This window comes from Psychrobacillus sp. OK032 (assembly GCF_900111345.1).
GTDB lineage: Bacteria > Bacillota > Bacilli > Bacillales_A > Planococcaceae > Psychrobacillus.
In genome coordinates, this window is the sequence record NZ_FOGY01000011.1 from 115,343 (window position 1) to 173,013 (window position 57,671).

Annotated in this window: 58 protein-coding genes, 1 pseudogene, 3 riboswitches and 1 other annotated feature (2 of these 63 running past the window's edge); of the genes and pseudogenes, 33 read left to right on the plus strand and 26 right to left on the minus strand. The window is 37.0% G+C overall.

Features of this window, described 5'->3' with window-relative positions; genetic code table 11:
* Positions 1–104, plus strand: the 3' end of a protein-coding gene (locus BMZ04_RS19225; RefSeq protein ID WP_093275959.1) for an ABC transporter permease. It extends 541 nt beyond the left edge of the window; the window shows 104 of its 645 coding nt (coding positions 542–645); its start codon lies beyond the left edge, outside the window; it ends in the stop codon at positions 102–104.
* 6 nt (positions 105–110) lie between these two features.
* A complete protein-coding gene (locus BMZ04_RS19230) occupies positions 111–1,004 on the plus strand; it encodes a glycine betaine ABC transporter substrate-binding protein (RefSeq protein ID WP_093275962.1) in 894 nt (297 codons plus the stop codon).
* 41 nt (positions 1,005–1,045) lie between these two features.
* Here BMZ04_RS19230 and BMZ04_RS19235 read toward each other — a convergent pair whose 3' ends face one another.
* Positions 1,046–1,528, minus strand: coding sequence for a QueT transporter family protein (locus BMZ04_RS19235; RefSeq protein ID WP_093275966.1), 483 nt, complete (start codon positions 1,526–1,528; stop codon positions 1,046–1,048).
* A gap of 7 nt (positions 1,529–1,535) precedes the next feature.
* Positions 1,536–1,580, minus strand: a riboswitch (PreQ1 riboswitch).
* A gap of 196 nt (positions 1,581–1,776) precedes the next feature.
* Between BMZ04_RS19235 and BMZ04_RS19240 the strand changes: the two genes are divergently transcribed.
* From BMZ04_RS19240 to BMZ04_RS19250, 3 genes are read left to right on the plus strand one after another with little or no spacing between them, the layout of a single operon-like run.
* Complete coding sequence (locus tag BMZ04_RS19240) at positions 1,777–2,496, plus strand: ComEC/Rec2 family competence protein (protein WP_093275970.1); 720 nt, start codon at positions 1,777–1,779, stop codon at positions 2,494–2,496.
* 26 nt (positions 2,497–2,522) lie between these two features.
* On the plus strand, positions 2,523–2,981 hold the full coding sequence (locus BMZ04_RS19245; RefSeq protein ID WP_093275973.1) for a lamin tail domain-containing protein: 459 nt from the start codon (positions 2,523–2,525) through the stop codon (positions 2,979–2,981).
* Complete coding sequence (locus tag BMZ04_RS19250) at positions 2,968–3,216, plus strand: DUF3006 domain-containing protein (protein WP_093275977.1); 249 nt, start codon at positions 2,968–2,970, stop codon at positions 3,214–3,216. The genes BMZ04_RS19245 and BMZ04_RS19250 overlap by 14 nt, the downstream gene beginning before the upstream one ends.
* A 466-nt stretch (positions 3,217–3,682) precedes the next feature.
* Here BMZ04_RS19250 and BMZ04_RS19255 read toward each other — a convergent pair whose 3' ends face one another.
* A complete protein-coding gene (locus BMZ04_RS19255; protein WP_093275981.1) occupies positions 3,683–4,813 on the minus strand; it encodes a polysaccharide deacetylase in 1,131 nt (376 codons plus the stop codon).
* Positions 4,814–4,914: 101 nt separating this feature from the next.
* Between BMZ04_RS19255 and BMZ04_RS19260 the strand changes: the two genes are divergently transcribed.
* Positions 4,915–5,544, plus strand: a complete 630-nt coding sequence (locus BMZ04_RS19260) for an NUDIX hydrolase (RefSeq protein ID WP_093275985.1) — start codon at positions 4,915–4,917, stop codon at positions 5,542–5,544.
* Between the two features lie 82 nt (positions 5,545–5,626).
* Here BMZ04_RS19260 and BMZ04_RS22615 read toward each other — a convergent pair whose 3' ends face one another.
* The 5 genes from BMZ04_RS22615 to BMZ04_RS19280 all read right to left on the minus strand — a co-directional run bounded on the left by BMZ04_RS22615 (position 5,627) and on the right by BMZ04_RS19280 (position 8,821).
* Positions 5,627–5,776, minus strand: coding sequence for a hypothetical protein (locus tag BMZ04_RS22615; RefSeq protein ID WP_218145533.1), 150 nt, complete (start codon positions 5,774–5,776; stop codon positions 5,627–5,629).
* 47 nt (positions 5,777–5,823) lie between these two features.
* The gene (locus tag BMZ04_RS19265; protein ID WP_093275988.1) at positions 5,824–6,150 is read right to left on the minus strand and encodes an antibiotic biosynthesis monooxygenase family protein; all 327 of its coding nucleotides are present in this window, start codon (positions 6,148–6,150) and stop codon (positions 5,824–5,826) included.
* 104 nt (positions 6,151–6,254) lie between these two features.
* Entirely contained in the window at positions 6,255–6,818 is a 564-nt protein-coding gene (locus tag BMZ04_RS19270) for a LysM peptidoglycan-binding and 3D domain-containing protein (protein WP_369802694.1), read from the minus strand.
* Positions 6,819–7,027: 209 nt separating this feature from the next.
* Positions 7,028–7,870 (minus strand): diaminopimelate epimerase, encoded by an 843-nt coding sequence (gene dapF, locus BMZ04_RS19275; RefSeq protein WP_093275993.1) that lies wholly within the window; start codon positions 7,868–7,870, stop codon positions 7,028–7,030.
* Between the two features lie 102 nt (positions 7,871–7,972).
* Positions 7,973–8,821 carry a KPN_02809 family neutral zinc metallopeptidase gene (locus tag BMZ04_RS19280; protein ID WP_093275997.1) on the minus strand — a complete coding sequence of 283 codons (849 nt, stop codon included), beginning with the start codon at positions 8,819–8,821 and terminating at the stop codon, positions 7,973–7,975.
* 117 nt (positions 8,822–8,938) lie between these two features.
* Between BMZ04_RS19280 and BMZ04_RS19285 the strand changes: the two genes are divergently transcribed.
* The 7 genes from BMZ04_RS19285 (at position 8,939) to BMZ04_RS19315 (ending at position 17,126) form a co-directional block, all read left to right on the plus strand.
* Positions 8,939–9,970, plus strand: coding sequence for a S66 family peptidase (locus tag BMZ04_RS19285; RefSeq protein ID WP_093276319.1), 1,032 nt, complete (start codon positions 8,939–8,941; stop codon positions 9,968–9,970).
* Positions 9,971–9,973: 3 nt separating this feature from the next.
* Positions 9,974–11,062, plus strand: coding sequence for an NAD(P)/FAD-dependent oxidoreductase (locus BMZ04_RS19290; protein WP_093276000.1), 1,089 nt, complete (start codon positions 9,974–9,976; stop codon positions 11,060–11,062).
* A 30-nt stretch (positions 11,063–11,092) separates the two neighbouring features.
* Positions 11,093–11,386: a hypothetical protein gene (locus BMZ04_RS19295; RefSeq protein WP_093276003.1), complete on the plus strand. Its 294-nt coding sequence runs from the start codon at positions 11,093–11,095 to the stop codon at positions 11,384–11,386.
* Positions 11,387–11,524: 138 nt separating this feature from the next.
* A riboswitch (purine riboswitch) is annotated at positions 11,525–11,626 on the plus strand.
* Between the two features lie 225 nt (positions 11,627–11,851).
* Positions 11,852–12,439: a xanthine phosphoribosyltransferase gene (locus tag BMZ04_RS19300; protein ID WP_093276323.1), complete on the plus strand. Its 588-nt coding sequence runs from the start codon at positions 11,852–11,854 to the stop codon at positions 12,437–12,439.
* The gene (locus BMZ04_RS19305; RefSeq protein WP_093276007.1) at positions 12,436–13,704 is read left to right on the plus strand and encodes a nucleobase:cation symporter-2 family protein; all 1,269 of its coding nucleotides are present in this window, start codon (positions 12,436–12,438) and stop codon (positions 13,702–13,704) included. The genes BMZ04_RS19300 and BMZ04_RS19305 overlap by 4 nt, the downstream gene beginning before the upstream one ends.
* A gap of 776 nt (positions 13,705–14,480) precedes the next feature.
* Complete coding sequence (locus BMZ04_RS19310; RefSeq protein ID WP_093276011.1) at positions 14,481–15,758, plus strand: MDR family MFS transporter; 1,278 nt, start codon at positions 14,481–14,483, stop codon at positions 15,756–15,758.
* A gap of 390 nt (positions 15,759–16,148) precedes the next feature.
* The gene (locus BMZ04_RS19315; protein WP_093276013.1) at positions 16,149–17,126 is read left to right on the plus strand and encodes a bifunctional NUDIX hydrolase family protein/GNAT family N-acetyltransferase; all 978 of its coding nucleotides are present in this window, start codon (positions 16,149–16,151) and stop codon (positions 17,124–17,126) included.
* Positions 17,127–17,442: 316 nt separating this feature from the next.
* Here BMZ04_RS19315 and BMZ04_RS19320 read toward each other — a convergent pair whose 3' ends face one another.
* Positions 17,443–18,807, minus strand: coding sequence for an aspartate kinase (locus tag BMZ04_RS19320; protein WP_093276018.1), 1,365 nt, complete (start codon positions 18,805–18,807; stop codon positions 17,443–17,445).
* Between the two features lie 379 nt (positions 18,808–19,186).
* Positions 19,187–19,418 (plus strand) — a binding site (T-box leader).
* A 58-nt stretch (positions 19,419–19,476) separates the two neighbouring features.
* Between BMZ04_RS19320 and BMZ04_RS19325 the strand changes: the two genes are divergently transcribed.
* On the plus strand, positions 19,477–20,637 hold the full coding sequence (locus BMZ04_RS19325) for a pyridoxal-phosphate-dependent aminotransferase family protein (RefSeq protein WP_093276025.1): 1,161 nt from the start codon (positions 19,477–19,479) through the stop codon (positions 20,635–20,637).
* Positions 20,637–22,223 (plus strand): phosphoglycerate dehydrogenase, encoded by a 1,587-nt coding sequence (serA, locus tag BMZ04_RS19330; RefSeq protein ID WP_093276034.1) that lies wholly within the window; start codon positions 20,637–20,639, stop codon positions 22,221–22,223. The genes BMZ04_RS19325 and serA overlap by 1 nt, the downstream gene beginning before the upstream one ends.
* 141 nt (positions 22,224–22,364) lie before the next feature.
* On the opposite strand, the gene BMZ04_RS19335 is transcribed toward serA, so the two are convergent.
* A complete protein-coding gene (locus tag BMZ04_RS19335; protein WP_093276041.1) occupies positions 22,365–23,141 on the minus strand; it encodes an HAD family hydrolase in 777 nt (258 codons plus the stop codon).
* A gap of 62 nt (positions 23,142–23,203) precedes the next feature.
* Positions 23,204–23,758, minus strand: a complete 555-nt coding sequence (locus BMZ04_RS19340) for a DUF3298 and DUF4163 domain-containing protein (protein WP_255368017.1) — start codon at positions 23,756–23,758, stop codon at positions 23,204–23,206.
* 108 nt (positions 23,759–23,866) lie between these two features.
* On the opposite strand from BMZ04_RS19340, the gene BMZ04_RS19345 reads away from it, so the two are divergent.
* Genes BMZ04_RS19345 through BMZ04_RS19355 form a run of 3 tightly spaced genes read left to right on the plus strand, consistent with a single transcriptional unit; the run spans position 23,867 to position 25,382 of the window.
* The gene (locus BMZ04_RS19345; RefSeq protein ID WP_093276049.1) at positions 23,867–24,598 is read left to right on the plus strand and encodes an AAA family ATPase; all 732 of its coding nucleotides are present in this window, start codon (positions 23,867–23,869) and stop codon (positions 24,596–24,598) included.
* The gene (locus BMZ04_RS19350) at positions 24,599–25,189 is read left to right on the plus strand and encodes a VanZ family protein (RefSeq protein ID WP_093276052.1); all 591 of its coding nucleotides are present in this window, start codon (positions 24,599–24,601) and stop codon (positions 25,187–25,189) included.
* Between the two features lie 34 nt (positions 25,190–25,223).
* The gene (locus BMZ04_RS19355) at positions 25,224–25,382 is read left to right on the plus strand and encodes a Fur-regulated basic protein FbpA (RefSeq protein WP_093276058.1); all 159 of its coding nucleotides are present in this window, start codon (positions 25,224–25,226) and stop codon (positions 25,380–25,382) included.
* 578 nt (positions 25,383–25,960) lie between these two features.
* Here BMZ04_RS19355 and BMZ04_RS19365 read toward each other — a convergent pair.
* Positions 25,961–26,179 carry a hypothetical protein gene (locus BMZ04_RS19365; protein WP_093276068.1) on the minus strand — a complete coding sequence of 73 codons (219 nt, stop codon included), beginning with the start codon at positions 26,177–26,179 and terminating at the stop codon, positions 25,961–25,963.
* 199 nt (positions 26,180–26,378) lie between these two features.
* Here BMZ04_RS19365 and BMZ04_RS19370 point away from each other — a divergent pair, with 199 nt between their 5' ends.
* From BMZ04_RS19370 to BMZ04_RS19380, 3 genes are read left to right on the plus strand one after another with little or no spacing between them, the layout of a single operon-like run.
* Positions 26,379–27,530: a DEAD/DEAH box helicase gene (locus BMZ04_RS19370; protein WP_093276076.1), complete on the plus strand. Its 1,152-nt coding sequence runs from the start codon at positions 26,379–26,381 to the stop codon at positions 27,528–27,530.
* A 2-nt stretch (positions 27,531–27,532) separates the two neighbouring features.
* Positions 27,533–28,762 (plus strand): aminopeptidase, encoded by a 1,230-nt coding sequence (locus BMZ04_RS19375; protein WP_093276080.1) that lies wholly within the window; start codon positions 27,533–27,535, stop codon positions 28,760–28,762.
* A gap of 15 nt (positions 28,763–28,777) precedes the next feature.
* Positions 28,778–29,647 (plus strand): SGNH/GDSL hydrolase family protein, encoded by an 870-nt coding sequence (locus BMZ04_RS19380; protein ID WP_093276083.1) that lies wholly within the window; start codon positions 28,778–28,780, stop codon positions 29,645–29,647.
* A gap of 608 nt (positions 29,648–30,255) precedes the next feature.
* On the opposite strand, the gene BMZ04_RS19385 is transcribed toward BMZ04_RS19380, so the two are convergent.
* Complete coding sequence (locus BMZ04_RS19385) at positions 30,256–30,597, minus strand: magnetosome magnetite crystal formation protein family (RefSeq protein WP_093276085.1); 342 nt, start codon at positions 30,595–30,597, stop codon at positions 30,256–30,258.
* A 29-nt stretch (positions 30,598–30,626) separates the two neighbouring features.
* On the minus strand, positions 30,627–31,694 hold the full coding sequence (locus tag BMZ04_RS19390; RefSeq protein ID WP_093276089.1) for a M20 family metallopeptidase: 1,068 nt from the start codon (positions 31,692–31,694) through the stop codon (positions 30,627–30,629).
* Positions 31,695–31,802: 108 nt separating this feature from the next.
* A riboswitch (TPP riboswitch) is annotated at positions 31,803–31,894 on the plus strand.
* A 64-nt stretch (positions 31,895–31,958) separates the two neighbouring features.
* Between BMZ04_RS19390 and thiT the strand changes: the two genes are divergently transcribed.
* On the plus strand, positions 31,959–32,540 hold the full coding sequence (thiT, locus tag BMZ04_RS19395; protein WP_093276096.1) for an energy-coupled thiamine transporter ThiT: 582 nt from the start codon (positions 31,959–31,961) through the stop codon (positions 32,538–32,540).
* A 47-nt stretch (positions 32,541–32,587) separates the two neighbouring features.
* On the plus strand, positions 32,588–33,337 hold the full coding sequence (map, locus tag BMZ04_RS19400) for a type I methionyl aminopeptidase (RefSeq protein WP_093276100.1): 750 nt from the start codon (positions 32,588–32,590) through the stop codon (positions 33,335–33,337).
* A 24-nt stretch (positions 33,338–33,361) separates the two neighbouring features.
* Here map and BMZ04_RS19405 read toward each other — a convergent pair whose 3' ends face one another.
* On the minus strand, positions 33,362–34,090 hold the full coding sequence (locus tag BMZ04_RS19405; RefSeq protein ID WP_093276107.1) for a hypothetical protein: 729 nt from the start codon (positions 34,088–34,090) through the stop codon (positions 33,362–33,364).
* Between the two features lie 155 nt (positions 34,091–34,245).
* Here BMZ04_RS19405 and BMZ04_RS19410 point away from each other — a divergent pair, with 155 nt between their 5' ends.
* Both BMZ04_RS19410 and BMZ04_RS19415 read left to right on the plus strand, forming a co-directional pair.
* Complete coding sequence (locus BMZ04_RS19410; protein WP_093276121.1) at positions 34,246–36,048, plus strand: M3 family oligoendopeptidase; 1,803 nt, start codon at positions 34,246–34,248, stop codon at positions 36,046–36,048.
* Positions 36,049–36,054: 6 nt separating this feature from the next.
* The gene (locus tag BMZ04_RS19415) at positions 36,055–36,600 is read left to right on the plus strand and encodes a GNAT family N-acetyltransferase (protein WP_093276126.1); all 546 of its coding nucleotides are present in this window, start codon (positions 36,055–36,057) and stop codon (positions 36,598–36,600) included.
* 91 nt (positions 36,601–36,691) lie between these two features.
* Here the strand turns inward: BMZ04_RS19415 and BMZ04_RS19420 are convergent, their stop codons facing one another.
* From BMZ04_RS19420 to BMZ04_RS19430, 4 genes are all read right to left on the minus strand, one after another.
* Positions 36,692–37,261: a beta-class carbonic anhydrase gene (locus BMZ04_RS19420; protein WP_093276131.1), complete on the minus strand. Its 570-nt coding sequence runs from the start codon at positions 37,259–37,261 to the stop codon at positions 36,692–36,694.
* Positions 37,262–37,337: 76 nt separating this feature from the next.
* On the minus strand, positions 37,338–38,345 hold the full coding sequence (mreBH, locus tag BMZ04_RS19425; RefSeq protein ID WP_093276134.1) for a rod-share determining protein MreBH: 1,008 nt from the start codon (positions 38,343–38,345) through the stop codon (positions 37,338–37,340).
* 830 nt (positions 38,346–39,175) lie between these two features.
* Positions 39,176–39,310, minus strand: coding sequence for a hypothetical protein (locus tag BMZ04_RS22960; protein ID WP_255368018.1), 135 nt, complete (start codon positions 39,308–39,310; stop codon positions 39,176–39,178).
* Between the two features lie 99 nt (positions 39,311–39,409).
* Complete coding sequence (locus BMZ04_RS19430; RefSeq protein ID WP_093276137.1) at positions 39,410–40,642, minus strand: aminopeptidase; 1,233 nt, start codon at positions 40,640–40,642, stop codon at positions 39,410–39,412.
* Between the two features lie 194 nt (positions 40,643–40,836).
* On the opposite strand from BMZ04_RS19430, the gene motA reads away from it, so the two are divergent.
* From motA to BMZ04_RS19450, 4 genes are all read left to right on the plus strand, one after another.
* Complete coding sequence (gene motA, locus BMZ04_RS19435; protein ID WP_093276140.1) at positions 40,837–41,640, plus strand: flagellar motor stator protein MotA; 804 nt, start codon at positions 40,837–40,839, stop codon at positions 41,638–41,640.
* The gene (motB, locus tag BMZ04_RS19440) at positions 41,624–42,391 is read left to right on the plus strand and encodes a flagellar motor protein MotB (RefSeq protein WP_093276142.1); all 768 of its coding nucleotides are present in this window, start codon (positions 41,624–41,626) and stop codon (positions 42,389–42,391) included. Before motA ends, motB begins: the two co-directional genes overlap by 17 nt.
* 369 nt (positions 42,392–42,760) lie before the next feature.
* Positions 42,761–43,861 carry a carbohydrate kinase gene (locus tag BMZ04_RS19445; RefSeq protein WP_093276145.1) on the plus strand — a complete coding sequence of 367 codons (1,101 nt, stop codon included), beginning with the start codon at positions 42,761–42,763 and terminating at the stop codon, positions 43,859–43,861.
* Positions 43,858–44,766 (plus strand): pseudouridine-5'-phosphate glycosidase, encoded by a 909-nt coding sequence (locus BMZ04_RS19450; RefSeq protein WP_093276150.1) that lies wholly within the window; start codon positions 43,858–43,860, stop codon positions 44,764–44,766. Before BMZ04_RS19445 ends, BMZ04_RS19450 begins: the two co-directional genes overlap by 4 nt.
* A 79-nt stretch (positions 44,767–44,845) precedes the next feature.
* On the opposite strand, the gene BMZ04_RS19455 is transcribed toward BMZ04_RS19450, so the two are convergent.
* Positions 44,846–45,067, minus strand: a complete 222-nt coding sequence (locus BMZ04_RS19455) for a DUF1128 domain-containing protein (RefSeq protein ID WP_093276152.1) — start codon at positions 45,065–45,067, stop codon at positions 44,846–44,848.
* Positions 45,068–45,294: 227 nt separating this feature from the next.
* Between BMZ04_RS19455 and BMZ04_RS19460 the strand changes: the two genes are divergently transcribed.
* Positions 45,295–45,669, plus strand: coding sequence for a hypothetical protein (locus BMZ04_RS19460; protein ID WP_093276155.1), 375 nt, complete (start codon positions 45,295–45,297; stop codon positions 45,667–45,669).
* Positions 45,670–45,700: 31 nt separating this feature from the next.
* Positions 45,701–46,669 carry a YihY/virulence factor BrkB family protein gene (locus BMZ04_RS19465; RefSeq protein WP_093276158.1) on the plus strand — a complete coding sequence of 323 codons (969 nt, stop codon included), beginning with the start codon at positions 45,701–45,703 and terminating at the stop codon, positions 46,667–46,669.
* 13 nt (positions 46,670–46,682) lie between these two features.
* Here the strand turns inward: BMZ04_RS19465 and BMZ04_RS19470 are convergent, their stop codons facing one another.
* The 3 genes from BMZ04_RS19470 to BMZ04_RS19480 all read right to left on the minus strand — a co-directional run bounded on the left by BMZ04_RS19470 (position 46,683) and on the right by BMZ04_RS19480 (position 51,540).
* A complete protein-coding gene (locus tag BMZ04_RS19470) occupies positions 46,683–48,491 on the minus strand; it encodes a heavy metal translocating P-type ATPase (RefSeq protein WP_093276328.1) in 1,809 nt (602 codons plus the stop codon).
* Positions 48,492–48,727: 236 nt separating this feature from the next.
* Complete coding sequence (locus tag BMZ04_RS19475) at positions 48,728–50,257, minus strand: fumarate hydratase (RefSeq protein ID WP_093276161.1); 1,530 nt, start codon at positions 50,255–50,257, stop codon at positions 48,728–48,730.
* A gap of 1,094 nt (positions 50,258–51,351) precedes the next feature.
* Positions 51,352–51,540 (minus strand): SE1561 family protein, encoded by a 189-nt coding sequence (locus BMZ04_RS19480; protein WP_093276164.1) that lies wholly within the window; start codon positions 51,538–51,540, stop codon positions 51,352–51,354.
* A gap of 507 nt (positions 51,541–52,047) precedes the next feature.
* Between BMZ04_RS19480 and BMZ04_RS19485 the strand changes: the two genes are divergently transcribed.
* Together BMZ04_RS19485 and BMZ04_RS19490 are read left to right on the plus strand one after the other, a co-directional pair.
* Positions 52,048–53,244: an MFS transporter gene (locus BMZ04_RS19485; protein WP_093276167.1), complete on the plus strand. Its 1,197-nt coding sequence runs from the start codon at positions 52,048–52,050 to the stop codon at positions 53,242–53,244.
* 152 nt (positions 53,245–53,396) lie between these two features.
* Positions 53,397–53,843, plus strand: coding sequence for a hypothetical protein (locus tag BMZ04_RS19490; protein WP_093276170.1), 447 nt, complete (start codon positions 53,397–53,399; stop codon positions 53,841–53,843).
* A 93-nt stretch (positions 53,844–53,936) separates the two neighbouring features.
* Here BMZ04_RS19490 and BMZ04_RS19495 read toward each other — a convergent pair.
* The 4 genes and pseudogenes from BMZ04_RS19495 to rlmD form a co-directional block, all read right to left on the minus strand.
* Positions 53,937–54,578: pseudogene (locus BMZ04_RS19495) on the minus strand (glutathione-dependent formaldehyde dehydrogenase); the annotation flags it as partial.
* Between the two features lie 185 nt (positions 54,579–54,763).
* Positions 54,764–55,189 carry an SRPBCC family protein gene (locus BMZ04_RS19500; RefSeq protein WP_093276176.1) on the minus strand — a complete coding sequence of 142 codons (426 nt, stop codon included), beginning with the start codon at positions 55,187–55,189 and terminating at the stop codon, positions 54,764–54,766.
* A gap of 1,200 nt (positions 55,190–56,389) precedes the next feature.
* Positions 56,390–56,719: a DUF3889 domain-containing protein gene (locus BMZ04_RS19505; protein ID WP_093276178.1), complete on the minus strand. Its 330-nt coding sequence runs from the start codon at positions 56,717–56,719 to the stop codon at positions 56,390–56,392.
* Positions 56,720–56,834: 115 nt separating this feature from the next.
* Positions 56,835–57,671, minus strand: partial view of a 23S rRNA (uracil(1939)-C(5))-methyltransferase RlmD gene (gene rlmD / locus BMZ04_RS19510; RefSeq protein WP_093276182.1) — the 3' portion only. The gene runs 537 nt beyond the window's last position; 837 of the gene's 1,374 nt are visible here — the last part of the coding sequence; its start codon lies beyond the right edge, outside the window; its stop codon occupies positions 56,835–56,837.

Consider the following 57,671-nt stretch of genomic DNA (forward strand, 5'->3'; position numbering starts at 1 on the left):
TAGCAGGGGCGTTACCTGTTGCTTTATTAGCAATTTTGTTCGATCTTGCTTTGAAATGGATTGAGAAAAAAGCGACACCAAAAGGATTAAACACAAGGGGATGATGAAGAATGAAGAAGATGTTCGTCATGATTGGAATGGCAGCGATTGTATTACTAGGTGCTTGTTCGAACTCAGAAGAGACACTAGTGATCAGTGGCAAACCTTGGACAGAGCAATTTATACTACCGCAAATCTTAGGTCAGTATATTGAAGAGCGTACGGATTATAAAGTGGAGTATAAAGAGGGACTTGGAGAAGTGGCGATTATGACACCGGCGCTTGAGAAAGGTGATATTGACTTATATGTAGAGTATACGGGTACAGGTTTAAAGGATGTGCTAAAAGAGACATCAGAAGTAGGGGAAAGCTCTGAAAGTGTATTGGAGCGGGTGAAAAAAGGATATGAAGAACAATATCAAGCAACTTGGTTAAGTCCACTTGGGTTTGAAAATACGTATACATTGGCTTATGCCAAAGACAAAGATTATGATGCAGAGACTTATTCTGATCTTGTGGAAGTCTCTAGGTTTGGAGATATGGTATTTGGAGCACCTCATGCTTTTTATGAAAGACAAGGTGATGGATTTGATGACATGATTAACTCCTATCCTTTTACATTCACAGAAACGAAAAGTCTGGATCCAAACGTTATGTATGAGGCAGTAAAAAGTGGGGAAGTTGATGTGATTCCGGCATTTACAACAGATGGCCGTATTGAACGTTTTGAATTACAGACAACAAAAGATGATCTAGGATTTTTCCCTAAGTATGATGCGGCGCCTGTAGTTCGTTTAGAAGCCCTAGAAAAGTTTCCGGAGCTTGAGGAAGTATTAAATGAACTAGCGGGAAAAATTACGGAAGAGGATATGTTAAAGATGAATGCAAGAGTAGATATTGACGGTGAAAAAGCGGAAGATGTTGCCCATGATTTCTTAGTGGAGAAAGGTTTAATTCAAAAATAAAAAACAGCACCCGGTTCTAGTTAGAATCGGGTGCACATTATTTAAATCAAAGCTTTAAAATTTAACCGTTTATTTAAAGCAGCAATAATTGGAATGCCTACTGCTAATACAACGAATTCACCTGCTGCAACAGTTAACCATGTATAGAAAAATGGTAGATCAAATGCAAGTTTTAGCTCAAATGCAATGATAAACATCGTAAACGTAAAGATTAACGTATTTAATATCATGCGAGCGACATGTCCTTTAATAAACTTAGATGCAAAAATAGTAAGCGATAAAGTAATGATTGAGTGTGCTACCCCGAATGTTAAATCATATGCAGCCATAGGGGAAAACATATTAGTCACTATTACACCAAGTACAATTCCAAAAAAGTATTTTTTATTAAAGACAATTAGGTGGTTAAACATTTCAGCAATACGAAATTGTAACGCACCAAATGCAAAAGGTGCAATTAGAAGCGAGACAGCAACATATAAAGCTGCAATAATACCACTTATTGCAAGAGTTTTTGTTTTCATTATTCATTTCTCCTTAGTTTTTTTATGTGGGAGGTTCACGAACCACATTTTGTAATCACAATTGATAATTTTATGACAGGCATAGGGTAATTGTCAAGGAAATTTTTCAATTCTTTAGGTGAACCATCCGATTATCTGGGCATACTTTCCAACTATTTAATCTAACCGTCCGATAATCGATCATAGCCGTCCGATCATGAATTTCTCTATGTTAAAATAGTAGTACTGTAAAAAAAGGAAGGTTTAAAATGAAATATATAGTATCATTCATAAGTGCATTTTTGATGTTCGTGACATTCGGTTGCACGATGGAAATGCCAAATGTAACTCAAGAAACAAAAGTAGAAACTTCTTCAAACGAAACAAACGCTAATAAAGAAATGAGCGTTCATTTTATAGATGTTGGCCAAGGAGATTCTATACTTATTCAATCTCCAGAAGGAAAGAATATGCTTATTGATGGAGGGAAAAAGGAAAAAGGAAAGGACGTAGTGACTTATTTACGGCAACAAGGTGTAGAAAAGTTAGAATATGTTGTAGCGACTCATCCAGATTCTGACCATATTGGTGGACTGCTCGCAGTGTTAAACTCTGTTACGATTAAAAACTTCGTAGATTCAGGGAAAGAACATACTACAGAGACGTATGAGAAAATGTTACAGCTTATTTTAGATAAGCATATCCCGTTTATTGTGCCCAATACAGGTGATACGATTCACTTAGATTCGGATCTAGAGATAACTGTCTTGCATACGAGAGAGGATGCCAACGATAATAATGAAGCTTCTATTGTATTGAAGGTGCAATATGAGGAAGTGTCTTTTTTATTAACTGGAGACGCTGATACGGGTGTGGAGAAAAGCATGTTAAACGAGTATGACTTGAAATCTACTGTATTAAAAGCGGGACATCATGGTTCGGATACGAGTAGCTCGGATGCCTTTATTCGTGAAGTTCACCGGAAATAGCAATTTTAAGTTATGGAGAAAATAATATGTATGGTCATCCTACCCCAGAAATAGTGACTAGATTGAAAAAAGCAAATACGGATATTTATAGCACAGCGGAATTAGGAAATATTGTAGTGAAAACGGATGGAAGAGATTATACTGTTTCCACCGATTCACTTACAATTGAAAAGGAAACTGTAGCTGAAACACCGCTTTTTATTTCGGAGAAAGATGTACAGGAAGAAATTGTTGGTATTACAAATCAAGGGAATGTAGCAGTAAACCTAAATGGATGGCAGTTGGTGTCTGTTACGGGCAATCAAGTATATAATTTTCCTAATATATCTATCCAGGCGGGAGAAACTTTATATATTACAAGTGGTCCTGAAGCGAAAGAAGACGGGATACATTTGAAGTGGACGAATAGACAAATGTGGAGAAATGAAGGAGATCCAGCGCAGTTACTAAACGAGAAAGGGGTAGTGATGAGTGAACTCGAATAAATACACACTCGATCGACTAGAAGGGGAACTCGCAGTGTTTATAAAATACCCGGATGAAATAGAAAGACTACATATCCCTATATCAGAACTGGATGAAAATGTAAAAGAAGGGGATATTGTTCTTATCTCCATTGAAAATGACACATATAAAGTGGAAAGATTAGTTGAAAAAACAGAGAAACAAAGAGAAAAAGTACAAGGATTATTGGAAAATTTGAAAAATCAACGAAAGTAATATATTTATTGACAGTTATGTTGCTAGAGCCAGTAACATAACTGTCATTTTTTGATTCTTAAAGAAAAATTATAGAATAAATAAAAGCGGATAACTTTCTCAAGTGATTCCCCGTCCAGCTCCAGCGCCTTGCTCCTGCTCACAGCTCGTCGCAGAAGAACGTTGCCCCTCGGGGTCAAATGTGAAAAAGCTGCTCCTGCGCAAGCTCGTCGCAAACAAAATCGCTTGTGGTGGTTGAGGAGCTGCCTCCTAGGCCCGCACGATGCGGGTCATGCATCCGTTGCCACAGGATGTGGGCGTACTTAGGATGCCTTCCCGCCCATTTGCCTGTCGAAGGCCTGCAGGATGCAGGTCATGCAATCGTTGCGAAATGTTTTTTTATTTTGCGACGAGCTATGCGCAGGAGCACCACGATGTCGCGAATTTAGACTGTATTCCTCTGAAATAGGCGCTTGCGCTTTTGTACTTAAAGAGTGGTGTCTCGAAGAAAGTTTTGTACGATATGATGGTCCGGTTCGTATGTTTTAAGTGTATAGCCTTCTTTTTGAAGCCATTCAATTATTTGTGGTAGTGCTTTTGTTGTTTGACTACGGTCATGGAGAAGGATAATGATATCCTGATCTCCGGATTTGTACGCTTTTTCTACTCCGACTTGGACGTTTTGGATGATTTTGTTAACTTCCTTTTCGGTGTATTTCCAATCATTTGAATCTACGTCCCAGTCCCATAATTTGAAACCATTTGTAACTAATTCATCTTTCATAGCGGTTGTTAAATGTGGTTTGCTGCCATACGGCGTACGAACAAGTTTTGTGTCTTTCCCAGTCATTTTTTTGATCAGTTTTTTCCCTTCCATCATTTCATTTATAAAAGATTCGGAAGAAAGGTAAACTTTGCTTTTGTCATGTGTCATGCTATGAGTTCCAATATAATGCCCATCTTTCACTACTGTATTGATAATGGATGCATTCTTTTTCATATGATTTCCTAAAAAGAAGAAAGTTGCTTTGGCGTTATATTTCTTTAAAATGGAATTATTGATTGCTGTAAATTTGTTGGGACCATCGTCGAATGTTAAATAGACATTTGCTTTGGATTTGGCAGGGGAAGGTTGTTTTTTATTCAAGATTATATTTAAATAGATTTCAAAATTTTCATGTGACATATAGGTCCAGTCTTCCTTGTAGATGCGTTGTGTTTTATGTTTCTCAAAAGATTTCACTTTGTATCCTATTTCACTTGCGATATATTCCACACTGATAAAAATCTTTCCATTGACTTTAACAATTGGAGTCCAGTCGAGTGCAACCCCGTTTTTGGATGTTAGTTGCGAGGTCTCGATATAACTAATTTCTATTCCGTTTTTTCGTATGTAAGTAATGCCTTTTTCTATTTCAAAAGGGATATCCAGATGTGCGGCAATCTCTTCAAGAGGAACTTTTGTATCTTCATTAATAACTTTGATCTCACTAAAATCTAGCAATTGATCTTGGAAAGCTATGTGTTGAGTCACGGGTGCAACAGCTGCCTCTCCACTTGTTGTGCTAAAAATAGAAGAAACAACAAAAACTACGAATATCATAATTAATTTTCTCATGCCATGGACCACTCCTAATATAGTTTAGAATCTCTTTTTTAAAACTATATGTATTTGGTAATCAATGTATGCTTTTAATATAAGAAGGTAGGGATATAGAAATGGAAGAGGAATTGTTGAGAATATTTGATAGAAAGAGAAATGCTATAGGGACAGCTCCACGTCATGAGGTTCATAAGCTTGGACATTGGCATGAAACGTTTCATTGTTGGTTTATCGGTAAGGAAGAGGGAGTAGATTATATCTATTTGCAAATTCGAAGTGAATTCAAAAAGGAGTATCCAGGACTGTTAGATATAACAGCGGCAGGTCATTTATTAGCTACTGAGACGGTGCATGATGGTGTTAGGGAAGTGAAAGAAGAACTCGGAATCGATGTTTCGTTTGAAAAGTTAGATTCGCTCGGGATAATAGATTATTCGGTAACGATAGGCGAACTTATTGATAAAGAATTAGCAAATGTCTATGTATATAATTGTACTTTAAGTTTTGATGATTTTGCTATTCAGACTGAAGAAGTTTCAGGAGTTGTTCGAGCTAAATTCAAACAATTCTCGGAGCTTTGGTTGGGAGAATTAGAAGAGATTCAAGTAGTAGGGTTTGAAATAAATAAAACGGGAGAAAGAGTATCATTTAATAAGATCGTAACAAAGAATAACTTTGTGCTACATGAACCATCTTACTATGAAGCTATAATTCGAGGCATTAAGAAAATTATAAGAGCCAGTTAATAAATAGCCTGGCTCTAAGGTCTTTTAAACCTGGAATAAATGAAATTTTATGCCGTATGGATCAGCAATCATTATACTCGTGTCAGAAAATTTCCTCTGTAATGGTACAGTTATTATCAAGAAGACTTTTTTTGGTTGACTTGAAATCTTCCACTGCAAATTCAAAGAAAGTTGTTTTCATCACTTTCTTCGATATAAAAGTTAGTACCACTAATGGATAGCTTTGTTTCATTTTCCAGCATATTTACCTTCTTCATTCCAATTTGAATAAGTTTACATCTACATCTCAAAAAAGTTGTCTCTTTCTACTTTACAAACTCTTAGTGAGAAGTTTTGATACCAATCCTTTTTCCCTTTTTCTTGTGCGATTTGATGAGAGGAATGCTCTTTCCATTTCTTAATAGACTCTAAAGAGCTCCAGTAGGATACGGTTATCCCTAGCTCGTTATCACGTGCAGATTCCACACCTAAAAATCCTTCTTGTAGAGACGCTAATTCCACCATTTTGTCTGCCATTACTGAATAACCTTTATCACCATCTGTTCTTCGAGAAGAAAAAATAACAGCATAATACGGTACTTGAAATGTTTTATCTATTTTGCTCACTATATGCACTTCCTTATTAATCTTTTCTTGTAATCATAATGTAATGAAAAGGTAGGTGCAATAATGGAAAATGACTCCAAATAAGTATTGGAGTCATTTTGTGTCTATTCTAATATTTTAATTGTCACGTCTTTGCGTCCCCATTTATAGGCTTCGTTTTTGGATGAGAAAAACACGTCAATTTTGTTCCCTTTTATATTTCCTCCCGTATCACCTGCAATAGCATAACCGTATCCTTCCACATGGACTTTTGTCCCGAGTTTAATGACTTTTGGATCTACCGCTATTACTTTGATATCCGGATTCTTTTTCAAGTTAATCCCTGTACTAGTAGTTCCTGAGCAACCATTGCAGTTCGCAGTAAATGCACTTGCGGATACAACGATTTCTTTCACTACTTTATCCTCCGAATCAGAGCGAGAAGGATTTTTAGTTTCGGATGCTTGCTTTGTAGTTGTAATTTTTAGTTTTTGTTTCGGTTGAATAATATCCGATTTTAAATTATTCCATGATTTCAAATTAGAGATGGATACATTATAAGCTTTCGCAATTTTATACAATGTATCTCCTTTTTGAACGGTATGCATTGAAGATGCGGCCACGCCTGTTGTTGTTCCGCTAACCAATAGTGCTAATGTGATGATGAGTGTCCCAAGAATTTTTCTCAAATACTCTACCCCTTACTATTTAGTCTAATTAATATACTAGCAGTATTGTATTACAGGAATATTACGACAATTTACCAATAGCATTACAAAGTAGAAATGTAATATTACAAAATACTCAACAAGTGTATGCCCTAGTTTATTCGAATATGAATAAAAGCCCTTCAAATAGATATTTGAAAGGCTTCTTACGTTCATTATTCATTTTATTTTCACCACTGAAACATACCTTCAAATACTTTTTTGGCTGGACCTGTCATAAAAACGCTATTGTCTGTATAGCGAATGCTAAGCTCTCCACCTAATAGCTTAACCGTAATATCTGTATCTTTGTCGCAATAGCCGTTTAATACAGATGCTACAACCGCAGCGCAAGCACCTGTACCACATGCGAGCGTTTCTCCACTTCCGCGTTCCCATACGCGCATACGCATCGTATTTCGATTTTCTATTTGGATAAATTCCGTATTCACACTTTCAGGAAATAGAGGGTGATGCTCAAACTTAGGTCCTATTTCAAATAGATTAAGAGAGGAGATATCTTCATAAAATAAAACACAATGGGGATTCCCCATAGAAACCGTCGTAATATTATATATCGTTTCCTCTATTTGCAAAGGAAAATCAATTAAAGCTCCTTTTTCCTCTAATAGTACTGGGATAGTGGAAGGTGTTAAACTAGCTTTGCCCATATCAACAGTCGCAGTATACATTTGGTCATCTTTTACTTGTAGATTAATGAATTTAATTCCACTAAGTGTATCGATTTTAAGCATATCTTTTTTCGCAATATTATTGTCATATACATATTTGGCAACGCAACGGATTGCATTTCCACACATTTTCCCTTCACTGCCATCTGCATTAAACATTCGCATTTTCGCATCCGCGTTTTCAGAAGGGCATATAAGAACAATCCCGTCTCCTCCGACACCAAAATGTCGATCGGAAATGGTTTTACTTAGCTGTTCTGGTTGTTCAATTTCATTCTCAAAACAATTAATGTATATATAATCATTTCCGCAACCATGCATTTTTGTAAAAGGTATATTCATACTACACCCTCTCTTTTCCATTAAAAGGAACAATTTATTTTCATTATAATTAGTTTCTTTCGTTCAGGTCAATAAAAAAAGCAGACTCCATAAGAATCTGCATTAAGGGGAGGTAGTATTAAATGTGTCTCCCCCTTCAATCGTTCCGTTTTCATAGCCTTTGTAGAACCAGGATTTTCGTTGTTTAGAAGTACCATGGGTAAAGCTTTCCGGTACGACATAACCCATAGCTTGTTTTTGCAACGTGTCATCGCCGACCGCACTTGCAGCAGTCAGTGCTTCATCTAAATCTCCTGCTTCCAACAAGTCCATTCCTTGTGCATGTTTTGCCCATACTCCAGAGAAATAATCTGCTTGAAGTTCAAAACGGACAAGGTATTTATTGAATTCCTCTTCGCTTAACTTTTGGCGAAGTGGCATTACTTCCTCAGTAGTTCCTAGCAGGGTTTGTACATGATGACCTACTTCATGTGAGATAACATATGCCATGGCAAAATCCCCTGGTGCGTGAAATTTTTCTTGTAATTCCTGATAAAAGCTTAAGTCGATATACAATTTGTGATCACCCGGACAATAAAAGGGACCAACAGATGCACCAGCAGTACCACATGCCGAGTTTACACTATTCGTATATAGTACAAGGGTTGGTTCTATATATTGTAATCCATTTTCTTGGAATATTTCGGTCCAAACTGTTTCCGTATCTGCGAGTACAACAGAGACAAATTCTGCTAGTTCTTTTTCTTGTTCAGTTTCTTCGTATGGGATAGAGTTAGATTGGTCGGTTACGCCTAAATTACCGATTAGATCTTCTGGATTTCCACCAAGAAAGGTAATAATAAGCACAATAATTAATCCTAGACCTCCACCAACACCAGCAATAGCTTTTCCGCTACCTTTACCTCGTCTATCTTCTACATTGGAACTACGCTGTCTGCCTTTCCATTTCACCAAGTTCACTTCCATTCGATGCTAATATATTATCTTATACCCAATTTCCTTAAGTTTAGACAATAATGAATGGAATGTTTCCGCTATAATTAGATTAAAAGGATGGGGATTGTTATGATGCTAATAAAACCAAAAATGCTTCAAGCGGGCGATAAAGTTGCTACGATTAGTTTATCTTGGGGCGGGGCAGGGGAACCTAATTTAAAATGGAGATACGACCAAGGAGTCGAACGTCTAGAAAAAGTGTTTGGTCTAGAAGTTGTTTCTATGCCAAATAGTTTAAAGGGCGCTAATTACTTATATGAGAATCCAAAAGCAAGGGCAGAGGATTTAATGAATGCCTTTAAGGATTCATCTATAAAAGGGATCATTTCAAATATTGGCGGGAGTGAAAGCATTCGTTTACTGCCATATATTGATTTTGATATCATACGTTCGAATCCAAAAATATTTATTGGTTATTCAGATTCTACTATTACTCATTTATTATGTCATAAAGCAGGGATTTCCTCTTTTTATGGACCATCTATCTTAATGGACTTCGCTGAAAATGTGGAAATGCATGCATACACAGTGGAAGCATTGAAAAAGACATTATTCACAAATGAAGTAATTGGGGAAATAAAACCCGCACTTGAGTGGACGAGTGATCGCTTAGAGTGGATTGAAGAAAACAAACATACAAAGCGAAAAATGTATTCGAATAAGGGATATGAAGTATTACAAGGCAATGGAATAGTACAAGGAACATTAATCGGGGGATGCATCGAAGTGTTAGAATTTGCAAAAGGAACATCCCTTTGGCCAAATGAGGCATATTGGAAAGATAGTATATTATTTTTCGAGACGTCAGAGGAGATGCCAGAACCTACGTATATCGAATATTGGTTACGGAACTATGGTGCACAAGGAATTTTACAAAAAGCAAAAGGTATTATTTTTGGAAAACCTTTGAAAGAAAAGTATTATAAAGAGTATAAAGAATCGATATTAAAAATAATGAAAGAATTGGATTTAACGAATTTGCCGATTTTATACAATTTGAATTTTGGTCATACTGAGCCAAAATTTGTCTTACCATATGGAGCATTGGCAGAAATCGATTGTGTGAATGGAACTTTTTCTATATTGGAAAGTGGAGTGGAGTAACAAATGGTATCATTTATCGTAATTGGGGGAGGAATTTTAGGTGCCTCCACGGCGTATCATCTTGCAAAACAGAATGTGAAAGTTACGCTTATTGATAGACAGGACCTTGGTCAAGCGTCTGCGGCAGCAGCAGGTATCATTTGCCCCTGGATTTCTCAAAGAAGAAATAAAAAGTGGTATGCTCTTGTGCAAAATGGTGCCAAATATTATAAACAGCTTGTACATGAACTCGAGGATTTAGGAGAAACTTCCACTGGATACAAACAAGTAGGGGCAATTGCATTACAAAATGATGAAAAAAAACTGCAAAAAATGTTAGAGCGTGCAATAGTAAAAAGAGAAGAAGCACCTGAAATTGGTGAGTTGAAAATTCTATCACCCGAAGAAACAAAGTCCTTATTTCCACTTATCTCGGAAGACTTTTTTTCCTTATTCGTCGAAGGCGCTGCTAGGGTGGACGGACGTGCAATGCGGGATGCTTTGATCAATGCAGCCCAAAAGCTAGGTGCGGAAATAATAGTTGGAGATGCACAGCTTTCGGCTGGGTCAGTTTTTGTGAATAAGAAACAGTTAGTAGCAGATAAGATTATCTTGACTGCAGGTGCCTGGGGCAATGAGATTCCCTCTATATTAGGGGAAGATATGAAAGTAAGCTTTCAAAAAGCACAAATTATGCATTTTAAAATAGAGAATGAAGGAACAGGGAATTGGCCGGTAGTGTTGCCACCTACCAATCAGTATTTGTTAGCATTTGACGAGGGCAAAATAGTGGCTGGTTCTACGTATGAAGATATCGCAAAATATGATGATCATGTTACAGAAGAAGGAAAACGACTATTATTAGAGAATGCTACTGGTATTGCAAAAGCATTAGAAACGGCGCAAATTGAAGAAGTAAGAGTAGGGTTCAGACCATTTACACCGGAGTTTCTACCGGTAATTGGAAATGTACCTGGATTTGATTCCATCTTTTTCGCAAATGGATTAGGAGCTTCTGGATTAACAGCAGGACCATTTGTCGGTGCCGAACTCGCTAGACTAGCATTAGGGCATGAAACAGTTCTGGATTTATCTTTATATGCTCCGAATTAAAGTAAATGGTATAAGTTGGGAGGCGTATGTTTGAGTGAGTATTCAATTATTTATATCGAGATTGAGCGGAAAATAGATTTTTATTATCAAATGCAACAAATTGAAATTCAACATGAACTCCAGCTGAATATGGAAGGAATCATTACAGCCCAACATCGGTTTGAGCTTCGGCATGTCCATGATATATCGCATAAATCTTTTTCTTTCGGTGGAGGAATCCTATATTTACATACAAACCAAGGGGTATTTTCTTTTAAGATTCAAGATAATCCTACACCTTTTATACATGCATTTAAAACATTAAAAGCAGAAAATAAAATATAGCAACTATTGCAGGTGTCAGGTAACCGCAATGGTTTTGTAATAACTTTGTAATGTGATTGTAAAATTTCAACTGAATTTTGTGAATCATAGAACTTATTTATATTCATTGAATTAGAAAGCTGTCGTGCTATAATGAAAAATATTCAAATAGCAACAACTCATATAATCGCAGGAATATGGCCTGCAAGTTTCTACCGGCTTACCGTAAATAAGCTGACTATGAGTGGCAATGAAATAATGGGATTTATGACTTAGTTGTCATGATTTCTTTATTTTCTAATTCGAATTTATAAGCTCGAATGACATTGTTCCACTCCAAGTATGAGTGGGTACAATGTCATCGAGCTTTTTTGTTTTTGGCTAAGTTATATTTGAAGGTTCGTTTTTATCATTTAATTGATGGTAGTGAAAACGTACGCCTGGAACAGAAATCAACAGTATAGTAACGAAGGGAATGCTATGATTATGAAATTATTGAAAGAGAAAATTATCCAAGAGGGTAAAGTTCTATCTGAAAATGTGCTAAAGGTAGATACGTTTTTAAATCACCAAATTGACCCAGTATTAATGCAAGCAATTGGAGAAGAATTTGCTACACGTTTTAAGGATGCTGGGATTACAAAAATATTAACAATTGAATCTTCTGGTATAGCGCCTTCCATGTTTGCAGGTTTAACGCTTGGAGTTCCAGTTGTTTTTGCTCGTAAACGCAAATCTCTCACCCTTTCGGGAAACTTATATACTTCACAAGTACATTCATTTACGAAGAATGAAACAAATGATATTTCCGTTTCAAAAGATTTTATCAACAGCGATGATGTAGTGTTGATCATTGACGATTTTCTAGCAAATGGACAAGCAGCTCTTGGACTTATAGAGATATTAGAACAGGCAAACGCCCAAAATGCGGGAGTTGGTATAGTCATTGAAAAAGGGTTCCAAACAGGTGGTAGCCTCATTCGTGAAAAAGGAATTCGAGTAGAGTCTCTAGCAATTATTAAATCTTTAGCAAATGGACAAGTCACTTTTTTTGAAGAGACTACGACAGGATGAACAATACGTTAAGAAATACGGCACTTGGTATTCAACATGTTCTTGCTATGTACGCAGGAGCAGTACTCGTTCCACTTATTGTAGGTAGTGCAATCGGACTTAATGCGGAGCAGTTAACGTATTTAGTTGCAATTGATATATTAATGTGTGGTGTTGCAACTATTTTACAAGTGATGAGTAATCGCTTTTTCGGTATTGGGTTACCAGTTGTTTTAGGATGTACATTTACGGCAGTAAGTCCGATGATTGCGATTGGCGGGGAATATGGTGTTTCCGCTATTTATGGGGCAATTATTGTGTCAGGTATTTTCGTTATAGTAGTTAGTGGTGTTTTCGGACATCTAGTGAAGTTTTTTCCACCGGTAGTAACTGGTTCGGTTGTAACGATTATTGGGATTACCCTTATTCCTGTAGCAATCAATAATATGGGCGGAGGTCAAGGTGCTAGTGATTTTGGATCTGTCTCTAATATTTCATTGGCTTTTGGTACTTTGCTTTGCATCGTGTTGCTTTACCGTTTTTCAACTGGATTTATCAAAGCGATTTCTATTCTACTTGGCATAGTTCTTGGGACGATTGCGGCGATTTTTATGGGGAAAGTGGACTTTTCACCTGTCGTAGATGCTGGTTATTTTCATATGATCCAGCCTTTCTATTTTGGGACTCCAACTTTTGAATTGACACCAATTATTACGATGAGTTTAGTAGCGATGGTGTCATTGGTAGAATCGACAGGAGTTTACTTTGCACTTGGTGATATTCTTGAGAAAAAAATAGAGAAAAAAGATTTAACGAAAGGGTATCGTGCGGAAGGTATTGCTGTATTACTAGGCGGTATTTTTAACTCTTTCCCGTATACCACTTTTTCGCAAAACGTAGGCTTAATGCAAATGTCGGGTGTTAAATCTAAAAATATTATTTATATTACAGGCGGTATGTTAATAGCGTTAGGATTCATCCCTAAAATTGCTGCACTTACAACAATTATTCCCCCATCAGTTCTAGGTGGTGCAATGATTGCAATGTTCGGGATGGTAGTTGCGCAAGGGGTGAAAATGCTAAGCAAAGTAGTTTCGGGTTCAGGAGACAATTCGATGATTATTGCTTGTTCGATCGGAATGGGGCTTGGGGTAACAGTAGTTCCGGACTTATTTATATCTCTTCCGAATAGCATCCGAATTTTAACGAGTAACGGAATTGTAGCAGGTAGTGTAACAGCGATCGTGTTGAACATCATCTTTAATATGATTCCTTCCAAAAAATAATATAAGCGATAAAGCATGGAGGTTTTGATACCTTCGTGCTTTTTTGTGGGTAAGTATGATTATTTATAAAGGTTTTGGATAAAGAATATATGGAACAGGAGTCGCCACCTTGTGCTTCAATCAAAGAAAATTGCTTACTTAATCAGTAACGACTCGCTGATACCAAATACTAAAAAATTTTTTCATATGTGAATCCAGAAAATGGCTTAGGGCAACAAACCGGTCATTGAAAGCAACCAGTTCTATTCGGAGAGCAACTGAATTGCGGGTGAAAGCACCCATTTCTTAAAATAACAAATTTACTTTGAGTGAGACGATGATAGATAAGATATGTTATCCAATAAATAGTTGGATGAAACGGGTTTTATCCTAGTAAATGCTCCACTTATTTGGAGACAGCGTTTTCTAAGTAGGTTTAATAAATATTGCGAAATTGACCTAATAAATTAAATTCACTATAACTGCAGACGCAGAATTGGCAAGAAATTCTCATTGATTGGAGCGGAAGGGCGGCAACTCCAGTGGGATGAGTGAGACAGATGAGACATCACAACGAACGCGAAAGCGGCGGTGATGGCTCATCGCTCCCCCCGCGGAAAGCGTCCGCCCTGGAGCAGAAATCCTAGCGGAAACTAATTGCTACGCATTATCCAAAAGGTATTTGCCAAAGGATATTATTTTGATTGTAAAACGTATGTAAAAACCTGTTTTTGCTGTTTCGAAATCCGAAGTATTATGATAGGATAGTATAATCTATTAGATATGAGGAAAAAGATATGAGAATTAGGGATTGGGATAGGCCTTTAAAAGTCCGATTATTCGGAGAGTTTTTTAGTAATTTAAGCTTTTGGATGGTGTTTCCGTTTCTTGCTATTTATTTTGCAGATGAATTCGGAATTAGTATGGCGGGGATATTACTTGTGATTTCACAAGTCTTTTCGGTTGCAGCGAATTTGATTGGGGGCTATTGTGCGGATCGTTTTGGTAGAAGAACGATGTTGTTCTTTTCCGCTACGGTAGAAGGAGCGGCGTTTATACTTTTCGCGTTTGCTAATTCACCTTGGTTGGATTCACCTACGCTTAGTTTCGTAGCATTCACAATTGCTGGAATGGCTGGTTCATTTTATCATCCAGCGAGTCAAGCGATTGTTGCAGACGTTGTACCGGAGAGTGAGAGAAGCACTGTCTTCTCAGTATTTTATACATCCATCAATATTTCCGTTGTGATTGGACCAATTGTAGGAGCGGTATTATTTTTCCAACATCGCTTTGCGTTATTGCTTACGGCCGGTATTATATTCTGTTTAGTTGGTTTGGCTCTTCGATTGTTAACGGAAGAAACATTACCAGAAGAGATGAAAGAGCAACTAGTTGCTAAAGGCGGAAACGGTTGGATGCAGGTAGTGGTGGATCAAGTGAAGGCATATGGTGTAATCGTGAAGGATAGAGTGTTTTTCCTTTTTGTGATTGCAGGGATATTGCTTGCGCAAACATTTATGCAATTAGATATGTTGATACCTGTTTATATGAAAGAAGTAATTGATAAGCAAGTATTAGGGAATTTCTTTGGTAGGGAATGGTCTGTAACGGGGGAAGGCTCTTTTGGGATTTTATTATCTGAAAATGGGTTATTAGTTGTTTTACTGACGGTTTTTGTATCAAGGTGGATGACCAAATATCCGGATAAATGGGTGTTTTTTCTTTCTTCGTTTTTATATATGATTGCTATGCTAATTTTCCCGATGACAGAAAACTTTTGGATATTCCTCGTTGCGATGGCGGTATTTACGTTTGGGGAGCTAGCGACAGTTGGATTGCAAGAGAGTTTTGTGTCTAAATTGGCACCTGCGGATATGCGTGGACAGTATTTTGCTGCTGCAAGCTTACGTTACACGATTGGGCGAACGATTGCACCATTAGTGTTTCCGCTTGTAACGTGGATTGGCTTTACTTGGACGTTTGTTATATTAGCAGTTTTAGCGATACTTAGTGGTTTCATTTATTTGGTGATGTTCAAGGAATATGAGAAGAGGCAAAAAGAGGTTAGTGTGTAAATTGGACAAGGGGTACTCTAATGAAAGAGTACCCCTTGGTTTTGTATAGGTATAACATAACTTTTGAATTTAAATTTCATCCCGAAAAAGTTCGGGGAATAATCTACATGAAAGAGTTCCCTTTCAATGCCGCGGTAAATTGTTCCACTGGTTGCTTTCTAACCTAAGCAACGTAAACCCTACCTTCTTTTACGTCCTTGCGACCCCAAAGTCGCGCCAGTGTGAATAAGTATTATCAAAAACACATAAAGCAGAATGCCAAGTTTCTAAAATTTATGTCGTACCAAAAATGTCAACATGACGTATTATCACATAAAAAAGTTCTTATGTCAATCTAAATGAATTTACATGATAAACTAAACCAATCAGAATAACAGGGTAGGTGGGGAAATGGAAGTTTGGGATATTTATAATGAAAACCGCGAGAAAACAGGGAAAACGCATATTCGCGGGGAAGAAATGGAAGAAGGAGATTTTCATCAAGTCGTGCATGTTTGGATAATGAATAAAGAGGGGCATTTTTTAATCCAAAGACGACAGCCTTGGAAAATAGGTTGGTCCAATATGTGGGACTGTGCAGCAGCTGGATCAGTACTTACGGGTGAAACAAGTGAAATGGCGGCAATCCGTGAAGTAAAAGAAGAGCTTGGAATTGATCTGCAGATGTCAAATTCAGAGAGTTTATTTACGATTAAATTTCCAAGAGGATTTGATGATCACTTTCTAGTTGTGCAAAACGTAAATATCGGGGATTTAAGTCTTCAATATGAAGAAGTCGGAGATGCAAAATGGGCTTCGATAGGCGAGATTTTGGAGCTAGTCCAACTTGGAGAATTTATTCCATATCATATTCTAGAGACCTTATTTTTAATGATTCAATCCAAGGTTTCTCTAAGAAAAGCAGTTGCTAAGGATGCAGAAGAGTTGTTTGAATTACAAAGGAAAATATTTGCACCGTTGTATGAAAAATATGAAGATCATGAAACAACACCAGTAAAGCAGACGTTTGAGAGATTTAAAGAACGTTTAAAAACTGGAGACTTCTTTAAAATAACAATGGAAAATTCGCTTGTCGGAAGTGTACATGTGTATTCGATATCACCTGGGGTTATGCGACTTCATATGATAAATATTTTAGATGAGTTTCAGGGGAGAGGTATTGCGCAACAAGTGATGATGCGGATGGAAAGTTTGTACCCAGAAGCGAAAAGTTGGGAATTGGATACAATACTAGAGGAAAAAAGAAATTGTTATTTATACGAAAAAATGGGATATGTACAAATGGATAAGAAGTGGAAAGTTAATGATAAAATGACGCTTGTTCATTATATGAAAACATCTTGTTTCAATCATTTACCTTGTATTTAACAAATAACCTCCAAGAAGATTCAATCTTCCTGGAGGTTATTGTTATTTAGCAAATTATATAATTTATAACATATGGAAAACTTTCTATAAGTGATTATCCGTCCAGACTCCAGCGCCTTGCTCCTGCGCAAGCTCGTCGCAGAAGAACGTTGCCCCTCGGGGTCAAATGTGAAAAAGCTGTGGTGCTGAGGAGCTGCCTCCTGGGCCCGCACGAAGCGGGTCACGTCTGCTTTGCCGCAGGATGTGGCGTACTTTGCAGACCTACCACATCCCCATTTGCCTGTCGGAGCAGACATAGGCACTTGCGCTTTTGTTCTTATCCGACTGTTACAGGTGCAAAGAATTCGTTGTATAGTTCTCGTAATATTTTGTCCTCGTTGCTTCGATGGACACCAAAGGCAAGGCTGACTTCGGAGGATCCTTGGTTAATCATTTCGATATTGGCACCGGTCCTAGAAATAGCTGTTGCTGCTCGTGCCGCGAGCCCAGTGCTATTGTTCATACCTTCCCCTACTACTACAATCATAGAAAAGTCATGACGGAAATGCACATCTTCTGCATGAAGTTCGTTTAAAACGCGATCTATTATACGCATTTCTTTTTCAGTTGTTAGTTGATGGCTACGCATAATAACAGAAATGTCATCTAAACCTGATGGAGTATGTTCATATGAAATATGTTCCTCTTCTAAAATTTGAAGTAGTTTACGACCAAAGCCGATTTCTCTATTCATCAAATATTTACTCACATACAAAATTGAAAATCCATTATCTGCACTTATTCCAGTTACGGGACGACGGTTAGCTTTTCTTTCTGCCACGATTTTTGTTCCCGGAGCAGAAGGATTGTTTGTGTTTTTTATACAAACGGGAATCCCACGTTTATAAACAGGCATTAAAGCTTCATCATGGAAAACGGAGAAACCTGCATAAGAAAGCTCACGCATTTCGCGGTATGTTATTTCTTCAATCTCTACAGGACTGTTGACAACTCTTGGATTCGCGCAAAAAACAGAATCGACATCTGTAAAGTTTTCGTATAAATCCGCCTGCACAGCCGCAGCTACGATTGAACCAGTAATATCAGAACCACCCCGTTCGAATGTACGAAGCACTCCGTCTTTTGTGTACCCAAAGAATCCAGGAAAAACGATGATTTCAGAACTGTTTCGTAGTGTGCTTAAGTTGTCATAGGCTTCCGGTAAAGCTTGTGCACGCTCTGGCAAATCATTGACGACTAATCCAGCTGTTTTGGGATTCACGTATTGCGCCGGCATGCCAACGCTAGTAAAGTAAGCAGAAATGAGTTTCGCGTTATTATCTTCACCGCTCGCTTTCATATTATCTATGAATAGCTCTGTATTAGATTTATTTTCGAGGGTACGAATACGTAGGTCCTGTTCAATGACATCACAAATTGTTTGATCTAATCCAAGTCCTTCCGCAATTTCTCTATAACGATCGACTACATTTTTTAATTTTTCTTCGACGTTTTCTTTATGTATTGCTGCATTTGCTAACTCAATTAATAAATCTGTTACTTTTTTGTCGGCATCGAATCTTTTTCCAGGTGCTGACACGACTACAAATTTCCGAGATGAATCTGCCTTAACAATTGCAGCTACTTTTTTTATCTGTTCTGCATTTGCAACAGATGTTCCTCCAAACTTACTGACTTTCATTTTATCAAATCCTTACTTTTAATATGTTATTGTATTTCTAGAAAAAACAAATGATTTTATACAGTGTACAAACTATGGTGATGTTAGTCAATATATTTGATGGAATTAATGATTAATGAATTTCATTAATGCGAACGAAAATGTTTCTTTTATAATTTATGTTCGTGTGTAGGTTGTTATTAATTATTATCGGTTGATATGTTAGTATATGCAACACTTAAATACGAATTATAATTTTTGATAAAATATTTTTTATTTTAAAAAAGGCGTTAAATCAACGTTTTATAAAATGATTTTCAAATGATAACGCTTCCAAATAATTTTACTATATTGACAATAAAAATTACTCTGATAATATGGATTTAAATTCAATAACAAGTAAACGATTTGGATAGAGATAAGTTTTATAGTTTGAAATCTAAAGAGAGCTGATGGGTGGTGCAAATCAGTGATTTCGATTATAGAGTAGCACTCTTGAATTGGTGAGCTGAACGATTAAGTAGGTTCATCCGTTAAATGCGCGTTAAGCATATAAACTAAGAAGCTGTAGATTTTTTGCAGTAAATTTGGGTGGTACCGCGTGAGTTTATTACAAGCTCTTCGCCCCTTACATGTAAGTGTAAGGAGCGAGGAGCTTTTTTGTTTTTCAAAAAAGGGAGGAGAATGAACATGTTACAAGATCAAACAATTTTAAGAATTCCAGGACCGAGTCCAATTCCACCTAGTGTACAAAGAGCAATGAACCAAACGATGATTGGGCATCGAGGAAAAGAAACATCTCAAATGTTGAAAAATATTGCCCCAGGATTAAAACGTATTTTTGGAACAGAACAAGAAGTTGCAATTATTGCGGGAAGTGGAACAGCTGGACTAGAAACTGCGGTTGTTAATGTAGTAAAGCCAGGTGATGAAGTTCTTGTTGTAGTGACAGGCGCATTTGGCGATCGCTTCACTAAAATTTGCCAAGCTTATAATATTAAAACACATGTATTAGACGTTGAATGGGGAAGAGCATTGAACCCAGACAAGGTGAAAGCCTATTTAATCGAACATCCGGAAGTAAAAGTTGTGTTTTCTACATATTGTGAAACATCAACAGGAGTATTAAATCCAATTGATCTTCTCGCTAAAGCAGTTCGTGAAGTATCAGATGCTCTAGTAGTGGTGGATGGTGTTTCTTGTGTAGGTGGTGTAGAAACAAAAATGGATGAATGGGGAATCGATGTGATGGTAACTGGTTCTCAAAAAGCATTCATGTTGCCTGCAGGATTAACATTTGTGGCAGCTAGTGAACGTGCCTGGAAAGTTATCGAGGAAAATGAGCAACCAAGATTTTATTTAAACTTAAAGAAATATAAAGACAACTTATTGAAAGATACAACACCATTTACTCCTGCATTGTCATTGCTGTTTGGTTTAGAACAAGTGTTGAGCTTAATAGAAGCGGAAGGTTTAGAAAAAGTATATGCTCGCCATGAATTGCTTAAGAAAATGACCCGTGCTGCATTTAAAGCAATTAATATTCCATTATTAACAACGGATGAAGATGCTTCTCCAACAGTAACCGCTGTACAACCGGATGATTTTGATGCAGAGGAATTCCGTAAAATATTGAAACAAGAATTTGCTATTTCAATTGCAGGTGGGCAACAACATCTAACAGGCAAGATTTTCCGCATCGGTCATATGGGATACTGTTCTCCTGCAGATGTGCTTCAAATTATTAGTGCAGTTGAAATAGCACTAAAGAAAATTGGAAAAGAAATTGAACTCGGAAAAGCAACGGCAGCAGCGCAATATATCTATTTAACTGAAGGAGAGAATAACTAATGGCATATAATATTTTAATAAGCGATCCACTAAGTGAAGATGGTATTTATCCTTTAAGACAAGCGGAAGGTTTTAATATTGTCATAGAAACTAACTTAACACCAGAGGAACTAGGAGAGCGAATTGGTGAATTTGATGCATTACTCGTTCGTAGCCAAACGCAAGTAACGCGCGAAATTATTGAAAAAGGAACGAACTTAAAAATTATCGGACGTGCTGGTGTTGGGGTAGACAATATCGATCTGCCTGCTGCAACTGAACGTGGAATTATCGTTGTAAATGCACCGGATGGTAATACAAACTCAGCTGCTGAGCATACAGTAGCTATGCTCATGTCGCTAGCTCGCAATATTCCACAAGCATTTCATGCGTTGAAAAATCAAAAATGGGATCGCAAATCTTTTATTGGTGTAGAACTTAAAAACAAAACATTAGGTGTAGTAGGGCTAGGAAGAATAGGGGCAGAGGTTGCAGCACGTGCAAAAGGACAACGTATGAATGTGATTGCATATGACCCGTTTTTAACACAAGAAAAAGCTGAAAAGATGGGTGTTCAATTTGGGACGATTGATGAAGTAATACAAGCTGCAGATTTTGTCACGGTGCATACACCACTTCTCAAGGAAACACGTCATTTAATCAATAAAGAAGCATTTGAAAAAATGAAAGACGGGGTACAAATTATTAACTGTGCACGCGGAGGAATTATCGACGAAGATGCTTTGTACAATGCAATTGTAGAGGGAAAAGTAGCAGGAGCGGCATTAGACGTGTTCGAAGAAGAACCATTTTTAGATCATAAGCTACTCACGCTACCTCAAGTAATCGCAACGCCGCACTTAGGTGCAAGTACAGTAGAAGCACAAGAAATAGTTGCAGTAGATGTTTCTTACGATGTCGTGAGTTTTTTACAAGGTGGAGTAGTGAAAAATCCAGTAAACCTTCCATCTGTTCCAAAAGATATTATGGCAAAAATTGAACCATACTTTAACCTTATAGAAAAACTTGGTGCGTTTTTAAGTGACTTAGCGGAAGGAGTAGCGGAAGAATTAAATATTTACTACTCTGGTGAGTTAGCTAATATGACCGTAAGTCCTCTGACAAGAAATGCTGTTAAGGGTTTATTGAAGAGTAAACTGGGCGAATCAGTCAATGATGTAAATGCTAAATTCCATGCTGATCGAATTGGCATTGTGGTAAATGAACATAAAACAACTACGTCAAAAGGGTTTACTAATTTGATAACTGTCGAAGTAAAAACCGCTACAGAAACTCGTAAAGTATCCGGAACACTTTTAAACGGCCTTGGAGCTCGAATTGTGCGTGTGGATGATTTCGTTGTAGACGTAGTGCCTGAAGGATATTTATTGTTTATTCGCCATAAAGACCAACCAGGTGCAATTGGTCGTGTAGGAACGTTACTTGCAACGGAAGGTATTAATATCGCAGGGATGCAAGTTGGACGCTCAGAAGTTGGTGGGGATGCAATTATGATGCTTTCTATTGATAAGCATGTAGAGGATACTGGTGTGGAGCAATTGAAGGGCTTAGCAGATATTTATGATGCAACGCCGATCGATTTATAATTTAAACGGTTGTGAGCAATTAAAGCCGCTATACGAGCATAACTGATCGTTATCTGCGCACATGCCAGGATTGCAAGCAGTTTAATCTATACCATTAAAAGGCTAGTCCTTGGTCAACCAGACCGGGGACTAGCCTTTTTGTTATTCAAGTATCGCTAAAAGCTCTCGTAAGTTAGCAATAGTATAAGTAGGCTTTACTTCATCACTTGTCACTTTATCTTCTCGATTGATCCAAACAGACTGCATACCGATTTTGGATGCGCCGAGTATATCGGTCATTAAATTATCTCCAACCATAAGTGCTTCTTCTGGATGTAAGCCTACTAAATCTAGTGCATGTGCAAATATCGATGGATCTGGTTTTCCTTTTCCAAATGCTCCGGAAATGAGTATATGATCGAAATAAGGAGCAATTTCAGGAGAGATTTCTAACTTCGTATTTTGTAAGCTAGGCGAGCCATTTGTCATTAAAAGAAGTGTGTATTTTCCTTTTAATTGGTCAAGTACTTCGAAAGTTTCTTCATATATAAAAGGACTTTCTTTTCGCATGTTTGGAAAAAGTGAAGCAAGCTCACTTCCAAGTACTTCATCATCAATGTCTAACTTTTTTAGTCCTCTCGTCCATGCTTTTTTTTGATATTCAGGAATGATTGCTTTCATCTTTTGAAAATCTTCGCTTGGATCATCGAAAGTTCCCCATAATCCTTCAAAAGGATTTATACCAATCATTTGTGTGAAAGGACGTGTTTCGTATGTATCATATAGTGCACTTGCCTCTTCTCGAACTGCATGTTCTAGTGACGATGCATCGACATTTACTTTTGCTGCAGCATGCGCACATGTTTTTTGAAATGCAGTTTCTACACTCTTTTTATCCCATAGTAAAGTATCGTCTAAATCGAAAAAAATAGCTTTCATTTCTAACTTTTCCCCCTTTACTTTCTTACTTAATACTTTATCTTAGTAAAGGGGAAGTGTCACTAGAAGTAGAGCATTTTTTCAAGGGGACCGGTTAATGGAACAATATTTTCTATATCTTTAATAACGATTGGGAAAAACGGAAAGTTATATACATATGGTGTAATTTCGTATAATTGAAAATAGATGACTAGACAATGGTCTGCTATATAGTAGTCTTGGTCTTTCCGTATTTCTTTAAATTCTCCTAAAAGTGGGACTTCCCATTCTATAATTTTTTTATTGATGATAGTTGATAGGGTTTTGACATAATCACTATGTGGTTTAAATAAATCTTGTAAAGTATACATTTTTCCAGTAGTTACATCGAAAGTTAATGATTTGCAGACTGTTAATCCATGGGCTCCACCAGAAAAAGTGTAAACAATCAATAATATGCTTAAAATCCCGCGCTGATTATTTTTTATTTCGTAATAGCCGCTAATCTCATGTATACCTTCTGTGTAAAAGCCCTGCTCTATTAACATTTTGTTAAGAAGCGTAATAATATCCGCATTAATCTTTTTTTCTATATGCGGATGAGGTAAGTTAGATACAATAGGATAGTAAACATTCACTGGGGGATAATGTTTAAAAATATGCTTTGTTTCTATACGAACGGGTAGATTCAAGGTTCACAGCCTTTCGTAAGTTATAATAGATAGTATGAGTGGGAGGGGATACATATGTTTTTGAATAAAATCTCGATATTGCAGAGAGAAGCAAACATGAATAATCAGTATCCATTTACGATTCCAACGATAAAAAATTTAACAGAATTAGAACTCACAAGTAGTGTAACTTTCTTAGTTGGCGAAAATGGGACGGGTAAATCTACATTACTTGAAGGAATTGCGGATAATTGTGAGTTTAATACAGCCGGGGGAAGCAGAAATAATTTGTTTGAGGTAGATGCTGCTGAAAGCGCATTGGGAGAGTATATTCGATTGTCATGGATGCCGAAAGTAACGGATGGCTTCTTCTTGCGCGCGGAATCATTTTATCAATTCGCTTCCCATATTGATGAGCTGGAAAGAGAACGACCAGGAATTTTAGATAGCTACGGAGGAAAATCTTTACACGAACAATCACATGGTGAATCCTTTCTTTCGTTATTTTTAAACCGCTTCAATGGACGTGCAATTTATTTACTGGACGAACCAGAGGCAGCACTGTCACCACAAAGACAGCTAGCTTTTTTGCGCATTATGCATGATCTTGTGGAAGAGGAAGATTGTCAATTTATCATCGCCACGCATTCGCCGATAATTTTAGGATATCCTAATGCTACCATATTAAGTTTTGATCATGGGGAAATTGAAGAAGTGGAATATGAGATGACGGGCCATTACCAAATACCAAAGTACTTTTTAGATCATCGTGAAAAATTTCTTGAGGAATTATTAGCAGGTGGATAAATGAATGTAATCATTGCATACTTGGACGATATGTTCTTTTTTATCTGTATAGTTCTTCCAATCGTCATTATTTGGCGTATTGCCCGGTGGAAGAAGAGGGGATTTAATGTAAAGGAAAGTTTGCATGAAATCGGGTTTCTGATGCTGATATGTGTACTAATAGGATTATTTTCACAAACAATTATTCCTAAGGCAGGAACGGGGCAAGTTTATGGAACTGGTGTGAACTTACAGCTATTTCGTGTTGTAAAAGAAACATATAATGCGATTGTCTACTTAGGATTTTGGCAACCTTTTTATATAAACTTTCTAGGGAATATTATTCTTTTTATGCCGATTGGCTTCTTATTGCCATTGCTTTATAGAAGGATGATGTATTTTCCAAATACCGTTATTATCGGATTATGTATATCACTTTTTATCGAATTTACACAAATTCCGCAAAATAGGAGCAGTGATGTGGATGATCTTTGGTTGAACACATTAGGTGCGTTTTTGGGATATTTATTTTATATATTTATCTACAGGTGTTTTCCCGCTTTTGCGAAAACTTTTAAAAAAAATAGTTTAAAATCTTCTAGAATTGGGTAAACCCTATATGTACTAACTATGCAAGGAGACAACTATGATTATACAGAGTAAAGAATCTAAAATGGAAGAAAAACGAGATAATATGATAGAGGATTTAGTGGAGAAGGGCGTATTTAAGATTGATGGAAAACAATTGTATCAACTAAATTATTATGAACTAATGAAAGAATATATAGCGGAAAAGGAAAGCTAAAAGTGCCGATAATAAAGGCACTTTTTTTATTGCTAAGGATTTAATAAAATCTATGATATATGGCTAACTTTCTCTCAAGAACAAAGATATGCCAATTTTAGGAATAATGCGCAATAGTAAGTTTCCGCTAGGATTTCCGCTGCAGGGCGGACGCTTTCCGCGGGGTGAGCGATTATGAGCCTTCACCGCCGCTTCGCGTACGTTGTGAAGTCTCATCTGCCTCACCAGAGGAACGAAGGCTAAGTGCGCCACATCGTGTGGCAACGCCTTCGTGACCAACATCCTGTTGGCCTCCGCAGGAGTCGCCGCTCTTCCGCTCCAATCCACTACAAAATCTAGCTAATTAGAGTCACTGTTTTAAATTCAATCTTATGTAGTAGTTCTTGAAAATCAGATTCAATACCGGTTGAATGAGACTGAATACGCTGTAAACAAGTAGACCAAAGCCCATCTCAAAAGCGACAAAAAAATGACCGCTGAACACGACTAAACCAATCCAACTGTTTTTGAGATGTGCCTTATCTCTATCGGTATAATATTTCGATGTATATATCCGGTAAATGGCTAAGAGCAATCAATCAGTTATTGAAAGCAACCATTCTTAAAATAAAAAGTTTACTTGGAGTGAGTCGACGATTAGTTTGATAAGTAATTCCAATAAATTGATGTAAGTGATGAGCTTTATCCACCGAAAGCGAAGCGGCAGGTGCATGAGCTGAAGACCCTGGATTGAGCGTAGCGAGGGAAGCGGCTGAAGCCATGCCCGCGGAAAGCGTCCGCCCTGCAGCGAAAATCATTGAGGACACTTTATTCAACTTGCTAAGAAGCATTATTTCTATATTGCACAAACTATCCTTTGTGGGTAGCTCTGGTAAACAAGATATACTTAAAGACCACTTGCACTTTTTTTGTGTATTCTTTCAATTTCTAATCACTAATTGCCGATAATAAAAGTGTGGTACACTTGAATCAAACATAGATGAGGTGGAATAAAACTTGACTTTTTTACAAAATTTAAAAGAACCATTACAAGAAAAATGGGCGAAATCAAATTTCGCATTTGAGATGCCAATACAAACAAAACTAATCCCGCATATGCTGGATGGTTCAGATATAGTAGCAGAATCTCCAACTGGAACAGGAAAAACATTGGCTTATGTTATTCCACTTTTACAAAAGGTAGATCCTACTAAGAAACAAGTGCAAGCATTAGTAGTAGTTCCTTCTCAAGAACTCGGCATGCAAATTATTGAAGTTTTTCGCGATTGGATTGCAGGTACAGATATTACCGTTGCGCAATTAATCGGGGGAGCTAATATCCAAAGACAAATAGACACACTGAAAAAAAAGCCGACGATTGTCGTAGGAACACCTGGACGATTACAAGAACTTGTAAAGACGAAAAAACTAAAAATGCATGAGATTAAAACAATCGTATTAGACGAGGGCGACCAACTATTAAGTAGGGAACACCGCACGACTGTAAAAGGATTAATCGATGCAACAGTAGAAAGACAGCTCGTTGTTACTTCCGCTACGATTACAGATGAAATTGAACTAGTAGCAGATAGATTGATGAATAGTCCTATTCGTATTCAGGTATCCGCAGAAGAGATTCCTTCGAAGGGAGAAGTAATCCATAGTTTCGTCAAAACAGAGACTAGAGATAAAACAGATCTTTTAAGAAGACTCTCGCATATAAAAGGGATGAAAGGACTTGCATTTGTAAATAGCTTAGACCAGTTACTAATGAAAGATTCCAAGCTATCCTATAGAGACGCACCGATCGTTTCGCTTCATTCAGAAATGAAAAAAGATGAGCGTAAAAAAGCATTGGACGACTTTAAAAATGGAAAAGTGAGCATCTTAATAGCGACAGACGTTGCTGCACGTGGTCTCGATATTTCAGGTTTAACACATGTCATTCATGTGGATGTCCCACATTCGATCGAACAATATTTACATCGATCAGGGCGCACTGGTCGTGCAGGAAAAGACGGGGAAGTATTGACATTATTGACTTATTCGGATGAAAAAACGTATAAAAAATGGACAAAAGAACTTCCGAGCAAACCGGTTCAGAAAATCTGGCACCGCGGTGCATTAATAGAAGGTAACACCAAAACGATTGATAAAAAGGGGAAGTAAAGATGAATTTCCAACAAAAACTAGAAGAATACGCGGAGCTAGTTGTAAAAGTTGGCTTAAATATTCAACAGGATCAGCCTTTATTAATTGGGACAACAACTGACACGATTGAGTTTACTAGGCTTATCGTAAAAAAAGCGTATGAAGCAGGAGCAAAACGAGTAGATGTAAACTATTCAGACGAAGTGAATGCACGAGCATTTTACGATTTAGCTCCGGATGAAGCATTTCATGAATATCCAAAATGGTTAGCAATGCAGCGAGATGAGTTGATCGAAAACAATGGTGCATTATTATGGATTGATGCAGACAACCCAGACTTATTGGAAGGTGTATCGGTTGACCGTATTTCCAATTTCCAAAAGGCAGCCGGAAAAGCGTTAGAAAACTATAGAAAAGCAGTGATGAATGATGTGATTACTTGGTCCATCGTTGCAATTCCTTCTGAAAAATGGGCAGCTAAAGTTTTTCCAGAGTTACAAGCCGAACACCAAATGGAAGCACTATGGGATCTTATTTTCAAAGTGGTGAGAATTGGGGAAGGTACGGCGGTTCAAAAATGGAAAGAGCATATTAATCACTTGGAAAGTCGTGCTGCACTTTTGAATGCAAAGCGTTTTAAAAAGCTTCACTACAAAGCGGAAGGAACAGATATTCAAGTAGAGCTGCCAAAAGACCATATTTGGTTAACTGGGGCTAGTAAAAATGCTCAAAGCGTTCCTTATATTGCAAATATGCCAACAGAAGAAGTGTATACAGCACCACTAAAAACTGGTGTGAATGGGTATGTAAAAAACAAGAAACCACTCGTATATCAAGGAAATATCGTGGATGATTTCACCTTAACGTTTGAAAATGGAGCTATTACAAAAATAGAAGCAGCGATCGGTGAAAAGCTTTTACGAGAGCTAATCCAAACGGACGAAGGTGCTAAATATTTAGGTGAAATTGCATTAGTTCCACATGAATCTCCCATATCTGCATCAAATGTATTGTTCTTCAACACATTATTCGATGAAAATGCATCTAATCATTTTGCAATTGGCGAGGCATATCCGACATGTGTAGAGGGAGCACGCGGATTATCCCATGAAGAACTAGAGCAAATGGGTCTTAATACATCCATCGTCCATGAAGATTTTATGATTGGTAGTGCAGATATGGATATAATAGGAGAACTAGAGGATGGCACAATGGAGCCTATTTTCCATAAAGGTACATGGGCATTTTAAGGAGTGGAACATTGCATGAAGAAGTGGTTTGTTATAATCGTTTTTTTACTGCTTCCTTTTTCGGCTTTATCTGTCGAAGCAAAAAGTCCGGAAGTTTATATTGCAATAGGTGATTCATTGGCGGCTGGACAAACGCCAAATCGAGAAATTGATGCTGGATATGCAGATTTAATAGCTGAAGAATTGAAACGTTCGCGTCAGCTTGCTTTTTATTCGAAAGGTCTCGCTTTTCCAGGGTTTACGACGGCTGACGTCCTCTCCACTGTGCAATCTGAGGAAGCAAAAGAATTACTAAAGAATGCAACGCTTGTTACGATTTCTGCAGGCGCAAATGATTTACTAAGACTAGTAAAAGCAAACCCAGCAAACGGTTCACTTGCATATAAACAAATTCAAGCTGATTTTGCTTTAAATAATGTTCGGAAAAATATGGCTGAAATTATAAAAGAAGTAAAAGAAGCCGCTCCAAAAGCAAAAATCTATGTAATGGGTTATTATTTTGCCTACCCACATGTACATGAAACTCAAAAACACGGTGTACAACAAGAATTGAATTTACTGCATTCAATATTAAAAACGCAAGCGGAAAGTAATGGTGCAGTATATGTATCCGTAGAGGAAGCATTTGCGTCGCAAGCAAAGGAACTTATTCCAAATCCAGCGGATGTGCATCCTTCGATGGAAGGATACCGAATAATGGCCAACGCGTTTTTTACACAATATAACAAAAGATTACAAATACGACCAAACGAGTTACCGACTCCAAATCCTCTCTCATTTGAAGAAATTATTAACGGTCAAAAGGAAGCTGCTACATCGCCAGTTTCTAGAGTAGAAGGTTTGGAAAATTATTTGTCTCTAACAGAATTAAAGCCATATATTTAAAAAGCTGTCTCCATTCACTGGAGGCAGCTTTTACTTTAGTAAATTAGAAAATCTATGACATGTGGATAACTTTCTACAAGTGATTCTCCGACCAGACTCCAGCGCCTTACTCCTGCGCACAGCTCGTCGCAGAAGAACGTTGCCCCTCGGGGTCAAATGGGAAAAAGCTGCTCCTGCGCGAAGCTCGTCGCAAACAAAATCGCTTGTGGTGGCTGAGGAACTGCCTCCTGGGCCCGCACGATGCGGGTCATGTCTGCTTTGCCACAAGATGTGGCGTACTTTGCAGACCTACCACATCCCCATTTGCCTGTCGGAGGCCTGCAGGATGCAGGTCATGCAGTCGTTGCGAAATGTTTTTTTATTTTGCGACGAGCTTTGCGCAGGAGCACCACGATGTCGCGAACTTAGACTGTATTCCTCTAACATAGGCGCTTGCGCTTTTGTTTTTATTTCGTAGTTTTTTTAGCTTTTATTGCTTTTTTTACAATCGGATAGACGATTGGAGCTAATTTTATTGCGGTTTTTAGGATAGCTTTTACTTTCATTAATATCTCTCCCTGGCTTTTCTCTATGATGTTTATATTCCCCTTATAATCGTACCATAAACATTATCTTAACACTCTAATGCCTTGTATAATATTCCATATTAGTACAATCATATAAATAATTATATATATCATGATAAATAAAAGTGGTCCAAATGTTGACCATAAAGATGGTTTTTCAAACGTCAACAACATGGAAGAAGTGGTAGGGATTGTAGTTGCAAATACACTGATAAATATAATGATCATCAGGACGACTGGTATAATATGCGAGATAAATGACTTTTTTGCATGATATTTTACTTCTTTATCTTGTGAAACAAAAAAGACAATAATCGGTACAATGAATGGTGCAAATAACACGCTAAAATATGATAAAGCACTTAACATTTTACTATTATTCATTTATTCGAATCTCCTTTCTAAAATATCGTTCATTCCAAAATAAATGAAATTAGGATTTGTTTAAATTGCTGTACTGCTGAGATTAACACATATTCTTTCTCTCCATGCCAATCTGCACCACTCGGTCCAAACTCAATAGCACCGGCACCTGTTTCTGCATAAAAGCGAGTGTCGGCAGAGCCATGTTGACCAAATAACTTAGTCGGGCGTTCCGTTAGAATAGACGTTATTTGTTGTATTTTTTTTACATATTCATTGTTTTCTTCTGTGGTTACTGCAGGAGCTATAGAATGGATTATCACATTGCTATCAGGAAAGTGACTGCTCGCTGCGTGTTTTATTTCTTTTATAATATTATCCGCTTGTTGTCCGGGCACAAAGCGAATGTCGTATGATATTATACACTTGTCCGGTACTACATTGAATCTTTCACCTGCATGTATTTTTGCCAAGTTTAAAGATGGATAATCATAAAATGTATTTCTTGCAGATAAAAAAGAGAGTTTGCGCATTTCTTGATCGAATGCAAATGCTTGCTCGATTGCGTTGATCCCTTCCCAAGGACGACTTCCATGACTAGATTTTCCTTTTAATACGATATCTAATTGGACAATTCCTTTTGCTTGTAGTCCAATATGTAATTGAGTTGGCTCACCACAAATGACGAAATCTCCGTGAAATCCTTGATCGACTAGAAACTTCGATGTATCTCCAGACGTTTCTTCGTCTGTCACAATATGCAATTGTACTTTTTTCTTTAGTCTATGAGGAACTAATGAAAGCTCGTAGAAAGCTTGCATCATTGCTGCTACTCCTGCTTTCATATCGGCAGACCCTCTCCCATACAATAGGTCGCCTTCTATATAAGGGATGAATTGTTCAGGATTACCCGGGACAACATCTACATGCCCATTCCATACGATACAGTCATCTCCACTACCTATTTCAGCAAATAGCATGAATTTAGCATTATGTTCATATAATACTGGAGCAATATCACGTTCTTCGAGCCAAGATTTACAATATAATAGTGCCTTGTTCGCCCCTTCGATATCATCACTTTTAATACGAATCAAATCTTTTAACAATTCAATCATGTTAGTAACCCCTCCGTTATATACTCTTTCCATAAGTATATAACAATAAGGAAAGAGGGGTTGCATTCCTAATTTTATTGGGCTACAATAAATTCGAACTAAATAATTCATAACCACAAGGGGCGTCGCTTACGCGGCTGAGATTGTACCCTTCGAACCTGTAAGTTCAAGCTTGCGTAGGGATGTGGATGGAAACTGACAATCGCGCGATGTCTGGGTCTATCCCAGGCGTCGTTTTTTTTGTGGGGAAAAAAGGGGATAACAATGAGAAATCAACGTATATTATTATTAGCTGAGATAGCTATTTTTGCAGCTTTAGGATATGTACTAGATATGATTGGATTTAGTATGCCACAAGGTGGTTCTGTTACGTTCGTTCTTGTACCGGTCATTTTAATTGCTTTCCGACGTGGGGTTGTAGCAGGGCTAATTACTGGATTGTTAATCGGTTTATTGCAAGTAGTGACTGGTCGTTTTTACGCAGCACCACTATCTTTTGAAATTGTTGTTTTACAAGTAGCAATTGATTATTTTATCGCATTTATGGTCGCTGGATTCGCTGGTTTCTTTAGACCAGCGTTTATAAGAGCGTTGGAGAACAAGGATACGAAGAAAATGGCTACAGCCGTTATTGCTGGAACGTTTATCGCGGCATTTCTCCGTTATTTAGCACATGTTACTTCGGGTATTCTATTTTTTAGTGAATTTGCTGGGGATCAAAATCCAATCTTATATTCGTTCATATATAACTCTACATATATGATTCCAGTATTTTTAGTTGCAGCATTTATATGTGTTATTTTGTTCGTAAAAGCACCACGGCTTTTACTGCCGAATAGAGTATAAATATGATATGATTATTGTACAGTTAAAGGAGAAGGGATCTTAAATAGATGATTGTACAAACAAATGAAGAGTTAGAAGCGTTAAAAAAAATTGGTCGGATTGTGGCAGAAGTACGCGATACGATGCAGGCTGCAACAAAACCAGGTGTCACAACAAAAGAGCTAGATGAAATTGCAGGCAAAATGTTCGCAGAAACAGGAGCAATTTCAGGACCAAAAGGTGAATATGATTTTCCAGGGTATACTTGTATTAGTGTAAACGAGGAAGTTGCGCACGGAATTCCAGGATCACGTGTCATTCAAGAAGGTGACATGGTCAATATTGACGTGTCTGGTTCATACGATGGATACTTTTCGGATACGGGTATTTCATTTGTTGTGGGGGATGGCTATCCAGAAAAAGAAAAACTATGTAAAGTAGCAGAAAGTGCTTTCAACCGTGCGATGTTAAAAGTGAAGACAGGTGCTCGCTTAAACCAAATCGGAAAAGCAGTAGCAAGAGAAGCAAAAGACAATGGTTTACACGTTATCATGAACTTAACGGGACATGGAATTGGAAAGTCGCTTCATGAAGCACCACAACATATACTAAATTATTATGATGCATGGGATCCAACGATATTAAAGGAAGGTATGGTACTTGCAGTGGAGCCATTTATCTCTGAAAAAGCAGAGCATATTGTAGAGTCTGGAGATGGATGGACATTCGTAACACCTGACAAATCATTGGTGGCTCAAATCGAGCATACTATTGTAGTAACAAAAGAAGGTCCGATTTTGTTAACAAAATTAGATTAACTAATAAAAAAACGCCACCCGAAATTAATTTTTCGGTGGCGTTTTTTTGATGAAAAGGATGCCTACAACAAGCACACAGCTTAAAAATATAGAAGCAGTCGATATGAGTAATTCGTTTAACAGATGACGTACAGCTAGTCCTATAAACGACCAGATAAAAATCACTACAATTGCTCGGTCTTCGTAATGATACCGGAAATGAAGAGCAATTGCTGTGGCAATGGTTAAGAAAATAACAGTCCAAAGAGACTTGGTTATTCCCAGCCCACTGAATTCATAATACGTTAAAAGGTAATCTAGATTTATGAATGTCTCAATAAAAATCCATCCAAAATAAATAGAAATAGGTATTCTACTCATCCAATTTTGTAGATGTATGGGATAAGTTATATAAAGTAAAAACAAGGTTCCAAGTAAAGCAAACAGCATAACAATAGAATAATTAAATAGTTCAAAATGCCATAAAAGAATCCATGCTATATGAAAAATAGAGGTAACAGCGAAGAGTAAAACTCGTTTTAAAGGGAGTTGTCGCGTAGCCCAATACTCTTTTATACTATTCCAAATCCAACATGCCAATAATATATATATTACAATCCAAATGAAAAATACATAATGGGCAGGTGTGAAAAATATAGGAAGTCTATTTAAAATGCTATCAGTTGTTTGATCATTTATAGGAAGTGTGTTTGCAAGTATATGTACAGTGATAGTAGCAATAAAGCTTAAAATCAAAAGGATTATTTTGACCATTCGATCTCCTCCTTCTATATAGTAAGTATACCTTTGAAATAATCGTACTACAAATTACAATTATGAATATTATGTGACGAAACAGCATAATTGGTTAGCCCAAAACATGGTATACTAGATTTTTAAATATACTGTAATTGTAGGGGGAATATTTAATGTTGGAAGAAACTTATTCAGTTGTATGGGATTTAGATTCCTTTTTTGTGGGGGGGAGTAGTTCAACGGCACTTCGAAAGCATTTGGATGAAGTAAAAAATAAATTGGTAGTCTTTGAAGATGAGCTGAAAAGCTTTTATACACCATCATCTATTCAAGATGTAGATCAAATAGTACATACGATTAACAAATTGAAGGATATTGCAGTAAACTTATCTGAAGGAGGGGCAGTAATCGGCTGCTTCTTGGCACAAGACACTACGGATAAACAAGCTGCGTTATTAGAAGGGGAAGTAGGATCTCTATATGCAAAATTGTCTTCCTCTATGCTTACTATCCAACAAGTGCTTGGTCAGACAGAAGAATCGGTATGGGCAGATTTGCTTCAAACAAAAGAACTTTCAACATTTGCTTTTGTATTAAACGAATGGAGAGACGAAGCAAAGAAAATGCTATCTGAAAAAGAAGAAGATATGATAACAACTCTTAGCGTTGATGGATATCATGCTTGGGGTCAACTATACGATTTACTAGTAGGAGACATTCGCATCAAATTAACGTTGGATGGAGTGGAAAAAGAGTTATCTGTTGGACAAGTGAATAATTTAAGTTCGCATGAGGACGCAGCAATACGAAAAGAATCTTTTAATGCCTTGGAAGCTGCATGGGCAGAAAAAGAAGATTTTTTCGCCAAAACATTAAACCATCTTGCTGGATTTCGACTAGCTGTATACGAAAAAAGAGGTTGGGATAACGTTTTACAAGAACCTTTGCAAATCAATCGCATGAAACAAGAAACATTAGATGCTATGTGGGGAGCTATTTCCAAAAATAAAGCTCCATTCGTCGAATATTTACAGAGAAAATCGGCAATACTAGGCGAAAAAAGAATGCATTGGTATGACTTGGATGCTCCGGTTAGTGCATCTACTGAAAAGATGGATTTTCAACAAGGTGCTGCCTTTATTTTGAAGCATTTTAAAGAATTTGGTCCTAAGCTTGCTGCGTTTTCAAGAAATGCTTTTGAAAAAGGATGGATTGAAGCGGAAGATCGTCCAAACAAACGTCCAGGAGGTTTTTGTACGGGAATGCCCGTTTCAGAAGAATCCCGTATTTTCATGACGTATAGTGGATCCATGTCTAATGTTTCTACGCTTGCACATGAATTAGGACATGCTTTTCACTCATATGCTTTAAGACCGGTTCATTGGATGAATCGTCAGTATGCAATGGGCGTAGCGGAGACAGCGTCAACATTTGCCGAAATGATTGTTGCGGATGCAGCAGTAAAAGAAGCAAAAACTGATGAAGAAAAAATTGCTCTTCTAGAAGATAAAATTCAACGTAGTGTAGCATTTTTTATGAATATTCATGCCCGCTATTTATTTGAAACTAGATTCTATGAGGAACGTAAAAATGGAATTGTCTCTGCAACAAGATTAAATGAATTGATGGAAACTGCCCAAAAAGAGGCGTATGGCGATGCGTTAGAAACAACTCATCCACATTTCTGGGCTTCTAAATTACACTTTTATATTACCGACGTACCGTTCTATAATTTCCCATATACGTTTGGGTATCTATTTTCCCTAAGCATCTATGCGAAAGCTATTAAAGAAGGTGCTAACTTTGAAGAAAAATACATTGCTCTACTTCAAGATACAGCAGTGATGACGGTGGAAGATTTAGCGATGAAGCATTTAGGGGAAGATATTACGAAAGAAGCGTTTTGGATTAAAGGAATCGACCTTTGCATTCAAGATGTGAACGATTTTATTCAATTTACTAATGCAAAAGGGTGAAAAAGCTTGATTTACTTAGAAGGGGATACTTGTTATTTACGGACATTAAATATAAAAGATGCACCAAGCTTAGCAGATCTGGTTTGCCGAAACAAATATTATTGGTCCATCTATGAACCGCTTCACCGAGATGACTACTACACTACTACCGTTCAAAGAGAGAAAATTAGAGAATCCTTGCTATTGATGCAAGAAAAAAGAGAATTTGGTTTTGGCATATTCGAGCATAATACGGATAGAATGATTGGCCATATCTCGTTATATAGCCTAAAGAGAATGCCCTTTTCAAGTGGACTAATAGGTTATTCTATTGATGAACAATTTGTTGGAAAAGGGATAGCATCAGAAGCAGCCCATATCGTAAAAACTTTTGGATTTGAGCATGTCAACTTAAATCGCATAGAGGCTTATGTATCTCCACGGAATTATGGTTCTATTAAAGTGTTAGAAAAGAATGAATTTCTACGAGAAGGGCTGCTTCGAAAACTTTTATTTATTAACGGTAAGTGGGAAGACCATTATATGTACGCTTCACTGAGTGATGAATATTGAAAAGGTAAGAGTATTTACAAGAAATTAAAAAGCCGGATGTTCAATTACTGAACAACTGGCTTTTTAATGTGTAGATTTCCCGGGAAATACTCTATTTCTTGTCGATAAGACCATTTGTAACTAAGTCTAAACGTCCAGTCGTTGGATCAATAATTAGACCATGAACAGGAATGCTTGGTAGAATGAGCGGATGATTTCTAATCATATCCACACTATGTAAAACACTTTCTTCTACGTCAGAAAAACCTTCTAGCCATTTATCCATATTAACACCTGAGTATTTTAAAACATCGAAAGTACGCGAATCTACACCTCTTTCGATCATTTTTTCTACTATTTTATCTGGTTGTATTGCACTCATGCCGCAATCATGATGTCCAATGACAAAAATTTCATCTGCTTGAAGTTCATAAACGGCTACAATCAAACTTCGCATAATACCACCAAATGGATGATTAATAACGGCACCGGCACTCTTCACTATTTTTACGTCACCATTTTTAAAGTTCATTGATTTGTGAAGCATTTCAGTAAGTCTAGTATCCATGCATGTTAAAATCACAATTCGCTTGTCTGGAAATTTTGTAGTTAAATAAGGCGTGTATTGCTTTTCTTCTACAAAAGACTTATTAAAAGATAAAATTTCATCTAAATTTGACATAATGTTCCCCCTAAAGTTTATATTACTTTTTATTTTATACGAAATCTAAGGGGATTGCTTATTATTTGTTTGAAATTTATTTAGCTGCTTTTTGTTTACGTTCAGACATGAAGTAAGATTTTGCTGTTCCAATTGCTACTGATTGTAACGGTTCAGGTGCTAGATGAACAGGTACTTCAATAACACTTGAAAGCCATTCTTTCATATCTTTTAATAGAGCACCGCCACCTGTGAGTACTACTCCATGATCTACAATATCCCCAGAAAGTTCAGGTGGGATAACTTCAAGTGTTGCTCGAACCGCTTCTAAAATAATTTCAAGCGATTCTTTAAGAACTCCTTGAATTTGTGTGGAAGAAAGATGGATTGTTTTAGGCAAACCGGTTACAACATCTCTTCCGCGTACATCCATTTGTTCTACAGTATGTGGGACTAATGCATGGCCAATTGTTTTCTTTATATTTTCAGCAGTTGGTTCTCCAATGATGACATTATATTCTTTTCGAATAAAATGAATAATGGCTTCATCCATTCTATTGCCTGCAGATTTTACTGTGTTAGAAGCAACTACGCCACCAAACGAAATAATTCCAACTTCGGTCGTACCTCCACCAATATCCACAATCATACTCGCAACGGGTTCATTCACAGGAAGACCAGCTCCAATTGCTGCAGCAACAGGTTCTTCCATGAGTTGCACTTCTTTTGCACCACTTTGTCGGACGGCATCTTGAATTGCTCTGCGCTCTACAGATGTTGCACCGGAAGGTGTACAAACAATGACAGTCGGTTTTCTAAGTGCAGTACCTAATTTTTTGCTAGCTTTTTGCATTAATAGTTTCAATAATTGAGTTGTAATATCGAAGTCTGCAATAACCCCATCTTGAAGTGGTCTTATTACTTCGATTGATATAGGTGTTTTACCTATCATTTTTTTGGCTTCTTCCCCGAAAGCTACTATTTCTTTTGTCTTTGTATTAATTGCTACAACAGTCGGTTCATCTATAAGTAAGCCTTTGTTTTTTGTATAAACTAATGTATTTGCTGTTCCTAAATCTATTCCAATATGTGCATTTGAAAACATTTTTGTTCCTCCAATTCAATCGTACAATAAAAGTGTAAGCTCCTATGCAAGTAGAATACTGTCAAAATTCGCGACATGGTGTTGCTCCTACGCGAAGCTCGTCACAAAATAAAAGAACATTTCGCAACGACTGCATGACCTGCATCCTGCTGGCCTTCGACAGACAAATGGGGAGGTGGTAGGCCTGCAAAGTGCGCTACATCCTGTGGCAAAGCAGACATGACCCGCATCCTGCTTGCCCAGGAGGCAGTTCCTCAGCCACCACAAGCGATTTTGTTTGCGACGAGCTTTCGCAGGAGCAGCTTTTTCACATTTGACCCCGAAAGGCTATGCACTGAAGTCTAGATACTTAGTAAGTATAATAGATAAATAGAGGATTGCCATATGTTATATGTTGGAAGTTTACTTATGTTTCAATAGAAATTAGTTATTTAAGATCATATTTTAATGTTGAAATATATGAAAAGTACTATTTTGTCATAAATTTGAAACACTATTGTTACCGAAATGAAAGGAAAAAGAGACGTAATGACATCTAATTAGAACATAACTTCCGACAAGATTATTTCCATTTATAGTGGAAGTGTCCAAAGATGCTACTAAAGTCGAGCTGAGTTTTGAATTTGCTATATATTAAATTGGAGGTTGATTGATTATTTGGAGAGTTCGATCGATTTCTCACAAAGATAGATTGATTCACTATTTCCTCTAAGATACGACCGTATTGTTCTATGTCCCCACCCAACTTAATTTCATTATAGAACGTTTTAATAAAAGAATATCGATATTGGAAAACAAAAAAACAACCGCATAAAATGCGGTTGTTTGTATTATTTAGAAGGTTTTGGATCTACTTGGATTGCATCTTTTGAGTTCATACCTTTAGCGAAGTAATGAAGGATTGTATATCCGGAAATTCCTATACATACTGCAAAACCAAGAACTGTAACTGTGAATAAGCCCATTATTAAACACCTCACTAGTTATGATACTATTATTATAGCTTATCTTTCTTGAAAAAGTAAGAAGAAAGATTTAGAAACGAAGCCTTCAGCTAAATAATATTAAAATGCCCAGTTTCCATCGCGGAATATAGGTTCTGTAGTACCATCTTCTTTAATGCCATCTATATTCATTTTATCTGAACCAATCATAAAATCTACATGCGTAATACTCTCATTTAAACCATTTTCCGCAAGTTCTTCACGACTCATTTTCTTTCCACCTTCTAGGCAGAAAGCATATGCACTTCCGATTGCCAGATGGTTGGAAGCATTCTCATCGAACAATGTATTATAAAATAATAAATTTGAATTCGAAATTGGTGAATCATGTGGTACAAGCGCTACTTCTCCTAGATAGTGAGAGCCTTCGTCAGTAGCAACAAGATTTTCCAACACTTTTTGCCCTTGTTCTGCTTCTACTTTTATGATCCGGCCTTTTTCGAAAGTGATCGTGAAATTGTCAATAATATTTCCGCCATAGCTTAACGGCTTACTACTTGCTACATAACCTTCTACACCTGTTTTCAAGGGAACTGTAAATACTTCTTCTGTTGGCATATTTGCCATGAAATCTTCGCCTTTTTCGTTTACACTACTAGCACCACACCATAGATGTCCTTTTGGAAGTTCGATTACTAAATCTGTTCCAGGAGCCGTGTAATGTAGTTTTTGATAGTTTTTATTATTTAAATAATCTACTTTTGCATGTAAAAGAGAATCATGCTCTCTCCAAGCTGCGACTGGATCTTCTAAATCTGCGCGAACCGCTTTAAAAATAGCTTCCCATAGTGCTGGTACTTGTTCCTCTTCTGCTAATTCAGGGAATACTTTATTTGCCCATGCTTTAGATGGGGATGCTATTACTGTCCAACTGATTTTATCTGATTGTACATATTGACGATACTTACTTAAAGCTTGCCCAGAAGCTTTTTGGAATGCAGCAATTTTAGCCGTATCTACTCCTTTTAGAAGATCAGGACTTTGACTAATGATGCTCATAAATGCAGCACCTTCTTCAGCTAAAAGCTCTCTTTCTTGTACTTTCCATGAAGGGAAATAGTCAAAAGAATCTTTTGGAGCTAGCTCATAACGTAAACGTGTAATTTCATCATCTGAAAAGTCTACAAATACTTGTGCCGCCCCAACTTCATAAGCTTTTTTAGTGATTAAACGGACAAGTTCGACACTATCAATAGATGCCGCAATGTATAACTTTTGTCCTGGTTGAATATTTACCCCAACTTCTACTGCTAATGAAGCGTATTTTTCTAGGTTTTTTTCGAATAAAGTCATAATTCATCCACCCTTTCTATACTTAATTTCATAGTATCAGTTTTTAGAATGATATGACAATATGGATAGAAGTTAAAAAAGTAGAAAATTGTTCAATATTGTCGAATTTATCTTATAGAAAAGTATGTTTTATATTCAAACTTCTTTAATATTGCCGAAATAAAGTAAAGAAATAGAATGTGGAGGTTACGAGATTGGATAAATCTACAGTTTTTGGTCTTATAATTGCTATAGTTTCCTTATTAGTGGGGATGCTTTTCAAAGGAGTTACGCCGGACGCACTATTAAATCCAGCTGCAATTTTCATCATTATTTTTGGGACAGTTGCAGCAGTTATTATTGCATTTCCGATTAGTGAGTTAAAACGAGTACCAAAGCTTTTTGGAGTACTCTTTAGAGATAATAAACTAGAATCAGATGCAGAAATTATTAAGATGTTCTCTAGCTGGGCAGATTTAGCTCGTAGAGAAGGATTACTTGCTTTAGAAAGTAAGTCTGGTGATGTGACAGATCCTTTTTTAAAGAATGGGTTAACCTTAGCCATTGATGGTCAAAATGCGGATTATATTAGAGACGTATTAACCGAAGAAATTGATGCTTTAGAAGACCGTCATGCAGGAGGAGCTTCCATATTCTCACAAGCAGGTACATATGCACCGACACTCGGAGTACTTGGAGCAGTTATTGGTCTAATCGCCGCTTTAAAAGACATGAGTGATATTGAAAAACTAGGTCATGCCATTTCAGCGGCATTCGTAGCCACGTTGTTGGGGATATTCACAGGTTATGTAATTTGGCATCCGTTTGCAAATAAATTAAAGCGGAAGTCCAAACAAGAAGTTCGTCAAAAAACGATGATGCTAGAAGGAATTCTTTCCGTATTGGAAGGAGATTCCCCACGTGTTATTGAACAAAAATTAGCTTCTTATATATCGATGTCAGACCGCAAGAAAATTTTAGGCGAAAGCGGGGAGGATGGCCTTGGCAAAGAAGCGTAAAAGAACAAAAGAGGAGGAGCATGTGGATGAATCTTGGCTTATTCCATATGCAGATATTCTCACCTTATTATTAGCTTTGTTCATCGTGCTTTTTTCGATGAGTACTGTTGATCAAAAGAAGCTTGAGGAGATGTCACAAGTATTTACGCAAATTTTTGATGGTGGGACGGGCCTCATGGAAAATCCATCTCCCCTAGATATGCCAGTGACACCAAATCAGACAAATGAAGCAGATGAAAGTTCTGCATATATAGAGGACCAACAAGCATTGGCAGGTATTCAAGATAGTGTCGATGAATACATTGCAGTGAATGCATTAGAAAAGCAATTTGCAACAAAGTTAACGAATGAAGGTTTGCTCGTTACTATTCGAGATAATATATTGTTTGAGATGGGACATGCGGAAGTGAAGCCGGAGTATCGACAAATTGCAGAAGATATAGCAGATCTTCTCGTATTCGATCCGCCTAGAAACGTTGTTATTACTGGACATACTGATGATATCCCAATTTCAAGTAATGAATTTTCATCTAATTGGGAGCTAAGTGTTATGCGTTCCGTTAACTTTTTGAAAATCTTAGTAGAAAATAATACGATTAATCCTCTTTATTTTAGTGCAAAAGGATATGGGGAATTTAGACCGGTAGCCTCCAATGATACCGCTGGAGGACGTGCACAAAACAGAAGAGTTGAAGTACTTATCCAACCTCGTGTATTAGAAGATGGTACATTAAATGACTCTCCACAGTAATACTAATAACTGACAACTAATTTTTGTTGTCAGTTTTTCTTTTGACTTTTTGAAACAAAAGTTTATAATTAAAACAAAAGTTCAACTATATTCAGTTGGACAAAACACCAACTGAATAATCGTGGAACTCTGGCTAAGATCGCCGCGTCCTGCGGCAACGCCTGAGTGACCAACATCCTGTTGGCCCAAGCCTCCGGCGGATGTCACAGACTTTTAAAGGTAATTTTATCGATCAAGCTCAGGGCTGCGTGATGCAGGTCAGTTAGCCGTTGTCGCAAGGATGCGACGTTCTTAGGCTAACTTCCTTACCTAGTCTGGACGCAAATACGCCAAGGCGAATTTGATTCTCTCAAGAAAGGAGGATATTAATTGGAATCGAAAGAAGTTAAAATTTTGAAGTATCTTAGCAAAAATCCGTACGCTTCTCAGCAAGAGATTGCAAATGAATTACAAATGTCTAGACCGGCTGTTGCAAATATTATTTCTCAGCTTATTAAAAGCGGTAAGATTATTGGTAGAGCCTATATTTTACCCGAAAATAAAGAAATTATTTGTATTGGTGGAGCAAACGTTGATAGAAAGTATATTGTAAAAAACGAGCTACAAATGGGTACATCCAATCCAACGACAAGCTTACAAAGCATTGGGGGAGTATCCAGGAATATTGCAGAAAACTTAGGTAGACTAGGTCATAGTGTACGTATTCTTACCGTAGTAGGTAATGATATGGAATATGAATCCATAGAAAAAGCTTCAAGCCCTTGGATGAATATGTTTTCAGTTGAAAAATTATCAAATTATCAAACAGGGACATACTCTGCCATATTAGACACTAATGGAGAAATGTTGTTTGCATTAGCAAACATGGATATTTATGATCAATTTTCAGTGGAATATTTGAAGAAACAAGAAACACATTTAACGAATGCTCAACTGCTAATCATTGATATGAATTGTCCAAAAGACGTAATTGAATATGTACAAACTATTTCATTAGGGCATAAAATACCACTCGCAATTATTCCGGTTTCTTCCCCTAAAATGAATAGAATGCCGGAATCTCTAGAAGGTATAGAATGGTTAATAACGAACAAAGATGAAGCGGAAACATATTTCCAAATGACCATTGAAGATGAGTCATCATGGAAAAAAGCTGCCGAATTATTTATAGCAAAAGGAATAAAACAAGTAATTGTAACTAATGGTAGTAAAGGTGTAGTGTATGCAGGACAACATATTGAAACAACGATAGCACCAGCAATACCTGCAGAAGATATAGTAGATGTAACAGGAGCAGGGGACGCATTTGTTTCAGGAACGTTACATGCTTGGCTAGAAGGCGCCGAGGTAAGTCAAGCAGTACAAACTGGGATGATCAATGCGAGTAAGACACTTCAGTCTCCTGAAACGGTCCGGACAGAACTTACAAAAATCGGTTTAAATAATGAATTGGAGGAATATAAATTATGAAACAATATTTAGCGTACTCACAAGAAGTAGAACAAGGAATGGCAGCAGGACAACCAATCGTAGCTTTAGAATCAACAATCATTTCACATGGTATGCCGTATCCACAAAACGTAGAAATGGCTAAAAAAGTGGAACAAATTATTCGTGATAACGGAGCAGTTCCAGCAACAATTGCCATTATGGATGGCGAGATTAAAATCGGTCTATCAAATGAAGATCTTGAAACGCTTGCTACAAGTAAAAATGTAAGAAAAACATCAAGAAGAGATCTTGCATATGTAGTATCTTCTAAGGAAATTGGCGCTACAACAGTTGCAACAACTATGATTTGTGCTGAACTTGCAGGCATTAAAATGTTCGTAACTGGTGGTATTGGTGGGGTGCATAGAGGTGCTGAAACGACTATGGATATTTCAGCTGATTTAGAAGAACTTGCTTCTACAAATGTAGCAGTTGTATGTGCTGGCGCAAAATCTATCTTGGATATCGGTTTAACTTTAGAGTATTTGGAAACAAAAGGTGTGCCAGTTGTTGGTTACGGAACAGATGCATTCCCAGCGTTCTATACAGCAACAAGCCAATTTGCTGCTAACTTCCGTTTAGACGAGCCGAAAGAAGTGGCTGATATGCTTAAAACAAAGTGGGAGTTAGGATTAAACGGAGGAGCTATTATTGCAAATCCAATTCCAACAGAATTCTCATTAGATGAAGCTTATATCAATGACATCATTCATACTGCTTTAAAAGAAGCAGATGAAAACGGCATTAAAGGTAAAGATGTGACGCCTTTCTTACTTGGAAAAGTAAAGGAGTTAACAGAAGGTAAATCATTAGAATCGAACATTGAGCTTGTGTATAACAATGCACGAGTTGGAGCTCAAATAGCAGTTGAATTAAATAAATAATATTGAACCGGTCATAATGGTTTCTATCCGGTTATAATAGAAAAATTCCTTCCCAACATTATTATTGGGAAGGAATTTTTTATTTACGTAGACTTCCTAACTCAGATACAATTGCTTGCATTTCACTTGGACTAAAGGTATCTCTTTTTTTCACCATTTCGTATAGATATACTAGATCCTCGTATTGGGTTGCATTAAAATCTTCTGATTTCATCGCATCTACGTTTACCATGCGAAGTTTTTCCTTTATTGTCTCAATCATATACGTAACATTTTCAACAGATGGTTCTGATAAATTCATTCTTAGTACCTACCTTTCATACATTAGAATCTAATCATTTCACGAGGCGTATCTATTGTCAAATACTAAATTCATTTCATAGCATTTTCCCCTTCATAATAATAATCTATAAATCAAGAGATAGAGTCAATAGAATTTTCAAAATTTAATTAAAAAAATACTTTGTTTTATTCCTATGAGTCGAGGGTATAATTAATATATATTAAGCTATACACGGAGGTTATTAGATGAGTGAAAGCAAATTTGTTAAAGGCGTAGTATACGGTGCTCTTATTGGTGGCGCATTAACCATGTTGGATAATAAGACAAGAAATGCAGTTGTCCAAAAATCGAATAGTATTGGACGTCAAATAAAATATTACAGTACAAATAGACAGGAACTGAAAACAACTATCGAAGATCAATTAATGAAATGGAAGTCATTTTACGAGCAAATTAATTCTGATGCGACTTACATATCGCAAAAAGTAAATGAAGTAAAAGAAATGACTCCACAAGTCAAAACACTTCTAACAGATACGAAAGAAGCATTTGTACAATCTAAAGAGGAATACAAATCGATTGTTGTCCCTGAATCGGAAGAGCATATTGTCAAACAGTAAATAAAAATTATAAATTCAAGGAGAGGATGAAGTGAAACATAAACAGGAACACAAGCATGTTGATGAAGAGCAGTCTTCATCCTCCACTAATTGGTTTAGTAAATTAAAGTTTCTTCATATTAAAAAGAATGAAAAAAAGATAGAAGAGCCCCAGGATTTAACGACATGGGGAGGATATTTTAAACATTTAATCTTACATATCCAAAAAACGGATATAACGGGACTAGCGGCTCAACTTGCTTACTTTTTCTTGCTATCAATATTTCCTTTACTTATTTTTATAGTTACGTTATTACCTTATTTAAATTTGGATGAAGCACAAGTATTTCGCTTCCTAGAAAATTATGCTCCAACGGATGTGTATATTCTTCTCGAAGATACTATTATAGACATTTTAACGACTCGAAACGGTGGGTTGCTGTCCTTCGGGATTATCGGCACCATTTGGTCAGCTTCTAATGGGATGAATGCAATTGTAAAATCATTAAATAGATCGTACAATCTGGACGAAACTCGACCATTTTTTATCGTACGAGGTTTGTCGGTTATCTTCACACTAGTCATGATAGTATTGTTTGTCGTAATGCTTGTTTTACCCGTGTTTGGTCAACAGATTGGTACAATCTTATTTTCTTATTTCGGCTTTGAAGATGGATTTGTGAAACTTTGGAATAATTTAAGGTGGACGATTACTCCTCTCATTATGCTCATTGTATTAACTGCATTGTTTTGGATTGTACCAAATCAAAAACTATTTTTACGTAGTGTATTTCCAGGAGCAGCGTTTGCAACAGTAGGTTGGATAATTGTGTCTATAGGTTTCTCTTACTATGTTAGCAATTTTGGAAACTACTCCTCCACATATGGCAGTATTGGAGGGATAATCGTACTTATGTTATGGTTGTACATCTCCGGTATTGTGCTATTAGTTGGCGGTCAAGTAAATGCTGTCACACAAGAACGTAAAATAGCAATAGAAAAAGCAGAGGGAAACATCTAATCCCTCTGCTTTTTTAATTTCTTTTTAACATTCTTAAACCATTTAAAATTACTAAGATCGTACTTCCTTCGTGACCAATAACTCCTAAAGGTAAATCTACTACTTGTAAGAAATTCGAAATGATCAAAACTGCAATTACGGAAATAGAAAATACGATATTTTGTTTAACGATTCGTTGCATTTTACGTGACATACTTACCGCATATGCAATTTTTGATAAGTCATTTTTCATTAGTACAATATCCGCTGTTTCTAGCGCTACATCTGTTCCTTCACCCATTGCAAATCCGGTCGTTGCTGTTGCAAGAGCAGGTGCATCGTTAATACCATCTCCAACCATTCCTACGAATTTGTACTCTTTCAATAATGCTTTCATATGTTCTACTTTTGTTTCTGGGAGACATTCCGCAAAATACTGATCGATGCCAGCCTCTTTGGCAATTACCTTTGCTGTAGTTTCGTTATCTCCTGTAAGCATAACCGTTTTAATACCTAATGAATGGAGAAGCTTAATCGCTTCTTTTGCTTCCTCTCGTACGGTATCTTTTAATGCGGCCGCTGCTGCAATTCCTTTTTCATCGCGCATAAAGATAACTGTTTTTCCTTCTGCAGCTAATTTTTCTGCAATGCCATGATGGAATGTAAGTGCATCTTCTTTATTTACAAAGTCGGGTTTTCCAACGGTAATCCTTTCCCCGTTTATGGTTGCCTGTAAGCCGAATCCAGGTTTATCCTGTATAGGAAGAGAAGGGAGCTGGCCAATACCATTCGTTTTTGCATAGGCTGTAATAGCTTGCGCTAAAGGATGAGTGGACTGATTTTCTATCATTGCTAAGGTAGTTAATGTAGCGTGAAAATCTAAACCTTCGCGAACAAAGAAATCAGTAACGACTGGTTTTCCTTGTGTTAATGTACCGGTTTTATCTAGTGCGATAGCTTTCATCTCACTGACGTTCTCTAAGTGAACGCCACCTTTAAACAAAATACCACTTTTTGCTCCATTTGAAATAGCCGCAAGTGTTGCTGGCATGATTGATGCAACCAGTGCACAAGGCGATGCCACAACTAATAAAACCATTGCACGATAAAAAGTAGTGTTCCAATTCCAATCTAGTAAAAAGTGAGGGAGAAAGAGCATGAAACCTACAGCAATGAGCACCACTTTAACGTACGTACCTTCGAACTTCTCAATAAATTGCTGAGCAGGTGACTTCTCTTCCTGTGCAGACTGAACCAATTGAATAATTTTTTGAAAAAGAGAATCCTCGTTTGTTTTTGTCATTTCCATTGTAATGGCTCCACTAATATTAACTGTACCGGCAAATAATTCATCTTTCGCTTGCTTTGATACGGGGAACGATTCACCACTAATTGCTGCTTCATCAATGGATGTTGCTCCACTCACAACGATTCCGTCAGCAGGAACTCGTTCTCCAGGTTTTACAACTAGTTGATCTCCTAATTTAAGCTCACTAATTGAAATTCGATTGGTCGTGCCATCACTGTTAAGTTTCCAAGCCTCTTCGGGTTGAAGCTCCATTAACGAAGAAATTTCTTTATTACTTTTATTCATTGTATAGGTTTCTAACGCACCACTTACTGCGAAGATGAATATTAAAATAGCTCCCTCGGTCCAATATCCAATAATGGAGGAACCAAGGGCGGCTAAAATCATCAGCATTTCGACGTTTAGTTCCCTATCTTGTATCGTCGCTTCAATACCCTCTTTTGCTTTAGCGAATCCACCGATTATAAAAGCCAGTATATATAGGGAAATCGAAAATGTTTCATTTGTAGCTGACCAGGCAATTAATATAAGCATCCCTGAAAACAGTGCAGCTATCAATTCAGCGTGAGGCAATATAGTTTTAATACGCGATTTCCTTGGCAAAAATTCTTGAACTGTTGACAAATTAATACCCTCCTTGATAATGAATTTCACTCTTATTTCAGCGTATAAAATAGCAAAAATGGATTTCTAGGTAGAAATCCATTTTGTAATCGTTACTAATTTATAATTATTATAATGTAAGAAGGGTAATACGTCAATTAATTCGATTAATTGTAAACGCGCTCTTTATAGTTCGCTAATTTTTCTAATGAAGATTTATCTACATCTGCATGTAGGCTGTTTCCATGTGAGTCCATTGTTACTACGGCAGTAAAGTTTTCTACACGTAAATGCCACATTGCTTCTGGAATACCAAACTCCATTAAATCGACACCTTCGACACCTTTAATACAGTCCGCATAATACTGCGCTGCACCACCGATCGCATTCAAGTAAACTCCACCATGGTCTGCTAAGGCAGCAAGTGTTTTCGGTCCCATTCCGCCTTTACCTATAACGGCACGGATACCGAACTTTTTCATAATATCGCCTTGGTATGGCTCTTCACGAATAGACGTTGTTGGACCAGCTGCACGTACATGCCAGTTACCTTCTTCATCTTTTTGCATAACGGGACCACAGTGATAAATAATTTGCCCATCTAAGTCAACAGGTGCATCATGACTCATTAAATGATGGTGAATTGCATCGCGACCAGTATACATACGACCAGTAATAGACACTACGTCTCCAACTTGAAGTGCACGGATTTGTTCTTCTGTAATTGGAGCTTGAAGTTCCACTACTTTTTTAGGTGCTTCTTCTGTTGTTTCTTCTTTAAATTCAATTTTTTCCCCGTCTTGGTAGTGCCACTCGATAATTTCTCCAGTCGATGGATTGATATTAATCGCCATACGGCGGTATGCCCAACAGTTATATGCAACAGATACATAGAAACTTGCCGGAATACGGTGCATAACACCAATTTTACAACCTAATAAAGTTGCTTCTCCGCCGAATCCCATAGTTCCGATCCCTAATGTATTTGCTTTTTCTACAATATACGCTTCTAATCTTGCAAGGTCTGGGTTTGGATTCTTATCTTCGACATGACGGAATAACTGTTCTTTTGCAAGATCGTATCCAGAAGAGCGATCTCCACCAATACCAACTCCGATAAAGCCTGCAGAACAACCTTGTCCTTGCGCTTGATAAACAGAGTGTAAAATACATTTACGAATTCCGTCTAAATCACGGCCAGCACGACCTAAACCTTCTAACTCAGTTGGTAAGCTATATTGAATATTTTTGTTTTCACAGCCGCCACCTTTTAAGATAAGCTTCATTTCAATATAGTCTTCTTCCCATTGTTCAAATTTGATAACAGGGACACCTTCCCCAAGGTTGTCTCCACTATTTTCCCCCGTTAGTGAATCTACAGAGTTAGGACGAAGCTTTGCATCCTTTGTAGCACTTACAATCGCTCGTTTAATCGCTGCTTTTATTTCTAATTGGTTTACGCCAATTGGTGTTTTAATCTTGAATGTTGGTAAACCAGTATCTTGGCAAATAGGTGAAACATTGTCATCTGCCATTTGAATATTATTCGTAATAGTATCTAAACTCATTGCTGCTCGTGTACCAGCATTTTCTGCTGCTTTTGCTTTTTTTATAGCGCGTCGTACGTCTTTTGGTAGATTTGTAGAGGTTTCAGTAATTAAATCATAAATACTTTTTTCTAATTGCTCCAATTGCATATTGTAAACGCTCCTTTTATGTATGAATGTTCTAAACACTTTAAGTATACTATTATATTTCTATTAAAAAAAGAGTAGTTCATTTGGGTTTCGATTATAAAAAGTATGTGAATGAGGGGAATAATGGAAAAACGGACTAAAGGTCCCCGTATCCGAATTTTTATGCAGAGTATACGTGCAAACAGGAAATCCCTTCTAAGCATATTTTCTCGTTCCAATAAAAAAAGTGCAAGCACCCTCTAAGTACAAAACCTGTTTTGAATCATTTTCGGAGGTCTTTGGACAGGCTACTTGCTATATCATTATCGTTTGTTTTTTTTAGAGAGCCGGTCGTGACTGACGTCACGACCGGCCTCACTTTTCTCGATAATCTTATTGCATTTGTCTGTCTGTCGCCCTCCTTCAACAATACGAATAAGGTTAAGATTTTTTTAGCTAATGAGTGAAAAGATGCTTTCTAACTGATAAAGCTTCAAAGGAGGACAGTCTAAGTTCGCGACTTCGCGGTGCTCCTGCGCAAAGCTCGTCGCAAAATAAAAGAACATTTCGCTACGACTGCCTGACCAGCATCGTGCGGGCCCGAATATACAATTTCGGGTGCTCTAGTGCTCCTCTATACATATAGCTGCTAACTATTTTTTGGTCATATACTCTTTTACTAGTAGAAGAAAACTAGCAGAATTGCTTATCTAAAGATTCTTACTAGCTAACAGGTGCATCCCTTCTACCTTATCTTGTGTACAATCCATTGCATTTTTCTATAGTTTAAAATATCAGTGATTTAATGCATTCAAAAAGTATATACTTCCTTGTCTTTTAGTTGTACTTTTCTTTATGATTGATTTGAAACCATTTACTTGATTGTAGTGGAAGGCGGCGACTACAGTGGGATGAGTGAGACAGATGAACCATCACAACGTACGCGTAGCGGCGATGATGGTTCATCGCTCACCCCACGGAAAGCGTCCGCCTGTAACGGAAATCAACAATATTGCTTCAATCATTTCCTCCAAAATAGCCGAAACATTGGATTTATGGATCGGAAAATCAATTAAAAAAAGCTTGGAAATGTTTCTTTCCAAGCTTCTTTCAAATTACTCAAATTTTGTATTTTTAAACTGTTCCATTTTCAACTCTAAATCATCCATCATTTGAATTAGACGGTCGATATCTTCTAGGTCAGTTGATTCGGGTTCAATACTGTCTAATACTTCTAAAAACATTTGCAGTCGATCTTTTAAATAAGATACTTGTTGTTCTGGATTTGAAATTTGGTTACCCACAGAATAACACCTCACTTTATATGATAAGAATAAAACAAAAAGAAAAGAAAAGATAGTTCGAAGGTTCTTTTATTATAAAATATTAATTTTGAATATTTACAATAATTAATTTATATGATATAATCTTTACAACCCATACATAGAAAGGAGGGCGTAGTGAATAGTCGAAACCATTCATTCAGTAGAAGGAGGGGATTCAGACATTTCACCGGCAAAAACGCCGCAAATGCAGTTATGATTACTCAAGAGGATAATAGTTATATTTAAAAGGCTCAGTCAGATCTTATGCAGATATCGACTGAGCCTTTTGTTGTTGATTTGAAAATTGAATTCAAGTGATGATAGGAAGAATATATATTAGTTGTAAGAATACGAACTATAGTTGGACGAATAAATAAGATGGTTGGGTAAATGAAGTGAGTTTTTACAAATTTTTAATAGGAAGTATGCCTGTTGTCTGATACACTACTCATTAGAATAATTTTAAATATATTAATGAGGTAATGTATGCAGCAATTTACAGCAATCGAAAGAAAAAGATTTTGGATACTTGTGGCAATTGTATCTATATCAGGATTTTCACAAGGAATGTTATTGCCACTTATATCTGTTATATTTGAGCAGGACGGAGTAAGCCCAATGATAAATGGGTTAAGTGCAACAGGTCTTTATATTGGAACGTTATTGATTTCTCCCTTTATAGAACCGCCACTGCGTAAATTTGGTTATAAGCCGATTATTATCGTGGGTGGTTTAATCGTCATTGTTTCCTTATTACTTTTTCCTTTATGGAAAAGCGTGGCTTTTTGGTTTGTTTTGAGATTATTTATTGGTATTGGTGATAATGCACTTCATTTTTCTACTCAAACATGGATTACGAGTTTTTCTCCTCAGCATCGATTAGGACGTAATATTGCTATTTATGGACTTTCTTTTGGGGTGGGATTCGCTGTAGGTCCCTTGCTTGTTCAATTGGTAGAGATTTTTGAAGGACTGCCGTTTATTATTTCAAGCATTCTTTGTTTATGTGCTTGGGTACTGATTTTCTTCGTGAAAAATGAAAAACCAGAGATAGTTAAAGGTAATCCTGCTCACGGAGAAGGGACATGGAAGCGTTTTGGAGCAGCTTTTGCAATTGCATGGGTTGCATTTATACCGCCATTTAGCTATGGTTTTTTAGAATCATCGCTTAATGCCATTTACCCGGTGTATGCACTACGTAATTCTATAGAAGTAACTAGTTTATCATACATACTGGCAGCCTTTTCAATAGGAGGGGTTGTCTCACAATTACCTCTTGGTGTATTAAGCGACAAAATAGGGAGACGAAAAGTACTAATCATTATGATAGGTCTTGGGGCTTTAACTTTTGGAATAGCAAGCTTTTTCGAAACTTCCTCTTTAACGATAGGTACACTATTTTTCATTGCAGGTATGTTTGTTGGATCCACATTTTCACTTGGAATTTCTTATATGGCTGATCTAACGCCAAAGGCACTTCTCCCAACTGGTAATTTGATGTGTGGAATTGCTTTTAGTATTGGAAGCCTTTCTGGTCCATTTTTGGGAGGTCTTTTTATCCAATTATTTGAGGGAGTTAGCTTTTTAGTATTAGTTGCGGTTCTCCTAGGAACGTTAGCGTGTATCCTCTTTTTTTCTAATCCGGAAAAGAATCGAAAGCTGGATGAAACTACATTGTATTAAAATTAATAAAGCACTACAGATTCGTTTCTTTTAAAAGGAGATGTCGATTCGTAGTGTTTTTTGTATTAATCTGAAAGTTAAATCAGGGCGCAAATGTATCTAAATATGTATATAGTAATTGTAATGAAATTATAGGGAAAGGAGGATGTATCGTGCGTAAAAATTGGTCTCCGTATGTTTGGAAGTTATTATGGACTGTTGGGTTAATTGTTTTATTGATTATTAGTTACAAGCTCGAGCTTCAGGTGAAAAATCATGTGGCAACTACATTCAAAATGCTCCCTATTATTTGGTTCCAATTTATTGCTAGTTTTATATTAGGGATTTATCTTTCTTTACTTTTTATTAAAAAATGGTCAGTTAAATGGAACTGGTCGTTAATCGTTTGTGTAACTATACCATTTTTAATCATTTCTATTTATCTTCCCATTACTATTACATTCGTACAAAACATAGCACAAGACCCTAATAATTATTCAGTGCCTTTTCCATTTTGGTTGATGAAAATAAATACTTATGGAATTCCGGCAATAGTAGCGGGATTAACATTAATAATTGGATTATTTAGTAACACTGCCAAAGCAATTAACAATGAATGAATTTAACGTTGAATGCCAGATTCATATGTTATTTAGAAATTAATAAGAATCTGGTATCCAACGTTTTTCTGTTTTTTAGATAAAGAGTTCTTGTTACGGTTTTAAGACGAGTTTAATACTTTCTTCCTCATGGTCGTGGAACATGCGATAGGCTTCACTTGCTTTATCTAAAGGAATGCTATGTGTAATAATTTCTTTTGGATCAAACTCTCCTTTAGTGTTCATGTCATATAACATGGCCATGTAGTGTATGACTGGAGCTTGTCCCATCTTCAGTGTTACATTCCGTTCGAAAATATTTCCAAGAGGGAACATATTATACAGTGAACCGTAAACACCAGTTAATTGGATCGTCCCAAACTTTCGAACAGCAATTAAGCCAATATCAATGGCACTTAATGTTCCGCCTTGAAGCTTCAGTTTTTGCTCAACCTTTTCCATGAAATTCATTTTTCCATCCATCCCTACACAATCGATGACTACATCAACACCGCCATTTGTGAATTCTTTAATATGACCTCCCATATCATCGAAATCCTCAAAAAGTACTGCCACTGTATCGCCAGGTTGTATACCTGAATTTTCTATGCTCCAATTTGCGGTAGGAAGGACGTCTGATATAAATAGCAATGACTCATCTTCTAATTCACAGGATTCGGGAATAACAAAAGGCATGAAGTTCCCATATGGAACTCGTAAAAATTCGGCTTGTCCACCTGGATAATTGCCTATCTTTATCTCCTTGGAATGTTACAGCCTTCAAAAAATCTCCTCCTCAAATGCTCTCTACTTAGTCTTTACCCTTTTTTATATAAAAAAACTTAAATTCCTTTAAACTTGTGGATTTATTAAAAGCTAAGTCCCATGGATATATTGAAAAAAGGCAGTCAAGACGGTAAGTGTCTTGACTGTCCTTGTATTTATTGTTGCTCTGAATACTTTTTAAAATTATTTAAAATTGCCTGCCAACCTTGTTGTTGCATTTCGATTGGATTCTCTGTTTCTGGATCAAATACTTGTATGATCTTCGTGTCATTTTCTTGATTGATAAAAGTTGTTTCAACTTTTCTTCCGTCACCTAATGTATAAGAGATGAACTCATGTAGTTTTACTTCATCATATACGCCACCAAAATCAAACCCAAAACTTCCGTCTTTTGCTTCCATTCTCGAAAGAAATTTACCGCCAGCTCGCAAATCATTTTCGGCAAATGGCGTGTGCCAATCGTCTGAAGCACTGTTCCATTTTGTTAAATGATTCGGCTCCGTCCAATATTCCCACACTTTTTCTACTGGTGCATTAACTGTTGTTTCAATTGTAACTTTTGTATTGTTTTCGCTAGCCATTGTTTAGCCACCATTCCTTATAAGGTTTTTTAAATACTTTGTAATTATGATCATATAGTAACATAATGTATTGCTATTTATAAAGCAAAAACAAAAAAGGTCAACCATCTCGGACAAACCCTATGGTACATAAAGCTGCGCTTATTAGAGAAACTGCGTCGTAAAGAAGTTACCGCTAGGATTTCCGCTACAGGGCGGACGCTTTCCGCCGGGTGAGCGATGAACCATCGCCGACGCTGCGCGTTCGCCTGCGATGTTTCATCTGTCTCACTCATCCGGCTGGAGTCGCCGCCCTTTCGCTCCAATCCATAAAATCTGCTAGATAATCAGCATCGCTACTCTAAATTCATTCTTCTTGAATAAAACCCCAATAAATGGTCGAATGAGAAAGAACATGCTGTTAACTCGTCAAAGCACATCTCAATAGAGACAAATTGAATGCTGAACGAGACTAAACCAATTTAACTGATGTTTTGATGTGCTTTATCCCTATACGGTCTTATATTTCTATTTATAGGTATCCAAGTAAATGACTAAGAGAATCAATTATTGAAAACAACCAGTTCTATTCGGAAAGCAACCAAATCTTAAAATAGCAAGTCCACTTGAAGTGAGGCGACGTTGAATAAGAGGTGTTGTTCTAATAAATGGTTGAATGAAACGTACTTTATCTTAAATACTCCACTTAATTGAAGACAGCATTTTCTAATTTGGCTTAATAAATATTTACATACTGTACCTAGTAAATTTAAATCCCTGATATCAGCAGACGCCAAATTAGCAAGAAATATCTATTGATTGAAGCGGAAAGCGGCGACTCCAGCGGAGGCCAACAGGATGTTGGTCACGAAGGCGTTGCCACACGATGTGGTGCACTTAGCCTTCGTTCCTCTGTTTGAGACAGATGAGCCATCACAACGTACGCGAGAGCTGTGGTGATGGCTTATCGCTCACCCCGCGCCCTGCAGTGGAAATCCTAGCGGACACTTCTTACGACGCATTATCCCTGGATTGTGACGTTCCGGTTCCTTCATATGTTGAAATATTAGTCCTATTTCCTTTTTTTTTTTGTTTCTAATGCGAGTACTGCGGAATAGTTAACCTATAACAGCAAGCTCAGCTGCAAGGAAGAGAACAAAAAAGGTTAACCAAATTTCTTGGCTAACCTTTATATGAGTGAATCTATTAGATGTCGATGGTTTATCTAATATTTTCTTGCAGTTCAATATTAACTACTTTTTCAGTTATGGTACTATACTCGATTCTCACAAAAACGCCGAATTCGTGGTCATCATCTTTTAACCATAGCTTAAACTTTTCAATGGTTGAATCGTGTTTGGATTCGCTTCCTTCATGCAAGTAATCAATAATATTCGCACTGGGATATTTGGATTGTGCCTCTTCTATTGCGAGCTGTCCCCACTTAGCGTAGGCTGGAGTTTCTTGTAGTGCAGGAACAACAGTTGGAATAAATATTAGTGCTGTATTGACTGTAATAAAAATTCCAACTGCCATAAATGTTTTTAGCATAATTAATCTCGTCTCCTTTTCTATAGGATGAGTAATTAGCTTAAAATCATTCAACACCAAGTGAACTATTGAGACAAGATTTGCTAGCAGATATCACTGTACGGGTGTACTATTACTACTTCAATTCTAACAACGTAACAGCTTCCACATGCGAAGTTTGCGGGAACATATCAACTGGTTGAATATATTTTATGTTATAAACTTTAATCAGCTGCTGTAAATCTTTTGCAAGTGTAGATGGGTTACAGGAAGTGTAAACGAAACGTTTTGGTTTAATGTCTAAAATTGTTTTTAGTAATTCGTCATCAAGACCAGCTCGTGGCGGATCTACTGTAAGGACATCTGGAACGAAGCCTTCGTCTTTCCATTTTCCAAGCCATTGTTTAGCTGTACCATGTACATATTTCGTATTGCTAAAACCATTTCGTTTTGCATTCCTTTTAGCGTCTTGAATAGATTCTTCCACAATATCCATTCCTCGAACTTCTTTGGCGTTTTTAGCAAGCCAAAGTCCGATCGTTCCAACCCCACAGTATGCGTCAACTACAGTTTCTTTACCAGTTAAAGCTGCTGCTTTTTCGATTTCGTTATATAAATGCTCGGTTTGTTCTGGATTTAACTGGAAGAATGCACGTGCAGACAAGTCAAAGGCAAGTTCTCCAAGTTTTTCATGGATTGTTTCTTTCCCGAATAGATTAAAAGTTGTTTCACCAAAAACAAGTGATGTTTTTTCTGCATTTATATTTTGGCTAATGGACACAATATTAGGGTCGATTGCTCGAATAAGTTGAACAAGTTCTTCCTTGTTTGGCATTTTCTTTTTCGTTGTAACAAGTGTTACTTGAATTTGGCCAGTTTTCATACCAGTACGTACGACAATTGTACGAACAATTCCTTGAGGATTTTTTTCGTCATAAATAGGGATATTCAGTTTTTGTAAAAAACCTTTAAT

Bases quoted from the DNA above. Each gene is read 5' to 3' on its own strand.
- BMZ04_RS19300 (WP_093276323.1), top strand. From the start codon at position 11,852: ATGAAATTATTGAAAGAGAAAATTATCCAAGAGGGTAAAGTTCTATCT.
- BMZ04_RS19380 (WP_093276083.1), top strand. From the start codon at position 28,778: ATGAAGAAGTGGTTTGTTATAATCGTTTTTTTACTGCTTCCTTTTTCG.
- BMZ04_RS19335 (WP_093276041.1), bottom strand. From the start codon at position 23,141: ATGAAAGCTATTTTTTTCGATTTAGACGATACTTTACTATGGGATAAA.
- BMZ04_RS19310 (WP_093276011.1), top strand. From the start codon at position 14,481: ATGAGAATTAGGGATTGGGATAGGCCTTTAAAAGTCCGATTATTCGGA.
- BMZ04_RS19390 (WP_093276089.1), bottom strand. From the start codon at position 31,694: ATGATTGAATTGTTAAAAGATTTGATTCGTATTAAAAGTGATGATATC.
- BMZ04_RS19505 (WP_093276178.1), bottom strand. From the start codon at position 56,719: ATGCTAAAAACATTTATGGCAGTTGGAATTTTTATTACAGTCAATACA.
- BMZ04_RS19305 (WP_093276007.1), top strand. From the start codon at position 12,436: ATGAACAATACGTTAAGAAATACGGCACTTGGTATTCAACATGTTCTT.
- BMZ04_RS19385 (WP_093276085.1), bottom strand. From the start codon at position 30,597: ATGAATAATAGTAAAATGTTAAGTGCTTTATCATATTTTAGCGTGTTA.
- BMZ04_RS22615 (WP_218145533.1), bottom strand. From the start codon at position 5,776: ATGAAACAAAGCTATCCATTAGTGGTACTAACTTTTATATCGAAGAAA.
- BMZ04_RS19365 (WP_093276068.1), bottom strand. From the start codon at position 26,179: ATGATTTTCGCTGCAGGGCGGACGCTTTCCGCGGGCATGGCTTCAGCC.
- BMZ04_RS19375 (WP_093276080.1), top strand. From the start codon at position 27,533: ATGAATTTCCAACAAAAACTAGAAGAATACGCGGAGCTAGTTGTAAAA.
- BMZ04_RS19235 (WP_093275966.1), bottom strand. From the start codon at position 1,528: ATGAAAACAAAAACTCTTGCAATAAGTGGTATTATTGCAGCTTTATAT.
- BMZ04_RS19285 (WP_093276319.1), top strand. From the start codon at position 8,939: ATGCTAATAAAACCAAAAATGCTTCAAGCGGGCGATAAAGTTGCTACG.
- BMZ04_RS19325 (WP_093276025.1), top strand. From the start codon at position 19,477: ATGTTACAAGATCAAACAATTTTAAGAATTCCAGGACCGAGTCCAATT.
- BMZ04_RS19405 (WP_093276107.1), bottom strand. From the start codon at position 34,090: ATGGTCAAAATAATCCTTTTGATTTTAAGCTTTATTGCTACTATCACT.
- BMZ04_RS19500 (WP_093276176.1), bottom strand. From the start codon at position 55,189: ATGGCTAGCGAAAACAATACAAAAGTTACAATTGAAACAACAGTTAAT.
- map (WP_093276100.1), top strand. From the start codon at position 32,588: ATGATTGTACAAACAAATGAAGAGTTAGAAGCGTTAAAAAAAATTGGT.
- BMZ04_RS19420 (WP_093276131.1), bottom strand. From the start codon at position 37,261: ATGTCAAATTTAGATGAAATTTTATCTTTTAATAAGTCTTTTGTAGAA.
- BMZ04_RS19450 (WP_093276150.1), top strand. From the start codon at position 43,858: ATGAAACAATATTTAGCGTACTCACAAGAAGTAGAACAAGGAATGGCA.
- BMZ04_RS19240 (WP_093275970.1), top strand. From the start codon at position 1,777: ATGAAATATATAGTATCATTCATAAGTGCATTTTTGATGTTCGTGACA.
- BMZ04_RS19355 (WP_093276058.1), top strand. From the start codon at position 25,224: ATGATTATACAGAGTAAAGAATCTAAAATGGAAGAAAAACGAGATAAT.
- BMZ04_RS19255 (WP_093275981.1), bottom strand. From the start codon at position 4,813: ATGAGAAAATTAATTATGATATTCGTAGTTTTTGTTGTTTCTTCTATT.
- serA (WP_093276034.1), top strand. From the start codon at position 20,637: ATGGCATATAATATTTTAATAAGCGATCCACTAAGTGAAGATGGTATT.
- dapF (WP_093275993.1), bottom strand. From the start codon at position 7,870: ATGAATATACCTTTTACAAAAATGCATGGTTGCGGAAATGATTATATA.
- BMZ04_RS22960 (WP_255368018.1), bottom strand. From the start codon at position 39,310: ATGGGCTTATTCACAGTTACAGTTCTTGGTTTTGCAGTATGTATAGGA.
- thiT (WP_093276096.1), top strand. From the start codon at position 31,959: ATGAGAAATCAACGTATATTATTATTAGCTGAGATAGCTATTTTTGCA.
- mreBH (WP_093276134.1), bottom strand. From the start codon at position 38,345: ATGTTTTCAAATGCACATATTGGAATAGATTTAGGAACAGCAAATACA.
- BMZ04_RS19320 (WP_093276018.1), bottom strand. From the start codon at position 18,807: ATGAAAGTCAGTAAGTTTGGAGGAACATCTGTTGCAAATGCAGAACAG.
- BMZ04_RS19485 (WP_093276167.1), top strand. From the start codon at position 52,048: ATGCAGCAATTTACAGCAATCGAAAGAAAAAGATTTTGGATACTTGTG.
- BMZ04_RS19290 (WP_093276000.1), top strand. From the start codon at position 9,974: ATGGTATCATTTATCGTAATTGGGGGAGGAATTTTAGGTGCCTCCACG.
- BMZ04_RS19245 (WP_093275973.1), top strand. From the start codon at position 2,523: ATGTATGGTCATCCTACCCCAGAAATAGTGACTAGATTGAAAAAAGCA.
- BMZ04_RS19315 (WP_093276013.1), top strand. From the start codon at position 16,149: ATGGAAGTTTGGGATATTTATAATGAAAACCGCGAGAAAACAGGGAAA.
- BMZ04_RS19410 (WP_093276121.1), top strand. From the start codon at position 34,246: ATGTTGGAAGAAACTTATTCAGTTGTATGGGATTTAGATTCCTTTTTT.
- BMZ04_RS19345 (WP_093276049.1), top strand. From the start codon at position 23,867: ATGTTTTTGAATAAAATCTCGATATTGCAGAGAGAAGCAAACATGAAT.
- BMZ04_RS19260 (WP_093275985.1), top strand. From the start codon at position 4,915: ATGGAAGAGGAATTGTTGAGAATATTTGATAGAAAGAGAAATGCTATA.
- BMZ04_RS19475 (WP_093276161.1), bottom strand. From the start codon at position 50,257: ATGCAATTGGAGCAATTAGAAAAAAGTATTTATGATTTAATTACTGAA.
- BMZ04_RS19430 (WP_093276137.1), bottom strand. From the start codon at position 40,642: ATGACTTTATTCGAAAAAAACCTAGAAAAATACGCTTCATTAGCAGTA.
- BMZ04_RS19455 (WP_093276152.1), bottom strand. From the start codon at position 45,067: ATGAATTTATCAGAACCATCTGTTGAAAATGTTACGTATATGATTGAG.
- BMZ04_RS19350 (WP_093276052.1), top strand. From the start codon at position 24,599: ATGAATGTAATCATTGCATACTTGGACGATATGTTCTTTTTTATCTGT.
- BMZ04_RS19470 (WP_093276328.1), bottom strand. From the start codon at position 48,491: ATGCTTATATTAATTGCCTGGTCAGCTACAAATGAAACATTTTCGATT.
- BMZ04_RS19460 (WP_093276155.1), top strand. From the start codon at position 45,295: ATGAGTGAAAGCAAATTTGTTAAAGGCGTAGTATACGGTGCTCTTATT.
- BMZ04_RS19230 (WP_093275962.1), top strand. From the start codon at position 111: ATGAAGAAGATGTTCGTCATGATTGGAATGGCAGCGATTGTATTACTA.